Raw genomic sequence first — 57,671 nt, 5'->3', positions numbered from 1 at the left:
GTTCCTGAAGCCTGTAAATTGAATTGTAAATATCCACACGTTTCTTGAGCTATTTCAGCATTGGCGGCGGCATTATCTATTTGAATCAACCCATGGTGGGTGCAATTTTGGTTACGTTCAACCAATGCGAATGGAAATTCGAAAACGTCGTTTTCCGCGTAACCATGATTTACAACAACGTCCCAGTCGCCATGGTCGGTGTGTATGTACTGAGGTTGAGCGACAATGAGTCTATGGCTTTCCTGTATTACTTGGATACTGAAGTTGGGAATGGTATGCGGAGATTTATAGTCTGAATCGTCTGTACCATTTACGGTTCTGTATGACTCCGTTGAAAAATTAAACTCAATAGTGCCCTCAAAGCTTTGAGGTGGGGGGGAGACAGGTGGGGCTTGATTAGTAGAATTTGAATCAGCCGCGCACGCCGTTACTAAAATTGCCGCAACAGAAGCAAAGAGAAATTTCATAACACGCTCCATTTTATTGTTTCAAATATGAAGCATGTTGTTTGTGATACATAGTGCCAGTTTCAGGCGTTATGAAGTTCCAAACGCCACTGTAGTTTAAAAACTAGACCCCGGATGCTGCAAAAACTCAATTTCTTCTTGGCTAGATGTTCTGCCCAAAATGCTATTGCGGTGTGGGTAGCGACCAAACCTGTCGATTATAGCTTTGTGCTGCACTTCAAATTCGTAGTTGGTTTCTAATCCTGGTTGATTGAATAAATCGAGTGCAAGTTCATGTATGTGCTTCGACTCGCTGTGCATATAAGGCATATACAGAAAGGCTTGCTCTTCAGGAGTAAGTGACTGGTCATGACCGCGCTCTATTGCTTCTTGTGCTAATGCTAAAGCCAATGCATCGGTGGCAAAAGCAAGTGGACTATTGCGGTGAATGTTCCGCGAGAATTGGTCGAGTACGATAACTTCAGCAAGCCTACCTCTAGCGCTACCTCGCCAATGCCAAAGTTCGCACTTTGAGCCGGCTTCGTGGGTTGCGTTGAATCTTTCCGTGATATGAGTGTCGAGGCTGTCGTCTTTCATAAACCATTGAGATGGTTTTAGTTCTTGGAACCAGAAATCGAGGACCTCGTGGGCTTCTGTCACCATTTTTTCACTTGACCTGCAATGTATTTGATTAATATTATCGACCTGAAACTGATAAAAAACAAATGGATGTAATTATGAAAAAAACAGTTCTATTCGGAAGCGCAGTTGTTCTAGCGATGGGTTTAACAGGTTGTGGTGGAGTTGATTTTGGTGACGACACTGGCCCTTACACTATGGACCGTGAGTGTGATGACCCGCGTTTCAGCGACGTACCTAGCACGCCAGGCGGCATGGCTGGCTCTCTAGACGCTAGCAACATTAAGAAAGACGCTACTGACTGCGAAGGTTTCTTCACTGCAGGCTGGATTGAGCTTCGCGAATAATCTAGCAAAGTCAGATATATGACATAAATGCGGGCGCTTTTAGTTCTTTCAGTTCTATAAAATAAGAATTCGTTCGTTCGCCCGCACTTTCCTCGCTTTTATACTCTGCACTCAACTTTTCGTAGGTGAGTGTAATGAGTAAGACCGTACTACCCGTTCTAGATTTGCAAGAACTCCGCGCTGGAGGGAAATCCAAGGCGGACTTTCTACGCACGCTGGCAGAGACTGCGCGTACAGTGGGCTTCTTCTACGTAAAAGGACATCAATTAGAATGCTTGCAGCAGCAAGTGTTTGAGCTTTCGAAGCAATTTTTCTCACTTCCGCTCGAGAGCAAACTTGAAACCCAAATGGTGAACTCTCCTCATTTTCGTGGCTACACGCGAATCAAGGGAGAAATAACCGCTGGTAACGTCGACTTTCGTGAACAGTTTGACGTGATGCGTGAAGAGCAGCCTGTGGAACTCAGTGCCAGTAATCCTTCGTGGGCTCGCTTAATTGGACCCAATCAATGGCCGACGGCATTACCAGAGTTACGCCACGCGGTTTTGAATTACCAGAATGAACAAACCGATGTTTCAAAAGAGCTTTTAATGGCCTTTGCAGAGGCATTAGGTCAACCCGAAGACGCTTTTGGAACTTCAATAGACAAGCCTTATACCCACATGAAGCTCATTCGTTATCCGGGAGAAGAAGGAGACGATAAGGCCGGTGGCCAGGGGGTAGGTGCCCATAAAGACCCTGGTTATTTGACCATTGTGACTCAAGATCAGCAGTCAGGATTACAGGTTCTGAAAGACGACGAGGGATGGGTAGACGTTCCGCCGTTAGACGGTGCCGTAGTGGTTAATATTGGCGAATTGTTGGAGATGGCTTCAGACGGATATTTGCGCGCGACATTACACCGTGTGCAAACACCTCCGGCGGGTTCGGAACGGTATTCGGTGGCGTTCTTTTTAGCGTCTCAGCTAGACAGTACAGTGCCACTATTCGAGCTAAGTGATGAGCAAAAGAAACTGGCATTGGGCCCTGAAAGTGACCCGAATAACCCAATGTTTTACCAAGTCGGTGAGAATGTGTTGAAAGGGCGAATGCGTTCTCACCCAGACGTCGCAGAAGCTTGGGCATAAAAAATTGGGGTCAGAGCACTTAGTGCTCTGACCCCAAAGTGCTCTGACCCCATTTTTATTCGATAAGGTGCCACTGTGTTTGGCGGCCGGCGAAGTAGATAACGTTCTCTCCGTTGAAGTATGCGCTTTGCTCTAAACGAATATGCACAAACTGCCCATTCCATTCAGGCACGGCCTGTTTCACGTTGCCTTCAATAGCATAAGCGGTATTCGGATAAAGTGGATAGTCACCACGTATCGGTGTTGGGCCTTGGTTGTCCCACATGCCAATGGTTGGTCCCGGAGCGTGTCCATAAAAACCTAGCGGATGCGTATAAGTGCTGCTAATAATTCCTTCACTCTCATTTTGAGCGATGGTTGCGGCAAGAATTTCGTTACCCGTTCTTCCCGTGACGAAATTGTCTGTAAGAATGTCTTGCCAGCGATTACCGGTAAGTAGAGCGTCTTTAAACCCTTGTGGAATATCTCGTTCACCAACTTCTAATACATAGGCCATTTCCTGCGTATCGGTACAAAGCGTTAGGTAGCATATACCTACGTCGGTGTGTAGAACGTCACCGCGCTGAATAACCCCTTCACTACCACAAAAGAAGGTGTCTTCTTCACACTCGGTGCCGACGCGTTGATAGCTCACGTAAGGCATAAACCAAATAGGTAATTGAAGTTCCTCAAAACGATTGCGGATGTACCATGCTACGTCGTCGGTGTGGGTTACACCTGGTGTAATCACTTGTGAGCTAAAAGCTTCACCAATAACTGCCCGAGCCAGACTAAGTACATGTGGGTAAATTTCTAATTCTTGTTCGGTGCGAGTTTCAACCCAGCGCACGACAAGCTTTTCCGCAGAAACCAGTCTGTCTTGAAAAGTGTCTGGTAGAACTTCGGTAAGTCGTTGGTGTAACGCGCTAGAAAGCCCGTCTGCTACAGGCCAGTCGCGAGATACATTAATGCCAATCGAGCTAGGGTCTTTTTCAACGATGAGGTCGCCTAATGCTTGCCATTGCTCGTCTAGATTGCCACCACTCCAGGCCGCTTCATAAGGCGCTCCAAATGGATAGGTATTCACTGTAAGGCGTTCAACTGTGCCGTCTTCTAATCTGTTAAACACCAGCATAGTGGTGCGTCTGGCGGCAAAAGTGGGTTGTGGAACCAGCGTAAAATACACAGGGTCCTCTGCATACTCTCGATTGAGTACCAACCACATATCAATGTTTTGCTCTTCCATAAGTGCAGGCAGCAAATTCTCTAGCCTGTCGGTGAGCATCGCATTCACCGGTTCAATACGTGCCTGTTGAGGAAGAACTTGGTAATGCTCTGCCGACTTAAGCACGCGTCCTTGAGACGGCTCATTGGCCACAGAAGGCCAGAAAACAAATATTCCTATGGCGGCTAAAAGTGCGCCCACTGCAAATCCTATTCTCATCGTAGCCTCTTTTTATTCTCTTGAATCTGCGGTAACGGTGACATTCCAGTTGACGGCTTTCCACAGGTCGTCTTCTTGAATCATTACTGCTGTATTATAGAATCGTGTTTCTTTTTGCGTAGCTTCGTTTTTCGCAACAAGCGTGAAATTCACGATAGCAGCACCGTCTACGTGATAAACAGAAATGTCTTCAGCACTGTACCAAACCTCAACTTCCTCAGCGGTAAGGCGGGTGTCTCCCTCAATGTCTGCCCAAATTTGCTCACGACCAAAGCGTAGCCCCCTTCCACTTGTGTAGGTAAGATCTTCTGCCCAAAAATGCCGATGCACGTCTGGGTCGTTATAGCTTGCACCGTTTAAAAACCATTTTAATGTGCCAACAACTGGGTCTTCCGTGGCTTGTGCTTGGGGTATCGTTAAACTTAAAAATACAGCTAAGCTAACTAGTAATGCTTTCATGTTGTTCCCTCCATTTTTATTTACCTTATCTGATAGGTTTCACGAGTGCATTTATTTTGCTTTATATCTTATTGCTTTTACTCGACATTTAAATATCTATTTTGCGGTAAATATAACCACTTTGTCGACAATTATGGTTTGCCTCACCTTGAAAAACCTAATAATTAAGCCTAAAATTGCCATCCGTTTCAAACTTGTCGACAATTATGGCTTTGCATTCTCCGCTTCTCAAGGCACCAGTTACAACCGCAGATCGAGTTCTACAGGAAATCCAACACGCTATTGTGGAGGGTGATATTCCTGCGGGCAGTAAAATGAGTGAGCCCGAGTTAGCGAAGCGTTTTCAAGTAAGCAGAGCACCTTTACGCGAGGCTTTGGCGCGATTAGAGCGTTGCCATTTAGTAGAACGTTTACCCAATGTAGGCGCTCGCGTTGTAAGGCTGTCAGTCGAAAGTTTACGGGCTTTGTATGAGCTGCGCGAAGAGCTAGAGGGTTTAGCTTGCCGCCTGGCGGCAGAGAAAATGCCAGAAAGCGAAGTTCAGTCTTTGAAAGCTTTGTTAGACAAGCATTTAGCCACACAGCGTGTGAGCGAAGGTGAAAGTTATTACCAAGAAGAGGGTGATTTAGACTTTCATTATCGCGTCATTTTAGGCAGCGACAATTCATATCTAATTAATATTCTGTGTGACGAGCTTTATTACCTTGCAAGAATGTACCGCGTCCAATTAGGCATGAATGGCCCTCGTGTTTCGCGAGCGTTCGATGAACATAGGGCAATATTGCAAGCGATTGCTAATCGTGACGGTGAACTAGCAGATTTATTGATGCGCAGGCACATTCGCGCATCTAGAGACAACATCGAAATTCAGTTAAGAGAAATTGAGGAGCAAACATGAGCCAGTTAGCGAGTGCGGGCGCAAAATTGCGTGAGGCAATTGCCGCAGAAAATCCATTACAAATCGTAGGTACAATTAATGCTTACACAGCTATGATGGCTGAGCGTGTAGGCCATAAAGCACTATACTTATCGGGTGCAGGTGTAGCGAACGCATCATTTGGTTTGCCTGACTTAGGTATGACTTCGTTAAATGATGTTTGTGAAGACATTCGCCGAATCACGGGTGCTTCAGACTTGCCTTTATTAGTTGACGCCGACACAGGTTGGGGTGGTGCATTTAATATCTCTCGTACGGTGAAGGAAATGACTCGTGCGGGTGCTGCTGGCTTCCACATTGAAGACCAGGTTGCGCAGAAACGCTGTGGTCACCGTCCTAACAAGGAAATTGTGACTCAAGAAGAAATGGTAGACCGTGTAAAAGCGGCTGTTGATGCTCGTATTGACGATCAGTTCCTGATCATGGCGCGTACCGACGCTTTGCAACAAGAAGGCTTAGAAGCTGCAATTGAGCGCGCACAAGCATGCGTTGACGCTGGCGCCGACGCCATTTTTGCTGAAGCAGTTCATACACTAGAACAATATGATGCGTTTACAAAAGCATTGAACGTACCTGTGCTAGCGAACATTACTGAATTTGGCGCAACTCCACTATTCAATAAGCAAGAGTTGGCTGACGTTGGTGTAGAAATGGTGCTGTATCCGTTAAGCGCGTTCCGTGCCATGAACAAAGCTGCGTTAAATGTTTATGAAAATATTCTAGAGAAAGGCGATCAGAAAGACTCAATCGACAACATGCAAACACGCATGGAGTTATATGATTTCTTAAATTATCACGCGTTTGAAGAAAAATTAGACGCGCTTTTTTCAAAGAAATAAGTCGTAGTAAAGAAAAAGAATTCACAACAAATTTAGGAGTATAGAAATGGTTGATAAGAAATTAGGTGGCGCGGGATTGCGCGGACAAGTAGCTGGTGAAACTGCCCTTTGTACTGTAGGTAAATCAGGTTCTGGCTTAACTTACTATGGTTATGACATTTCAGAATTAGCTGAAAAAGTGGGCTTTGAAGAAGTTGCGTATTTGCTTGCGCATGGCGAGCTACCGAATACTTCACAATTAGCAGACTACAAAGCGCGTTTGAAAACATTGCGCGGCTTACCACAAAGCTTGAAAGACGTTCTTGAGCGCATTCCTGCAGACGCGCACCCAATGGACGTAATGCGTACAGGTATTTCTTTCCTGGGTAACATTGAAGGGGAAGAAGACTTCAGTGAAGCAGACGCGAAAATTGAGCGTATGCTTGCTGCGTTCCCTAGCATTCTTCTGTACTGGTATCGCTTTAGCCACGACGGCAAACGCATTGAAACAGAAACAGACGACGATTCAATTGGCGCGCACTTCTTGCACTTGTTGCACGACAAAAAGCCTTCGCAATTGCATATCGACGTAATGAACACGTCTTTAATTTTATATGCAGAGCACGAGTTTAACGCTTCTACGTTTACTGCTCGCGTATGTGCATCAACTTTGTCAGACATTTTCTCTTGTGTAACTGCTGCAATTGGCTCACTTCGTGGACCACTTCACGGTGGAGCAAACGAAGCTGCGATGGACTTAATCGAAGATATGAAGTCGGCAGACGACGCAGAACAAACGCTAATGGGTATGCTAGAGCGTAAAGAAAAAATCATGGGCTTCGGTCATGCCGTTTACCGTGAGTTTGACCCGCGTAACGATGTAATTAAAGCTTGGTCGAAGAAGCTTTCTGAAGAGTTTGGTGACAGCCGTTTGTACGACGTTTCTGTGCGTTGTGAAGAAGTAATGTGGCGCGAGAAGAAGTTATTCCCAAATGCGGATTTCTTCCACGCTTCTGCATACCACTACATGGGTATTCCTACTAAATTGTTTACGCCAATTTTCGTAATGTCGCGTGTAACAGGTTGGACTGCTCACGTAAAAGAACAGCGTGCGAACAACCGTATTATTCGTCCGAGTGCGGACTACACTGGTCCAGCACCTCGTAAAGTTCCTGCAATCGACGAGCGTTAATATGAACTCTCAATATCGCAAAAATTTGCCAGGCACGAATTTAGAATACTTCGACACCCGCGAGGCGGTTGAAAGTATCGAGCCTGGTGCATACAGCAAACTGCCATACACCTCTAAGGTGTTGGCAGAGCAGTTGGTGCGTCGTTGTGAGCCAGACATGCTTACCGACGCGCTTACTCAAATCGTAAAGAGAAAGCGTGACTTAGACTTTCCTTGGTATCCAGCTCGTGTAGTTTGCCACGATATTTTGGGGCAAACTGCCTTGGTTGACTTGGCTGGCCTTCGTGACGCTATTTCGGCGAAAGGTGGCGATCCTGCCAAGGTGAACCCGGTTGTGCCAACCCAATTGATTGTTGACCACTCTTTGGCAGTTGAGCACGCAGGTTTCGAGCAAGACGCGTTCGAGAAAAACCGTGCTATTGAAGATCGCCGTAACGACGATCGCTTCCATTTTATTAACTGGACGAAGACAGCGTTTAAAAACGTAGATGTTATTCCTCCAGGAAATGGAATTATGCACCAAATTAACTTGGAGAAAATGTCTCCAGTGGTGCAGGTTCGTGACAATGTAGCGTTTCCTGATACTTGTGTGGGTACTGACTCGCACACACCTATGGTTGACGCCCTAGGCGTAATTTCAGTAGGTGTAGGTGGTTTAGAAGCTGAGAGCGTAATGCTAGGTCGTGCTTCTTATATGCGCTTGCCAGATATCGTAGGTGTTGAGCTTACAGGTAAGCTTCAATCGGGTATTACCGGAACTGACATGGTACTCGCGATTACTGAGTTCTTGCGTAAAGAACGTGTAGTTGGAGCATACCTAGAGTTCTTCGGTGAAGGTGCCGACCGCCTAACCGTGGGTGACCGAGCTACTATCTCGAATATGACTCCAGAGTATGGTGCGACCGCGGCGATGTTCTACATCGACGACCAAACCATCGACTACTTGAAACTTACAGGTCGTGACGACGAGCAAGTTGAGTTGGTTGAGAAGTTTGCGAAGCATACAGGTCTTTGGGCAGCAGACATGACCGAAGCGAAGTATGAGCGTGTATTGAAGTTCGACTTGTCTTCTGTAGGTCGCAACCTTGCTGGTCCTTCGAATCCTCATGCGCTACTTTCAACCGCTGACTTAGCAGAACGCGGTATTTCTGGTGAGTACGAGCTTGAAGATGGCAAAATGCCTGATGGCGCTTGTATTATCGCGGCTATCACGAGCTGTACTAATACGAGTAACCCTCGCAACATGGTGGCGGCAGGTCTAATTGCTCGTAACGCAAACAAGCTTGGTTTAACGCGTAAACCTTGGGTGAAGTCTTCTTTGGCCCCGGGCTCTAAAACGGTAACCATGTACTTGAAAGAAGCGGGCTTAATGCCTGAGCTAGAACAGCTTGGTTTTGGTCTAGTGGCTTATGCGTGTACAACTTGTAACGGTATGAGTGGTGCACTTGACCCGAAAATTCAGCAAGAAATTATCGACCGAGATCTGTATTCGGTAGCGGTACTTTCGGGTAACCGTAATTTCGACGGGCGTATTCACCCTTATGCGAAAAATGCATTCTTGGCGTCACCACCACTGGTTGTGGCGTACGCGATTGCGGGTACCATTCGCTTCGATATCGAGAAAGATGTGCTGGGCCATGATCACGATGGTAACCCTCTGACGTTGAAAGATATTTGGCCTTCAGACGAAGAGATCGACGAGATTGTGAAGTCGAGCGTTAAGCCGGAGCAGTTCCGCACGGTTTACGACCCGATGTTCAACTTGAGTGTGGACTACGGTGAGAAAATCGACCCGTTGTATCAGTGGCGTCCGCAAAGTACTTATATTCGTCGCCCTCCTTATTGGGAAGGTGCGTTAGCTAATGCGCCAACTCTAACGGGTATGCGTCCATTAGCGGTGCTTGGCGACAACATTACAACCGACCATTTGTCGCCTTCTAACGCGATTATGGCCGACAGTGCAGCAGGTGAGTACTTGGCTTCTATGGGGGTTCCTGAGGAAGACTTTAACTCTTATGCAACGCACCGTGGTGACCACCTTACGGCACAACGTGCAACTTTCGCCAACCCGAAATTGTTTAACGAAATGGTTCGTGACGACAATGGCGATGTTATTCAAGGCTCTCTTGCTCGCATTGAGCCGGAAGGCAAAGTTGTCCGTATGTGGGAAGCTATTGAAGCTTACATGGAACGCAAACAGCCGTTGATTATTGTTGCCGGCGCTGACTATGGTCAGGGGTCGTCACGTGACTGGGCGGCGAAAGGCGTACGTTTGGCTGGTGTTGAGGTTATTGTTGCTGAAGGCTTTGAGCGTATACACCGTACGAACCTAATCGGTATGGGTGTACTTCCGCTAGAGTTTGAAGCGGGTACAACACGCAAAACTTTAAACATCGATGGCACTGAAAGCTACGACGTTAAAGGTGAACCTGCACCTGGTGCGAAACTTACGCTGGTGATTAACCGTGAAAATGGTGAAAGCGTAGACGTGCCTGTGAAGTGTCGCATAGACACGCAGGAAGAAGTAAGTATTTACAATGCTGGCGGCGTGTTACAACGCTTTGCTCAAGACTTCTTAGAAGGTAACACCTAAACCCAAAATGGGGTCAGAGCACAAAGTGCTCTGACCCCATAGGTTGATGTCTGAGTTTCTCTTGTAATATTTTGATTTAAAAGATCTTAATTAAAGTTTTCTCTTCGAAATCTTGAGTTCTGCTCTATTTGAGGAAATACGTTGACTCTCTGATTAATAACTTTATATCAGGAAGTTAGAACGATTGAGGGTCTAAAAGACTGGGGTCAGAGCACAAAGTGCTCTGACCCCACTTTGAGGGGATGTATGAGTTTTAGTCCACAGTTAAAAATTCCAGCGATTTATATGCGTGGTGGTACGAGTAAAGGGGTGTTTTTTCGCCTTGACGAATTACCTGAGAAAGCGCAGCAGCCGGGTGAATATCGCGACAGTTTGTTATTACGTGTAGTGGGTAGTCCTGATCCATACGCCAAACATACTGACGGTATGGGTGGCGCGACGTCGAGCACCAGTAAAACGGTGATTTTGTCGAAAAGTGATAAGCCAGACCACGACGTAGACTATTTATTTGGCCAGGTGTCTATCGACAAACCATTCATCGACTGGAGTGGTAACTGTGGCAACCTCACCTCTGCAGTGGGCTCTTGTGCGGTAACTCTAGGTTTGGTCGACAAAGAATTGGTGCCTGAAAATGGTTACGCAACAGTGCGTATTTGGCAGGTCAATATTCAAAAAACGATTATTGCTCATGTGCCCATTACCAATGGTCAGGTGCAAGAAACGGGCGACTTTGAGCTAGACGGCGTAACTTTTCCTGCGGCGGAAGTTCCTATTGAGTTTCTTGACCCGGCAGACGGTGAAGGCTCGATGTTCCCAACGGGTAATGTAGTAGATACATTTGAAGTGCCAGGTTTTGGTGAGCTTGAAGCTACTTTTATCAACGCGGGAATTCCGACTATTTTCGTTAATGCAGAAGCTATTGGTTACACCGGTACTGAGTTACAAGGTGCGATTAATGAAAGCGTAGAAGCGCTAGAACGCTTTGAAACTTTGCGTGCTCATGGTGCGCTGAAAATGGGTTTAATCAATAACCTAGACGAAGCGCAAAGTCGCCAACACACACCGAAAATTGCCTTTGTTGGACCGGCGCAAACCTATGTTTCTTCGAGTGGCAAAACTGTTGCTGAGCAAGACATTGATTTGGTTGTTCGAGCCCTATCGATGGGCAAGCTTCACCATGCCATGATGGGCACAGCGGCAGTAGCTATAGGAGCTGCAGCTGCAGTTCCTGGGACCTTGGTAAATTTGGCTGCCGGTGGCGGTGAACGTGACGCAGTGACCTTTGGGCATCCGTCTGGAACGTTGCGTGTCGGTGCAGAAGCAGAACAACACAACGGTGAGTGGGTTGTCACTAAAGCGAAAATGAGCCGAAGTGCGAGAACGCTGATGGAAGGTTGGGTTCGCGTTCCAGAACCTGAGTAATCAAGAATAAAGCGGGCTAAAAATAAAAAAGCAGGTTCCTTTAAAGAACCTGCTTTTTGTTTTAGAGCTAAATATTAGTCTTGTTTGTGGGTAATAAATTCCGGGTAAGCTTCTACACCGCAGTCGCTGATGTCGCCACCGCGATACTCGTCTTCTTCCGATACGCGAATTCCTGTAACGACTTTCAGTATCCACCAAGCCACAAAGCTGGTTACGAACATCCACCCGAAAATCGTTCCGGCTCCAGCTAACTGTTTAACCAAAGTTGCGTCGCTATTGCTTAATGGAACAACTAAGAGTCCGAATAAACCAACAACACCATGAACTGAAATAGCGCCTACCGGGTCGTCTATTTTAGCGCGGTCTAATCCAACAATAGACAACACAACAATGGCACCTGCAACTAACCCTATGAGGCAGGCTAAAGCTGGTGTGGGTGCGTCTGGAGCCGCTGTAATCGCGACTAAACCTGCCAATGCACCATTTAGGATCATGGTTAAGTCTGCCTTTTTCCAGACAAAGCGAACAATAAGAAATGCGCCAATGGCTCCGGTCGCTGCTGCTGCATTGGTGTTAATAAAGACATTCGCGATAGCTTCGGCATTTCCAGCACCGCTGAGTTGAAGCTGTGAACCACCGTTAAAACCAAACCAGCCCATCCATAAAATGAATGTACCTAGTGTGGCAAGGGGCATATTTGCGCCAGGGATAGCCTGGACACTTCCGTCTGAGCGGTACTTCCCTTTGCGGGGGCCAAGTACGATAACCGCTGCTAACGCCGCTGCTGCACCAGCCATATGCACAATACCTGAGCCTGCAAAATCAGAGAAGCCGAACTCATTTAAGAAGCCTCCGCCCCAACTCCAGCTGCCTTGAATGGGGTACAGAACACCAGTAAGCAAAACACAGAAGATGAGGAAGCTAGAGAGTTTCATGCGCTCAGCAACGGCACCTGAAACAATAGACATTGCGGTAGCAACGAAGACCATTTGAAAGAATATATCTGCTGGCTTAGCGTGTGTTGTGATGTCTGGGGTACCATACATAAGGTGGTATCCAAAGAGTAAATAAAGCGTACACGCGATAGCGTAAAGCATGACGTTTTTAACCAAAATTTCGGTGGTGTTCTTAGAGCGAACGAGACCTGCTTCTAACATTGAGAAGCCTGCGGCCATCCACATCACAAGCGCTGCGCTCATGAGCAAATAAAATGTGTCGAGTGAAAATGCGAGTTCTGTAATAGTCATAATCGTTCCTTAAATTGCTTGCTCATCAACTTCGCCAGTACGAATACGTACCGCGTGTGCTAAATCAATAACAAAAATCTTCCCGTCGCCTGTTTTCCCTGTTTGGGCAGACTTTTGAATGGCTTCTACCACACGTTCAGACTGCTCTTGGTGAATGGCGATATCGAGTCTTAGCTTGGGTAGAAACTCTGCGCGGTAGGTGGCGCCGCGGTAGAGCTCGTCTAATCCTTTTTGTTGACCGAAACCTTTTACTTCTGTCACCGTAAGTCCGTTGCAGCCAACTTCATGTAGCGCGTCGCGAACTTCGGGGAGTCTGGCGGGTTTAATAATGGCAATGATGAGTTGCATGTTACATTCCTCTGTTATGAGATTGTTTTCTCTTTTTAAGAGGACTAGAGCAATTCTAATGCCACTCTTTAATGCATTGAAAATATTGGTCTTTTTTCTCTGCTTGGGAATGGCAAAATAATTCGCGGTTGATTTTTGTGCAACCATTTGCGAGTTTGCACCGTATCAGTGCAACACCCTTAGCTACCGAATATAAGGAGCAGACATGAACAAGTTTATAGTTGCTATAGCAGGCGTTGGGGCTTCATTAAGTATGCTTGCTCAAGCAGATGTGCCTTACGTGGAGCAGCAAAAACTGCATGACATAGCAGCAGCACCTTCAGCTGATCGAATTGAACGAGATATTCAAACCTTAGTGAACTTTGGAACGCGCCATACACTTTCAGAAACAAAGTCGGACTCCCGTGGAATTGGTGCGGCGCGCCGTTGGATTTTCGAGGAGTTTGAACGTATTTCACAAGCGTGTGGTGGGTGTTTAGAAGTGTATTACAGTAGTGACGTGATTTCGGGCACTACTCGAATACCCGACCCAACTGAAGTCGTAAGTGTTGTAGCCATTCAGCGTGGGAAAACCGATCCAAATCGCTATGTCATGATGTCTGGTGATATTGACTCGCGAGTGTCCGACGTAATGGACGCTACTTCAGACGCTCCAGGCGCGAACGATAATGCTTCGGGCTTAGCGGGTACGCTAGAGGCGGCTCGTGTGCTTACCCAATACGAATTCAATGGCTCTATTGTTTATGCGGCGCTAGCTGGCGAAGAACAAGGATTATTTGGTGGTCGTATTCTAGCGGCCCAAGCGCAAGAAGAAGGCTGGCGACTTCACGCGGTGCTCAATAACGACATGATCGGTAATATTGCAGGCATTAACGGAGTGGTGAATAACACTACAGCGCGTATTTTTGCCGAAGGCACCCGTATGAATGAAACTGCCGATGAAGCCACGTTAAGAAGATTTACCGGAGGTGAGGTAGATTCTCCAAGCAGGAACTTAGCGCGCTACATTGACTGGATAGCAGACCGTTACATTACCAACTTAGACACCATGGTGATTTACCGTTTAGACCGCTTTCGCCGTGGCGGACACCACAGACCTTTTAACGACTTAGGTTACCCAGGTGTTCGTATTATGGAAACGAATGAGCACTATGACCGCCAACACCAAGACCTGCGCAACGAAGACGGTAGACATTATGGTGACACTATCGACTATGTTGACTTCGACTATGCGGCAAAACTTACTGCCTTGAACGCAGTGTCATTAGCGAGCATGGCTTGGGCGCCGGCACCACCAACAGGCGTGGAAATTTCGGGTGCTGTTAGTCCAGACACAACATTAACTTGGGATGCTCCGAGAACCGAAGAGGACGATAATATTCGCGGCTATAAGGTGTATTGGCGTTATACCGACCAACCTCAGTGGCAATTCAGCAAAGAATTTGGAAAAGTTACTGAGGCAACCCTTGAAAACGTAGTGATCGATAACTATTTCTTTGGTGTGGCAAGCATCAACAACGAAGGTATCGAAAGTCCAGTGGTATTCCCAGGACCAGCAGGTACTTTCGAAATAGACTAATGTGGGATGCAGTATGAATTTTTTAAAAGCAATTGGCTCATTAGCGCTTGCTAGTGTAGTAGCTTCAGGTGTGGCTGGTGTCGTCCATGCAAGCGAAGACGAACGTTATGATCACTTTGAAGGTAGTGAATCACCTACCATTGAAGCGGCGTTGGCAAATCTAGTTGAATACAATCAGAAGCTTCAAGAAGCGATGGAAGGTGGATTAACTCCACAAGAAATGGCTGACATTCATCAAATGACTTACACGCTAGAAAATGCGTTAAAACGTTTAGATGAAGAGCTTGAAGCGACGGCAGCAAGCTTAGAAGAAGTGCATCTAGCTTCTGAAACTATGCAAGGAGAAATAGTTTCAGAGCAGGGGCGCGCGTACCTAGAAAAAGTACAAAAAATCTTTTTTAGCCAAAACTAATAAAGATAAAGACATGAAAAACGGGGCTTTATGTAGTCCCGTTTTTTTTTGCGTTTTTCGCAATCACGTCACTTTCTGTTTGACCTGAAACTGAGCTTCTTTATAGGTTTTATTACGCATAATGTGTTCAAGCTTTTCGATAGCAACGAATAAGTCTTCAAAGCCCACGTACAGTGGCGCAAAACCTACCCGCAAATAACTCGGCGCTCGATAATCTGCAATAACTCCCGAGTGTATCCATGCTTGGCATATCGCATACGCGTCTTCGTGATGAAAACTTAACTGACTACCTCTAACGTTAGAGTCGGTTGGAGAAATCGATTGCAGCTCTTGGTTCAATCCTTTTTCCGCCAATGCTTGCTCAAACGCCTCGCTTAATTTCACAGACTTTTCGCGAAGCGCTGGAATACTTGTTTGTTCAAATACATCCAAAGCCCCTTCTACGGCCGACATAGATACTATGGGAGGTGTACCCACTAGAAATTGGCTGATGTCTTGCGCTGGTACATACTCTGGCGAGAATTCAAAAGGTGCAGCATGACCCATCCAGCCAAATAAAGGTTGGTATGCTTTCCCTAAATGACGTTCTGCTACGTAAACAAATGCCGGGGCGCCGGGTCCTGCGTTTAAATATTTATAGGTACAGCCCACAGCGAAATCGACTTGCCAGTCATCAAGATAAACAGGCACTGCGCCAGCGCTATGGGCAAGGTCTACGATGATTGCAGCGTTATTTTTATGCGCGAGTTGAGCAAGTCTCTCAATGTTGAGCATTGCTCCGGTACGAAAATTAACGTGCGTTACAAGTAGCGCTGCAACGTCTCTGCTTAATGCATTTTCAAGCTCATTTTCGGCTACTAATTCGAGTTTTATATTGCGTTCTTCGAGTAGTTTTTGCAGACCCTGAATCATATACAAGTCGGTAGGGAAATTGTCCTCCGTACTCACAATAGTATCGCCAGGGAAAACTTCTAACGCCGCTACAAGCACTTTAAACAGGTTAATAGAAATCGAGTCGCAGCATAGGGTTTGTCCTTCGCTGGCGCCCACAAGTTTCCCGATACGGTCTCCGACCTGTTGTGGTTTGGAGATCCAACTATGTTTATTCCAACTCGCAATGAGGTCGTTGCCCCATTCCTGCTGAGTGGTTTGAGCAATTCGTTCTTGCGCTGAATAACTTAAAGGTCCGAGCGAATTACCGTCTAAATATACCGTTTGCGCGGGGATATGAAACAAATGGCGCAATTCGAATAACGGATCTTCACGGTCTAGCTGTTGTGCAATTTCAAGACGACTTAACATGATGATTACTCTGCTTCTAATGCATTAAATGTAGTGTGCAAATGACCTACCCAAGTTTGCCAAGCACTTGTTTCCGGGTGTACGAAATCGAAATGCCCTGCACCGTGAATAACAACATTAGAGGTGTTCCCTAGTTCTGCTTGTCGTGCAGGGACGATAGGGTCGCTATCGCCAGCAAATAATATTCGAGATAGAGTCGAGCTTTGCTTAACATTCAATTCGTCGCGCTCGCTAGCCGAAGCTGTAGCCAAAAACTGTGCTCCCGCACCTTGGCAGCTGCCTTCTTGCTGGGCGTAATGTTCAAGATTGGTAATTGCGGCTAACCCCATCACTTGGCTTACCTGTGTTTGAGTATTTTCCGCGGCTAGTAACGCAAGATGTCCGCCTGCTGAGTGTCCGGCGACCACTATTGGGCTATCACCAGCACGAGACGCTACTAAGTCAATTGCCGCTGCCACGTCATGTTTACTGGTCGGCCAGCCGCCGTTTTCGTCTCCAAGTCGGCGGTACTCTACAGCCCATACATGAAAGCCTTGTTCAGCAAGTTCTGAGGCGGTAGGACGAATGTGATCGACTCCATACGCATTTAGCCAACAGCCTCCATGCACCAGAACAACGTTTCTATTCGAAGTACCTGCCCAGTATTCAACGAATTGTTGTTCCGCATTGCCATAAAACAACACTTCATCAGCAGGAGCATATTCAAGCTCAGTTACACTGGTGAAGCTTACTTGCTCTGGCGAGCTAGCGTGTACAGTACTTGTAGCCGAAATAGAAAGTAGAAGAATGATGACTAACCGGATGTACTTCATGGATTTCCTTTATGATTCATTTTTATCTTCGGAAGCTCTTCTTTGCATATCGCCCCAGTGCCCTTTTTTGCCTCGCGCCCACCGGAAAATACCTATTAAACGCCACCAACTATTGAGCTGGCGATAACCAAGGTTTTCTATGAAAGCGGCAATAAATAGCGTAAGAATGCTCGACCGCTTTTTATAAACTCGAAATGTCATTTCTTCGAGCAATAACGCCATTACCGAAACCAGTATTCCCAACACAAATGCAGCGATTAAAAAAGCTATAAGTGCGGGTTCATTCAATTGCCCGCTAATGAGTAGGAATAGGGTTAACCCATAACCGAATAACTCGAGAATTGGACCAAAGGCTTCGAAAAATAGCATAAACGGATAAGCTAGCCACCCTGCCGCACCGCCTCGAGGGTGAAAACATAGTTTTTTGTTGTACCACAAGCTCTCTAATAAACCTTGCTGCCATCTTACGCGTTGGTTTTTCAACGTTTTAAAGTCTTCCGGCGCTTCTGTCCAACATACAGGGTCGGGCACAAATCGAATGTGGTAACGTTGCTTGTTCCTACGAAGCATCAGGTGCATACGAGTAATCAGCTCCATGTCTTCGCCGATGGTACTGGGTCGGTAGCCTCCTGCCTCAATCACCGTTTTTTTACGAAATACACCAAATGCCCCGGACACAATAAGCAAGGCATTCATAGGCGACCAGCCCATGCGTCCAAACAAGAACGCACGCAGGTATTCAACAATTTGTAGTCGGGGTAACCAGCCTTTAGGTAACGCTATTTTCCTTAGAAAGCCACCGCGGATCTCACACCCGTTGAGAATGCGTACTGTACCTCCAGCTGCAACTGTGTCGCGACTCTCCAGAAACGGAATCATGACGCGCTGTAAGCTGTCTCGTTGTAGCACCGAGTCTGCGTCGATTCCACAAAAGAGAGCGTAACGACTAACATTAACACCCACATTTAGTGCGTCGGCTTTGCCGCCGTTCTCTTTGTCTACGAACCAAAGCTGTGGGTAGCGTTGTGAGCGGTAAATGCCTTTAACAGCTTTAGTGGGGACTTTTTCTTTGTAGGCTTCTGGCCACGGCTGCATTTGAAAGGCTTGCATGATTTTGTTCGCGGTTCCGTCTTTTGAGCCGTCGTTGACCACGATAATTTCGAACTCGTTGTAGTCGAGCTGTAAAAGCGAGTGCAGCGCATCAACAATAGTGGACTCTTCATTGTAGGCTGGAACAATCACTGATACAGGCGGAAGCATTGTTAGGTGGTTCTGCGGCAACACGCGGTTACCCGACTCTTGCATATGCTTGTCTACGGCAAAGAGGCTAATGACATTGAGTAGCGTGTACATGCCAAACAAAATAACGAAATAAGCCACAAGAATTGTGTATGCAATATCAATCCAATTCATGAGGCCAACCCTTGCAAGTTGATTTGATTGTCTATCAGCATTGTCAGGGTTTCACTCCCAGCAGAAGCTGGACGCTTCTGTAACTCTGCCTTAATAGCGTCTGGGGTTAAGTCGGGTAGCATTATGAGTGTTGCTGCTGCGTCGAAACGCACCCAAGGGTCTTCGTCTTCTAAGCGGTCAAACAACCTAGGCGTGTAACTGGCGTCACCGAGTCGACCGATACAGCGAATAACGAGCCCTCTTATTTCAGGATCACGATGACTTAGAAAACGCGTTGCGTGAACCAATAGACTCGGAACGCTTGCGAGTTTAAGAAACTGAGCGACTACAGCCGTGTCATCTAAAAAGCGCTCGAGCAAGTTTAAGGCCTCTTCGCGATCGGTATAGCCACGTAATTGTTCTGCCAGACGAAAACATTTCAATGCGGTTCTTCGTGGCATTTCTTTCATACCCAACTTTAGGCTGGGTAAAACTCTTTCAAGAGGAGCTTCACGCAAAGCGCTCAGTACTCGGCTTTCAGACCAGGTTTTCTCTTTGAAAATAGCTTCTAAGGCTTTTGCTCCTCTTTGTTCGTCTAGGCTGAGCAAGCTTCGTAACGCAGCAACTGCGATAAGGCTGTTTGGATGATTGAGCATTTTCTCAATCAACTTTAACTGTTTACTATTGGCTTTTCCGTAATAGCCTAGAGCAGTAACGGCGGTAATGCGCACCCGCAAAACTCTACTTTTTAATAGAGAGGTTACCCATTCGGAAAGTTTGAGTTGAGCTGCAATTTGATTCATTGCGTCGTCGCCAGAGCCACGCACATAACTATGCATTAAGCACCAGTACTCTAGAAAGCGAGCACGGTCCTTTTTGGTCAACTTGGGTAGCCCATAAGCTTCTTGCGGTCCTTCGGCAATTGCAGAGGCAATAGCGTCCTTCCAGTATGCGCGAGTAGCGCTTTGTTCTTTCAGCTCTCGTTCCGAGCGCAAGCGAAAACCTGCTGCGGTGATAAGCAGCAAGAGACATAAAACGCCAAAGCCCGTTGTTACAACAAGAACAACGTGAAGCAAGGGATCAGAATCGATAGTGGAGACCAATCTCTACTCCTTGTCGGTCATAAAAGTCACCTTGTTCACTCCAGCTAAGTGCGTATTCCCAGCTCCAGTTTCCTCTCCATTCATGACGACCGTAAAGCGCCAAGGACTTTACTTCAGCTACGATCACTTGGCTGCCTATGGCTTCCACTTCTCTTCCGGTCGCGAGAGCCAATGTGATAAATGAAATATTGCGATAATAACGAGCAATAGAGACTTGTTGTCCTAGCTCACTATCTAACCCCTGTGGATTAATTTGACTCAGTTTAAACGCCAGTCTGTAATTTCCGATGTACCAGTCGGGCTCTATGAACAGGGTCGTTATATTACGGGTTGGCCAAGCCTGCCAATCAATGCCAACAGCGCTGCCCCAAGAGCGTCCGATGCTCTGGTAGACCTGAAACCTCGCTCTTTGCTCGGGACGAAAGTCTGCATTTGGCGTTGTGCCAATTTCCATGTCGAAAGAAGTTTTAGGCTGCCACTGATAAGACGCGCCAAGAGAGAATTCGGTGTTTGTGAGATTAAATCGTTGATAGTTTCGTGCTTCAGCTCTCAGTGCTAGCTGTGATGAGTAACCATACTGGCCACGAGCATATTGGTGCTGCCAACCATCATAGTTGTTGGAAAGGGTGTCAAAGCCGATTCCTGCAGCGACAAAACTTGGTTGCGTTTCGGCATGTGCTAATGGAGCGCACAACAGTGTGAGTAGCAAAGAAATTCGTAGCATATTAAACCTTCCAATTAAAACTTGGTAACGGTTCGTGTTCGAGCCAGCGTAGTACTCTAGCTTTTAGCTCTCGAGGTTGAAAAGGCTTACTGATAACGTCATTAACCCGCAGAGTGAATGCCTCTATAACGTCCTCTTCAGAGGTGAGGTCGCTTAGAATAACCATCGGCGTATTTTGATAATGAGGATTACGGCGGACTTGCTTAACCAGGTCAAAGCCGTCTGCAAAAGGTAAGAGTAAATCCATAATAATCGCGCTCAGTTCCGTGTTGGCTTCGATATGCTTCAACACGCCCTCGGCGTCGTCGCATAGGATTACGGGGAACCCTTGCCGCGCAAATAACGCACTTAAAATATCTCTTAAGTCGGCGTCGTCATCGGCAATAAGAATAGGTAAACGAACGTTGCTTTGTTGAGGTTCCATAGCGCCTAAATTAAATCCGGTTTATATTTGTACTTAAGTCTATGCCAGAAAGATCTAAATTCAAATCATCACTTTATAAGGCGATTACTCATGACAGCACTTGGTCAGCCAGTACCTACTTCTGCGCAGGAGCGGATTCAGCTTTTAGACGTAATTCGTGGTTTTGCTTTGTTTGGCATTCTAATGATGAATATTGAGTTCTTTCAGCGGCCTCCAGTGAGTATGCCTCTAGGCTTCGATATGAGCCAAGTAGGTGCGGATTTCGAAGTGGCGCGATGGGTGTATGGCTTTATTCAGGGTAAGTTTTACACCATGTTCTCGCTGTTGTTTGGTATCGGTTTTGTTATCTTTCTTGATCGGGCTGCTGCTAAGACCGAGCATCCGAAAAGACTCTTCTTCAGACGGATATTCTTCTTGGGTATTTTCGGTGCTATCCATGCGTTTTTGATTTGGTCAGGAGATATTCTACTGATCTACGCTTTTGTGGGGCTATTTTTGTTGCTCTTTACGAAGAAAGAGCCTGAGCAGCTTCGCAGTTGGGCGATAGGACTTCTTTCATTTGCTCCTGCACTTATGCTTGCGTTTGGCGCGATTGCGTCACTGGCAATGGCGACGTCAGACGGAGCCAAGATGATGGAAGGGAATGCGGAGTTTTTAGCGCATATCACTGCAATTGCTGCACAGGGGAGTGAGGTTTACAGCTCGGGAAGATGGGTTGAAGCCGTGCAGTATCGAATGGTTGAGATGTCGACTTTATATCTTGGTGCAGGGCTTATTTTCATGGTTCCGCCTATTTTGGGCATGTTCTTGCTTGGCTCGTACTTGTTCAAAAGTGGTTTATTTACGGGTGCGCCCGAAAAATCATTTCGTTCATTTAAGAAAATGATGATTCGGGGCTATGTCATCGGGATTCCATTGGCCACATTTTTAGCAATAGGTGGCTTAGAGATGGACCTTGTGATGCCGAACTTTAAGTCATCACTTATCTTTTTCGTACAAGCTGGATCAAACATAGCGTTATGCCTCGCCTATGTAGGCACACTGGGTTGGTTATGGCATAGCGGCAAGAAATGGGTGGGCTTGTTTGCGCCTGCTGGTCGCATGGCGCTGTCTAACTACCTTGCGCAGTCGGTTATTTTCACGTTTTTGTTTTATGGTTACGGCTTCGGACTTTACGGTCAGTTGGGCCGTGCGGAAGCAACGTTAATTGCCATCGCGGTTTATATACTACAGTTGTTTGTTAGTCGTTGGTGGATGTCTACTCACCAATATGGGCCGATGGAATGGATTTGGCGAACGCTTACATACGGTGGTGTGCGTGCAAGTAAAAATAAGGTTTAAGCCCTAATGAAGCATATTTTGAAGTTAACGGCGGTTACTGTTCTTTCAACGGTTTTGTTGGCATGCCAAACACATAAGCCGGAAGAGTTTGAGCTCACTATTGCGCATATTAATGATACCCATTCTGCCTTCGAGCCGGTTGAGGGAAATATGGTTGTTCCTCACAACGACCAATCCCATTCGGTTTTCCTTGATATAGGTGGTCACCCACGTTTGCTTTCTGCTGCCAATAGCGCCCGAGCAGAAGCGCAGGCAAGTAATACGCCGTTTTTGTTTTTACACGGAGGGGATGCATGGCAGGGCAGCGCATACTTTCTGTTAAATGAAGGTAGAATGAATGCCGACGTACTCTCTCGTTTTGGCTTAGACGCCATGGCATTAGGAAATCATGAGTTTGATTTAGATAACGAAAAGCTCGACGCATTTATAGATGCCGTTAACTTTCCACTGGTTGCGACCAATATCGACGCTTCTGAAGACCAAAGCTTAGCGGATCAGAATAACTTACTACCCTATGTTTTGTACCATTTCGAGCAGGGGCAGAAGCACCGTGTTACTTTAGATGAGCTAGACGGTTTTACCGAACAGCAGAGAGGGAAAGTTGTCGCCATTGTTGGTTTGGTATTAGAAGACATGCCGAACATCTCTCCAGATACGGGTAACGTAGCTTTTTTGCCGATGGTGGAAAGCGTGCAACAACAGATAAACCAACTGCATGCTATTGGCGTGAATAAAGTCGTTGCGGTCACACATATCGGTCACCAAATTGACCGAGAGGTTGCGGCTCAGGTGAACGGTATCGATGTGATTGTGGGTGGCCACTCGCATACATTATTGGGTGACTTCTCGCATATAGGTTGGGAACAAAGCCCCGTTTACGCGTCTCGTGTACAAAACCCAAATGGCACTTCAGAGACCTGCGTGGTTCAGGCCGGGTATTACGCCCAAGCCATAGGTCAGTTAGCGGTTACTTTTGATGAAAGTGGCGCGATAAGTAACTGCGAAGGAAGAAATACAGTTCTGGTAGGGAACCGTTTGTTCCAGGCTGACTCCAGAGACGAAGCGCAGCGTTACCCTAACCACGAAGAAATTCTAGGGCAAGTGCAACAGCTTGAAGGCATTCGTGTACAAGCTCCGGAAGCAGAGTTACAACAACACATTGTGAACCGTTACCAAGGTGAAATGCGTGAAGCTTACGGCGATATTATTGGTTTTGTTCCCGAAAATATAAACCATGTTCGTTTGCCTGGTAGTTACGGAAGTGACAAGCATGGGTCGGATTTAGCGCCGCTTATAGCGTATGCTCAATACCGCTATTTCTTAAAACCCGAGATTATTGAATTAACGGGCGTTACACCGGACTTCGCTTTAATTGGCGCGGGCGGTATTCGCAAGCCTTTAAGCCAAGGTGAAATTCGTGAAGGTAATATATCGCTAGAAGTTTTGCCGTTTGGTTCTTTCCTTTCAGTTTTAGGGTTAACTGGGGAGCAAGTACGCGCGCTGCTGGATAACGTGATAGAGAGCACGCTGGCACCTGGTGCTCACGCGGGTAAATATCCTTATGGTGGTAATCTTCGGTATACCTTTGAAGAGACTGAGGTTGGTGTTGCTGGAGAAATTACTCACATAGAAGTTAACCGTGGAACATTAGAGCAGCCGGTTTGGGAAGCCTTGCAAGACGAGCAGGTTTACCAAGTGGTTATGAGCGGCTACAGCGCAGCAGGCAATGATGGTTGGAATGGTATTTATGAAGCGCAAAAGGAAAGTTCTGATCGTATAGACGTGGTGATTCAAGACGAAACATTTCATGCATATCTCGTGGAGAGAGTAGAGCGAAATGCGCAAGGAAGTTTACTCACCATCTACGAAGGCCAAGCGCCAGATTGCGATGCTGAAGGTGTAGAATGTGGTTTAGACGCGCTTTCGGTGATCAACTTTTTCCAAGAAGAACGCCACCACGTGTTGGAGATTCCTTATCCAGTCGTTACACTCGAACGTTTAGAACAATAAATAAAAGAGAATTCTTATGACTCAACAAGCTCAAACCTCGGCGGGCCAACCGTCGCCGGTGATGCGTTGGCTCGTGTTGCTGTTTGTTAGCATGGCAATGTTTGGCAACTATTATATTTATGACGCACTTGGTCCTGTTTACGACTTATTGCAACAAGACCTAGGGTTTAGCTACGACCAAATTGGTCAAATTACCTCGGCATATAATATTGCAGCTTTGCTAGTGCTACTGCTTGGCGGTTATATCATCGACCGTTTCGGTACAAAGAAAGCTATTTTCTTCTTTGCGGTGGTGTGTTTACTCGCTTCGGTACTGAGAACCGCGTTTCCGCATTTTGAAACCATGCTAGCCGGACAATTCTTGTTGGGTATGGGCTCCGAGCCATTGATTGTGGCGGCAACGGCAACGCTAGCGAAATGGTTTAAAGGCCGTGAACTTAGTTTAGCGTTTGGTTTAAACCTTTCTATTTCGCGTTTAGGTTCTTTTTCTGCAGACCAATCGACCAATTTCGCTAGCGGCTTGTACTCAAATTGGCAAGACCCACTTTGGTTAGCTACAGGTGTTGCCGCAGTTTCGGTAACCGCTGCCATGCTTTATTGGATGTCTGAGAAGCGAGCTGAGAGTCAATATGAGCTTGGTGAAGCTGAAGAAACTGAAAAGCTAAAATGGTCAGACATTTATAATTTCGGACGCTCGTACTGGTACGTGGTGGCGTTATGCGTGGTGTTTTACGCTACTATTTTCCCGTTCCGTAGTTTTGCTATCGACTACTTCCAACAAGCACACGGTCTTTCTCGCCAGGCTGCGGGTACACTAAATAGCGTACTACCAATGGCTGCGATAATTGCGACACCATTGTTCGGGCTGCTCATCGACCGTGTCGGTAAACGAGCCGTATTTATGATGGTCGGTGTTGTAGTGATGGCACCACTCTTTATGCTTGCCACCTATTTACCACCAGGTCCCGCTATCGATTTAGGCTTTGGTGAAACGGAAATTATGATTCCGCTAACGTTGATTATTGTGATGCTATTGTTCGGGGTTGTGTTTTCACTGATTCCAGCTGCGATGTGGCCTTCAGTGGCCTACATTGTGGATGAGCGCAGAATAGGCTCTGCTTATGCACTGATGACATTCTGTCAGCAAGTGGGGTGGGCGGTCGTACCGCTAGTGATAGGTAAGCTTAATACCCATTATGGTGCTAGCCCAGACAATATTGCAGGTTACACGCCTGGAATGTGGTTCTATACGTTCCTCGCGCTATTTGGCTTGTTCTTCGCCTTTAAGCTTTGGGTAACGGAAAAGGGCCCTCACGGTCATGGTTTAGATACTATCACTGCAAAAAGTTCTGCCGAGTGAGAAAGTTAGCGCTACTCGCGCCATTACTGTTACTTCAGGGCTGTGTGGGTTTAGCCGTTGGAACTTACGGAACATACGAGCATGCGCAACAGCATGCTCAATTAGTACGTGCAGAGATTATCGCACGCCACGGCGAACCTGACCGAATTAAACGTCAGGGCGAATGTGAAGTGCTCTCTTATTTTGAAGGGTATAACTGGCAAGGAATTGGGGCATTTGTGGCGGTGGTTCCTGTTCCACTTGTAGCGCCAACGAGTCGTCAAGAGCGTCGATTCTATATAAAGAGTGGGAAAGCGGTTGCTGAAGTACGTGAGTTCGGAGAAGTTAAAAGCGTATATGGATTCATGTGTGGAAGTAATGAATGCGGATTTGTTGCAGGTCCTGCTCATCCTGAATTGACCGAATCAGTAATGGTTCGACAATGTGATGAATAAAAAGAGCCGCTTTGAAGCGGCTCTTTTTGTATGAGCGTTAATTAAAGCGCGGCGTAGTCAAACACCCAGTTAATATACATTTCCGTACCGATTTTTAATGCATCTTCGTCGGCATAAAAGAATGGTGAGTGATTACTCGGTGCAGTTGCTGGGTCTTGGTCTGGCGGAGTAATACCCAGAAATACGAATAGACCCGGAGTTTCTAGTGCGTAGAACGAGAAGTCTTCCGCACCTGTCACCAGCGCATTTTCTTTCACGTTATCTTCACCAGCCACTGCTCGCATTGTCGGAAGCATTTGTGCGGTGAGCTCAGGGTTATTAATGGTGACTGGGTAGCCCTCATCAATATGCACATGTGCTTCAGCGCCACTAGCTGCGGCTGTGTGCTCGGCGGTCGTGGTTAGGCGCTCAAAGATAGATTGGCGAATGTCCATGTCGAAGTTACGAATGGTACCTTCTAAATACACTTCGTCGGGAATTATGTTGTTGCGAACGCCGCCTTCTACGATACCAAAACTCACTACGGCTGGCGCTTTAGTGATGTCTACTTGGCGGCTTACGATGCTTTGAACATTGGTAATAATTTGTCCCGCAGCAACGATAGGGTCTACACCACCCCATGGGCGTGAACCATGAGTTTGTACACCTTTAACATTGATCTCGAACCGGTCTGAAGACGCCATAAGCGGACCTGAGCGATAACCTATAGTTCCTGTGTTTCCAGCGCTCCAAACATGGATACCAAACACTGCATCTGGCATCTGTTCGGCAAACAGGCCTTCCTCTAGCATCAGTTCTGCACCACCTTCTTCACCTCGAGGTGCGCCTTCTTCTGCTGGCTGGAAAATAAACATGACTGTGCCGGCAATCTCTTCTTTGTGCTCAGCTAGATATTCAGCAGCTCCCATAAGCATAGCTACGTGCAAATCGTGTCCGCACGCGTGCATTACGCCAACTTCTTCGCCACGATACTCGCCAACTGCTGTTGAGCGGAAAGGAACGTCGGTTTGTTCAGTGACAGGAAGGGCATCCATGTCAGCTCGCAGTGCAACCAACGGTCCTGGCTTTCCACCTTCTAGAATGCCGACTACACCGGTATGAGCAATACCGGTTTGAACTTCAATACCCAGGCTTTCCAAGTGCTCCGCAACCACGCGAGAGGTTCTAAATTCACGGTTACTGAGCTCTGGGTTTTGATGAAGATCTCGACGCCAAGTAATGACTTGCTGTTCGAGTTGTGAGTCTATTCTTATTGTTTCATTAGCAACGCTTGGGGCACTTATGGCAGAGCAAGCGGAGGTCAATGTAATGGCGGCAGCTAGGGATAACTTTTTAAATGATTGGCTTTGCACGGTTAAAACTCCCGAGTAATAGTGTATGACCCAGTATGGCAGTAAATCTCATAAAAAAACCAGTGCGGGCTGCACTGGTTTTTATTAGATTTCGGTATGAGTTAGAGCGTTTACGGAATACGCTCAAATACCGTAATGCCTCGCAAGGTTTCTTCGTTCGCGGTTAGCCATGCGCTAATCATTGCAGCTACCCCTTCAGCTTCAGGGCCAACAAAGGTGCCTTGCAAGCTGCCTCCGCCGAATACTCCAGTTCCGTCTAGAGTAATTGGTGTGTAGTTAAATAGAGCGAAAATATCCGCCTCTAATGCAGAAAGCGAATTACCGGCACCGAATTGTAAATCAACATCAAAGGTTTCGCCCGTGAAGTCTACATATAAAGAGCCGCCCGTTAACGCACTGAAGTTGCCATTTTGCGTATTAATTAGCCCGCCAGAACCACCACTAAGCGCAAATGTTGCAGAGCCAATTTCAGACTGCAAAATTGGCAGCATGGTTACGTCGGTCGTGTCACTCACCACCATATAGAAGAAGCGGTCATTAGTATCCAGAGGGTACTGAGTATATTCGTCATAAGACTCCTCTAGCTCATAAGAGTTTGGCGCCCAATAACCCCATTGCACCTCTTCCTGTTCAACCCCGCCAAGGGTGTCTACGTATTCAGTTCCACCGTCCCAGTCGGCGGTTGGATTTTCTGAAATGATATTAAATAGATATCCGGTACCTCCATAGAATGCCTCTCCGGAAGATACTAAAACCGGATTACCGTTCTGGAAAATATCGAAGAAGGCACTATTTTCACCGGTGTCTAGTGCGCGATAGCCCATGGAGTTATTAACCGCGAATACCGCAGGGCTTTTACCCACGTAGTAGTCTGAAACTAATGTGTACGAAGGATCGAAGCCTCCACCGCCACCGCAGCCAGAGGCTATATTAGTTTCAGTATATCCAGGCATAGATAGTAAGCAGCTAAGGAATGCGAACTGACCATAACCTGTTACATGTTCAGAACCATCCAAGAAGTCGACATAAAGTCCTGCAAGGAAGGAGTCTAAGCCCCAACTCATATCACCTGCGAACGAGCCATAAAAACGTGCGTCGTTGTAATCTATGTCTGAACCCAGATCGTTCAGGGCTATGAAGCCTTCATATAATTGCGCCACAGAACCACTGCCTGTTAGGTATGAAGGTGTCATTGCCGTGTCGTAGAAATACTCTAAGCTGACCGAGATTTGCTCTGAAATAGATTCAGCATCTAGATCGAGCTGTAGGTGACTACCGGCAAGAAGTGCGAACGTGGCATTGTTTGAAAGCTGCATTCCTGTTCCTTGGAATAAATCAAACTGCAAAACGCCAGAGTGGTTTGCGCCGGCAATCGTCTCAACCATGTAAGAACTGCCAAGTGTATTGTCGGAGAACAGATACGGCATATCGGCACTGTTGTCCATTTCATCGCCCCATTGATTGAGCAATGTATAAGAGCCACCTTCCCAGATACCTAAATGAATTCTGTTTTGAATATTTGAATCCATGAAGCTTAGGTCATATGTGTCGTAGTACAGAGGAATTGCAAATTCATCAACCGTAAAGGTGTACGCTTGGGTTTCTACGTGGGTCGGAGCAGAGAAACCAGCACTCACTTCTTCGACGACTGTTGTTCCTTCCGATGCCATTTGGGCAAGCGATCTGTCGAGAATACCCGCATTGGTTAAATTCATACCTGGAATAGTGGGTAAGTTGGTAAACGAACAGTCGTTGTTCAAATAACAATGTGCGAATGCAATCGTACCCATACCAAAGTCGGTTTCCTCACCAATCAAGGAAACTAACAATGCCGCAAGTAAACCACCGACGTTCTGATAGTTGTTCATGTTGCCAATGGTGCCGGCTCCGATGTTTGTCCCGGTAAGTTGACCAAATATTCTAGCGGTATCCACAATAGGATTGGAGCTTTGATCCGTAAGCTCAATAAAGTGATTATAAAGCGCTTCGATATCACCAGTTCCTGCCAGCTTGTGGATAAAGTCGAAACCCTCTCCTGAGTACGCGACGTCTATTTGGAACGAGACAGTGTTGTTGATCGGATCGACTGTTACTGAACTGGAAGACTGTGTCGCCAAGTATTCACCTGAAGCAAAGTGAACGGGGGTTGCTCCGAGAAGTCTAAAGCTCATTGGCCCCGTGTAACCGTCTAATACAACATCCGCATCTGCAAAAGTATTAAGGTTGAAAGGGTCAAAAGTAAACGCGTAATGGAATGGCCGGCTACCAGAACCGTTGAGAGGCTCGAGGTAATCGCTATCACCTAGGTCATAGAAGTTCCAAGTACCCGTATCGTAAAAGCCCCAATAACTCGCCTGACCAGGTCCTGAGTTTGCATGGTAAGCACTGCTGAGGAACATATTGGTGTTTGTGGGGGTATCCTCTAGCCTAAATACGCGATTTTCATCGGCAAGCTGTTCTGGATGCCAAACACTCGAGCCAAGCGCGTCTTCTGTGCTGTAAAACTGACTTCCAATAGTTGCACTTGGGAAGTAGCCATAATCCATGAGCCCGCCGTATGCTAACTCCACTACCTCTTCTTCGCAGGTATTGCCCATCCAACAATACAGGAAGTAATGGAGGCCAAAACCGTGGGCATTGTTACCTGAAGCGTCTTTTATAGCTAAGAAAAGGCCCGTTAAAAGCGCATCTATCCCGGTCTCTTCATTTCCAGTTAATGCACCATACATTCTGGCTAGCTCTACGATTTTGTTGGCAGAGCTCGTTTCTTCGAGCTCAATGTAACTATTGTAAAATTCTTCGACTGAACCATTGCCGAAGAGTGTGCGAATAATTTCGAGCTCTTCTGCACTGTAAGTAAAGTCGAGCTCGAAGGTTACCGACTCAGCGTTTACATCAATGTATACACGGCTGCTTTCATCGAGCGCTATTACTTCGCCATTACTCAAATTAACGCCAGTTCCACCACCGAGTTTAAAGGTCATGGTGCCTTCAGCAGAATGGTTCGCCAAAACGGCAGTTTCGACTTCGCCAGGAGAGGATAAGGTTTGATCAGAGAACAGATAAGGGAAGTAATGGTCGTTAGTTACACCGTTACCGTTACTATTAGTAAGTGTATATTGCTCCGGAGAGAATAACCCCCAACTAATTTCTGTGCTGCTGTCTTCGTTCCATTCACTGACCTGAACTGTTTCTATAACATCGGGGTCGCCGCTTGCGTTAAATGTTAGCTCACTGTTCTGAAGGTACGTCGGATAGGTGCCACCTGAACCAAGCGCGGCAAAATTGGAGTTACTCAGGTCTCTTTCTCGCTCCAAATAGCCAGCAATAGAAAGCCCTGTGCCTACGTTGTTGCTTGGGTCTGAATTCGGTATATCGCACGAATTCCCCATCCAGCAGTAGAGGAAGTAGAACATGCCAAAGCCGTCTACTGGCTCGTTGCCGATTAGCGAGACATAGAGACCTGCGAGAATTGAGTCTATGCCTGAGCTCTCACTACCGCCGAAGATACCGTATAGTCTTGCAAAATCGACTATTGCGCTGACTTCTTCTGCTTCACTGCTCGTTACGATGATTTCTTCATCTAATCGAATATAACTGTTGAAGAAGTCTTCAATAGAGCCGCTACCTTCAAGGAACCGAGCAACAGAGCCGCCTTCAGCGGTGTAACCAAACGAGAAAAAAGCATCCATTGAGTTGTCGCTGAGGTCTAGGGTAAGCGACGACTCAGGGCCAACGTTAAAGAATTCTCCATTACTTAAGAATACGCTTTCACCACCTCCAAAACGAAACTTCATGGTCGTTTCTGTACTGTGGTTATTCGCGATAGCCGTCTCAACGGAATCAACGGTACCTAGCTGTTCGCTAGCATAAAGGTAAACAAATGGTTGAGTCGTGGTTCGTTCATATCCTGCGCTGTCCACGAGCGAATAACTGCCAGCATCCCACACACCCCACAATATACGATTGCTGCTGTTTAGGTTCCAGTCACTCATGCTGAAATCTACAAATGATAATGGGATATCCTGATCATTGATGTTGAAATCTTCACCAACGAAGATTAAGTCTTCGGATTCAAAGCCAGTAAAATAGAAATTGTTACCTTCGCCAGTGTAAGTTAAGTGTGTTGCCCCATTACCAAGAAACCCTGATAAGGTTAATCCGGTACCATATTCATCAACGTCAATAGGTGGTGTGTATGCGAACACTCCCGTTCCTGCATATTGATTATCATTGAAGGTAGCTTGAATAAGCGCCATTAAGGCTTCCATATTGGCCCCGGCAAAGCTACCTGCTATCGAGCCAGAATCGAAGTCTTGTCCCTCTAGGGTGATTGAGGCTCCGTTGTTTAGGAATGCCCAAAGATCATCAACGCTCCCTCTAAGAGTGACCTCGTTATTGTCATTATCGAATATAAACAGTAGGCCGAGTGATTCGTCTTCAAAGTCAACACTTATCTGACCCTCTGTCATTTCCATCACGCTACCATCAGACTCTGAAACTAACCCTGAGCCTGCTACAAACTCGTAATTTCTGACGCCGATTGAAGGTAACTCGTCGGTGTAAGACTCAGTGACTAAAATGTAGTGATAATTTGAAGACGTGCTGAGCGGATTGATATCGTTAAAGGTTGCTCCATTTTCGTATAAATCGTAACTGTCTGCTTCCCAGTACCCCCACACGAAAAACAGTTCTGAATCACCTACGTTAAGTGATGTACCTCGTTGTTCGAACAGGCCGAATCCGTCTGAATCCAGTGCTAAGAAACTAAGTTCTTGTGACTGATTTAACTGAGCGAGTAACCTTAGCCCCTCATCCATGTAGCTGTTCTGTGCGTTAGACCTTACGGTTGTGCCGAGGTTACCGCCTAACGTCGCAGCGGACTCCATATCATTATTCGCTAAGCTCTCGGAAGAGCCAACGGCAGGGCAAGGGAAGTTCACTACACAGTCATACACAAAAGCCAGCATGCCATAACCTTCAACTTGCTCTTGGGTTTCTTCGTCTTCAAAAAGGATAAACAAAGAGGTAAGAATAGAGTCTACCCCCCATTCGTCGGAACCGCTGAATGCTGTCACAAGACGAGTGCCGTCGAAATTAAATCTGGAATTTTCTCCGGCTAAAGTTAGCGCGATAAAGGTATTAAATAAGTCTGCAAAACTGGCTTGCCCTTCAAGGCTGCCGTCAAACTCTTCGATGTCGTAGCTAAAGTCTATGACCACTTTAATCTCTTGAGATTCGGTATCTAAAGAAATATGCGAGGTAGAGCCAATGGAAAAGCTATTGCCGTTGCTCAGGGTCACGCCAGGGCTGTCAAATAGGCTGAAAGTAAGGTTTTGACCGGTGTGCCACTGCGAAACTATATCTGTAAAGTCATCGCTAGCGATTAAGCTGTCAGTAACCAAATACATAAAGTCGAATGGCGTTTCAACGGTTTCACCGAGCGAGTCATATAAAGTGTAATAACCATTCGCCCAACGAGCCCATTGAATATTTGAATTTGCGTTGTAATAAGCGCCTGTCGGACTGAAACCACCTTGGCTAAAGTTGTCCGGGCTTAATGCAATTAACCCCTCGAAGGTGAGACTAGATGTACTGTAAAAGTCGAGGATATTGCTTTGGCTTGGGAACGTTGTTCCTTCTGCAAGCTCTGCAAAAATACCGTACGGAGAAAAGTTCGTCCCCCATTCCGGCAGATCTTCTGCTACTTCATACGATTCAAATACACCTGTTCCGCGGAAGGTTTCATCGCCTAGAGATGCTTCAAGCATAGCTATTAGCGCATCTAACCCTTCGCCTGCAAAGCCACCAAACATACTGGCCGAATCAAACGGCCCATCCTCAGTTACCAATGTGATGCCTTGCTCATTGTTGAGGAAAGCAAGTAAATCTAGGTTAGTACCTTCCAAAATAGCTTCAATTTTGTTTTCGCCTTCCCCTTCCTCAAAAATGAGCACCACACCCATGGAGTTTTCGTCAAAGTTTACGGTTATGTCACCCTGTTGGAAGTCAAAAACACGATCGCTGCTATCAGATACTAGTCCTGAGCCACCAACCATTTCAAACTGCATCTCTCCAGTGGCAGAGGGCGAGGTGTTTATACTCTCAGAAACCCAAATGTAGTGGTAATTGGTATTGTTATCGAGCCAAGTTGGCACTTCATTTTCAGGGGTGTCATAAATTTGGTAAGAGCCTCCGAGCCAATGACCCCAGAAAACGTTGACACCATTGATCGTTACGTATTCACCTAAAACCAGTCCTTCTTCTTCTGTTAATAGTACTCCTGATGTTTTGTCAGCGTTTTGCTTGGCTACTACAGTACGAATACTGTCCCAAGCTGATTCTCCAAAAACAGACAGAAAAGTGTTTGCCGAGTCTGTATGAATTGTCACTTGACCGTTACTTCCTAAATATTCTGAATTCGGTCCAGCATTTTCACCGGGAATGTAGGACTCAAAATAAGGACAAGGGAAATTCACGATACAGTCGTTGACAAAAGCTAACATGCCGTAGCCTTTGATTTTGTCCTCTATGTCTGATTCTGGGTTTTGCAGTTCAACTTCTAATGCTGCAAGGAATGCATCTAAGCCCCATGTTTCGTTGCCGCTAGGAACGAGCCATAGCTTACCATCTGCTAAAAGTACGTTGCTTCCACGTTCTATTAGCCTAATATAGGTATCAAATAGCTGCGCAAATCCAACTAAGTTACTCATTGTGTAATTAGCTTCGAAGGGTGAGAAGCCGAAGTTAATGACAATTTGTACAGTCCCGTGCATTGCTAGATCGGAAACAACATGAGTGCCAACAGATATGTAGCTGTCCTCGCCAATGTATAGCGACTCCCCATTACTCAATGAAATACCAGGGCTGTTAGCTAAGCTAAAGCGCAGATTGCTAGTGGTTCCAGTACTAGTGCTATTAAATGTATCGTTGAATGTGCCTAGGTCAGTAATCGGATTATTGGTCAGTAGATACATAAAATCATGGCCGGTATCTACATCTTCTAGGATCGAATTTACAAGTTCATAGTCACCATAAGCCCAACGCGCCCAGTTAATGTCTGAGTTAGAGCCAGGGTAATACTGGTTTGTGTTGAAATAACCAGATTCGAACGTTTCCCCACCGTCAAAGCGCAGAGCAGGGGTGCTGTAGTCTCCTATAGTGAATTCACCTGTTGGGGTAATGTCACCGCCCGCTAGAATGCCGAAAATACCATATGGGGAGAAGTCTAAGCCAAACTCGGGTAGCGGTTCTGGCTCGGGCGTATTCTCCTCTATATCGTCCTCACCTTGGTTAGTGTTCGCGTCGTCTGGTGGTGTCGTAGTTCCGCTATTTTGGTTGCTAGGGTTGTTATTAGACGAGCTTGAAGACGAATTACTCGTTCCACTGCCGCTGTTGTTATTGTTATTACCGTCGTTATTTTTGCTGCTGTCGTCGTTTTCTTCATCGTTTTCATCATCTTGCTGCGTTTGTTGGCTGGCAAAGTAATTCACAGCGTCATTTGAAGCAGGGGCCGGCGCAGTGTTCTCATTTTCTACATATACGGTTTGCCCCGCGTTAACTAATTGAGCTCCTGAATTATTAACTACTTCTACGGAGCCGCTTTCAACTTGAAGATAAGTACCTGAGGCAAGCTCTGAATTGCCAGAGCCCTCTGGAATATGAACAATAGAAAGCACAGTGCCACGAATACCCATGGTGGCAACTGGGGTTTTGAATTCCACATTTTCTGGGCGCGCTTGGCCAATTGCACCTGTCATGGCGCGTAAGCTACCGCGAATGAGTTGTGTTGATTGACGGCCGTTTTCTGGATTGGTTTCGTCGTAGGCATAGTTTTCAATGAGAAACTCTGTTTCTGGGCGTACGGCTATCAAACTGTTGTCGGAAAAACGTATTTGCGCACTGGAAGCCGTGCCTGTGATGAGTAAATCTTGGTTAAAAAGGTCTTCACCGCGTGAAGCGCTCGTGGTTTCTTCATTGCGTGTGATTTCTACAGTACCGTGGGTAAATAAGAGCTGGCCAGCCGTTTCGGTGTCGCTCTCTTGAGCGGAGACGGTACTTGAAAAGCAGGCTACAACAATGAGGCAAGAAGCTAAAAACACCCCGACATGGTTTGCTCTGTATGCGTTAAAAAGATTAGAAAACATAGCTTATGCTCCCTTGTACGAGGTTTTGGTCTAAATCAAAAAAGTTGACCGTTGAGTCTTGCTCGCGAACTTGTGCGAAAAATGTGGTACGCCAGTGTTGGTTGATATCCCAGCGCCACTCTAGCCGCAGTCGATAACTGTCGTCTTCGCGAATAGCCGCTTGCCCGCGGTTAAATACAGAAAATCCGAGTTGGTCGAATTCTTTGCGTTCATAGCCAATACTGGAAGAAATTTGGTGGCTAGCATTGAGTGCCCAGTCTGCCGTAAGCGACAAACTATAATTGTTAGCAGCCCCACCCTGTCGAGTAGGCTCTCTGCTCATTGTTTCCCAGATAGCTTGGAACTGAGGTCTTAGGCGAAGTCGCTCGGACACGGTGTAAATATAGCTAGCATCGATGTCCCAGCTGGTGAAGTTATTGCGCTGTTCTGCGTGATTATATTCGCTATACCCTAAATCAACGTTAAATATTGAACGCTGAGACAGGGCTTTCCGAACGCCTACGGAAACACCTGAGTGAGTACGGTAGCGGTCGTTGTCTAACCAAAGCTGTGCTACTTCTGCGCCGAAGCGAAGTTCGCTCGTCATATCAATTGGCATGCCTACTGTGGCAGCAGCTTGCACTATTGTAGTGTCAAAAATACTTGCTTCACTATTATGATTTTTACGCGACTGCCCGGTTGCACTTGTTTCTAAGTAAGAACCGTCCTCTTGGTTCCAGCGTTTGTAATAGACACCACGAATGGTGTTGTACATGGTGTCGTCGGCCTCTAATACCGCTATACCTTGTAAAATAGTACCTGCAAATAAGTCGAATGAATCTGGGTAGTTTAGAAAGTTGCTGTCGTAACCGGTGTCTAGTGAGAGCATGATCATTTGCGGGTCTTGGTTGGCTTGCTCTCTTCGCTCCGCAATAACTTCACGAAATCTACGCATAGCAATACGTGCTTGTGGTGGTGCATTTAAGCCGCCTAAGTAATCGAGTTGCCGCTCTGCTGGCGTAAGTTGGTTAAGTTGAATATAGACCGCAACTAGCTCTAATCGCGCTCCTGCGTGACGTGGTTGATTTGCAATAACACGTTCTAGTGCGACTGAAGCTTCGAAGGGTTCACCTGCCCGAAATGCAGTAACGCCAAACCAATAGTCGAATTGAGGGTTACCCGCGAATTTAGACTCTTGCTCACGGAATACGTCAAAAGCGGCTTGAGTTTGCTCGCTTTCTAACAACGCTCTGCCCTCTGATATAACTGAATTTACAGTCTGTGCATAGCTAGGGACGGCCCACAGTGCAATTACTGCAGCAATTGCAAAAGCGCGAATATTCAACATTCTAAATGCCTGCCTTAAGTTTTAGAAAAGCGTAGTCGTGTGTAGCAACTAAGAAACTTCACTAGCGAAAAGCAGTGAGCTAATACAACGAGCGTTAAGAATTACACCCTGACATTGTTCTTTTCACACTACCGTCAAGTAGCGTAGTTTTGTTTAAAATAATTTAACAATTATAGCTAAAACCCATTTTTCAACAAGAAGTTGACCAAAAAATGACAGATACTTTCAAAAATATGGAATAAATCGTTCAGCTCGCTCGTTTATTACATACTCACAGAAAATTGAGGTGACATTTTGAAATCAGATCAACATCCGTGGTTGCAATGGTATCCGGGCGCTTTAGCGCTGGCTCGTCAAATATTGAATGGGTCAGACGAGGCTGCGGATATTGTGCAAACCGCCTACTTGAAAAGCTTTCAGAATGTTCGCCTTCCTAACGAAGCCAAAGCTCAACGAGCATGGCTTCTTAAGGTAGTGAGAAATGCTTGTATAGATGTTTTACGCGGCCAAAAGAAGTTTGCGGACAGCGAGCAGAATACTGACGTGGAAGTGGATTGCTCACCAGAGCAGAGCTGGCTTCAGGATTCGCGAAAGCAAAGGGTGCATCAAGCGTTAACAGCGCTGCCTATAGACATGCGAGAAATACTGGTGTTGCGAGAGCTTAATGAGTTGGCTTACGACGATATTGCAAAAGTGCTAAGGATAGAGCGAGGCACGGTAATGTCTAGATTGCACAGAGCTCGAATGGCACTGCGTAAAAAGTTACAAGGTTTGGAAAATGAGCGAGGTGAGGTATGAGTAAAGCCATTCAATGTGAAGCGATAGAACCTCTATTGTCCGGCTTTTTGGACGACGAGTTGTCGCAGTCAGAGTCGCAGCGCGTAGCGTTACACCTTAAGCGTTGTGAAAAATGTTCAGCCCTACTAGCGGAGCTTGAAACCGTGCATACAGATTTAAAAGAGACATTACATGAGCAGTCGGGTCATACAGCAGCCGAAATTGAGCAGCTCGACAAATTATTAAACGACAAGCCTTCGAAATGGCTAGGCACAACTGCTTGGTTGCTCGTGATTTTAGGAGCGTTAGTTGTGGGTGGCTATGCCATTTGGGAGCTTGGTTTAGCGTTATGGCAAGACACTTCGCAACCGGTATGGTTACGCGCCTCGATTGCTGCGTTATACCTAGGTTTTGCAGGTCTCTTTGTAATGGTTTTAAGACAACGTATTAAAAGTTTAAAAACAGATAAATATAGAAAGGTGAAATTATGAGCCACGTTATGATTAGTACAACGGAAACAATTGCCGGTAAGGACATTGAGGAAACTTTGGGTATTGTTCGCGGTAACACGATTCGTGCGCGCCATGTGGGTAGAGATATTCTTGCGGGTTTAAAAAATATAGTGGGTGGAGAGCTACACGACTATACTAAGCTTATGGCTGAGGCGCGTGAGCAGTCGATTGACCGAATGATTGACGAAGCTCGAGATCTTGGAGCTGATGCAATTGTTGGTGTTCGCTTTGCTACGTCCGTAGTGGCTCAGTCCGCAGCAGAAATCTTAGTGTTCGGAACTGCGGTTAAGCTCAAAGACTAATGCTTGCTAATAAGCGAACCCATTAAGTTCCACAAAAGGTATTCTCTATTTCTTGACCGCGTTGTGGAGGTTGAGCAAATGAATCGTTCACCAAAGTGCGGTTATATGGGGTTGCGAAAACTTCTTGCAGTTGATTAAACAGTTTTAGTGACCCTGAACTTTCTACCTCTTCAATAGCTTGTGCGATGAGGTGGTTACGAGGAATAACAGACGGGTTAGTGGCTTGCATAGTCGCCACGGCCTGTTCTTCTCGAATATGAAGGTTCTTCAGCCTTTCTTTCCATTCTTTTAACCATGCTTCCCAGCTTTCGTTGGCAGGAAATAGATTTTCTGTTTCGCCCTCTTCCAGCAGAGCTTCCAGCGCAAGGAACGAACGTGTGTAGTCGAGTTGGTCTGCTTCTAATAACGACAAGTAATTGTCTATAAGTTGCACATCTTGCGTAGCAATGGTTTCGACTTCGGGCATTCCCAGCTTTTTAAGCATTCCGCTGTAATAAGCTTGTTCGTATTTTGGCTTGAATTGCTGAATGACGCTCTTGAGTTCATCAACAGCCTGTTCCTGACTTTCACGTTGCGGGATGTGAATAGTGAGCAAGCTCTCTGCAAAGCGTGATAAGTTCCATTGAGCAATAGCGGGCTGGCGCGAGTAGCGGTAGCGTCCATTTTTATCGATAAAGCTATAGAATTGGTCCGCTTTGAAGTCGTCCATAAATGCACAGGGGCCGTAGTCTATGGTGTCGCCTAAAATGCTCATGTTGTCGGTATTCATTACACCGTGAATAAAGCCAATTTGCATCCAGTGCGCGATTAGCTGAGCTTGTTTGTTCACAACTTCATCAAGTAACGCTAACGCGGGAAAAGGGGCATGCTGGAGCTGGGGGAAATAATGCTGAATGACAAACTCGACGAGTTCTTGGGTTTTCTCTGCACCACCATGCGCAGCAGCATATTGAAAGCTTCCTACCCGCAGATGGCTTTGCGCCATGCGAGTTAATATAGCTCCAGGCTCGGGGTCTTCACGATATACCCAATCACCAGTGGCAACAGCGGCAAGAGCACGGGTTGTTGGAACTCCTACTTTATGCATATATTCGCTGAGCAAGTACTCTCGAATAACGGGCCCAATAGGAGAGCGTCCGTCTCCTGAGCGTGAATAAGGGGTCTTCCCTGCGCCTTTAAGCTGCAACTCCCAATAATCACCGTGGCTGTCTTTAACCTCGCCCAAGGTGATAGCGCGACCGTCGCCTAACTGTGGATTAAAATAGCCGAATTGATGGCCGGCATAAGTGGCTGCGAATGCTGTGCATATAGGAAGTTCTTGGTTACCTGCAAGAATGTCTAAGGCTTGGCTTTCTCGATGTTGATATTGGAGCTCTTCGGGTAACTTAAGTTGTTGAGCTAGGTCTTGGTTCCATACCATCCATTGTGGTGCTTTCACTGGCGTAGGTTGGCATGGCTGCCAGAAAAACGACGACAAATTCAAAAAGCGCGCCTGTTGCGACATGATTGCTCCTAGCTCTTCCTCTTTGCTCTCTCTTTAAGTTCTTTCCTTAAAGAAAGGAATGCCTTAGTTTAACATGCCTGAATAATGAAAAAATGAGACTTAAACTGATGAAGTTGTTTTTAGTGTACTTGGGTGGTTCTGCGCCTCAAGCCAACATAGAACTGCACGACGTACGTTTTGTGGTCGGTGAAACGATAGAAGACTGTTATCCACAGCTTCGAAAGCAATGGTTTGGTACGCAAAAAGGTTTGCATTTAGATAGCTATGTGCAACTTCATCATGTTGATGGATACAAGATTGAATTAAAAAGCGACCCTAGCGAGCAAAGCGAAAGACTCTATTTCGTAAACTTTGGTGGGTACAAGCAAGGTCAATTAGCCGAAGCCCATGAGTTTATGGTGTGCGTGGCGCGTTCGGTTGAGGAAGCAAAAGCGTTGGGTAAGCAGCGACTGATGCTGGGCACAAATATGCCTCATAAAGACAACTTGTACGCACTAGACGACTTACTTACGGTAGATATGCTGGAAGGCTGGCATGTTCACTTGCACAAAGACGGAAATACACAAGACCTTGTGCCGGATTGGTCGGGTTATGAAGTGATTGCATAACGAGCATTGGTGCTGATCTACAGCTAGGGTATACTAAAATTATAAAAATAAATAAGTTTACGCCTAAAACAACATGACAGACTTTTCCAAAAAAATAACCGCAACACGTCCAGTAGCCTCAAATGACTTTGACGGTGATGGCAGCTTGTTGCGTGCATTTGAAAGTGATCGTGGGCGTATTATTAATTCAGCGGCCATCAGAAGGTTGCAGCAGAAAACACAAGTATTTCCACTAGAACGTAATGCGGCGGTACGTAGCCGGCTGACACACTCTTTAGAAGTCCAACAAACTGGGCGATTCATTAGCCAGCAAATCTTTCGAGAGCTTCAGAAAACAGAGGGTGCGCTAGAGCAATATGGTTTAAAGAACCTGAATCGCGAATTTGAATCGTTGGTAGAAATGGCTTGCCTAATGCACGACATGGGTAACCCGCCGTTTGGTCATTTTGGTGAAGCGGCGATTTCTCAGTGGTTCGAGAAAAAAGTAAAGTACCTAAAGGCTTTTAAAAAAGACACATCTAATTCCCAGTTATTTAAAATTGAACTTGCTAACTTTGAGGGAAACGCCCAAGCAATACGTTTGATTGCAAACCTACAGCGGTTGAATTTAACGTACGCGCAAGCTGCCTGTGTTTTGAAATACACCCGTGCTGCGAGCGAGGCTAAACCAAAAGATGGCGATCCGTTCGATTATTTGAAGAAAAAGCCGGGTTTCTACTATTCAGAAAAAGAATATGTGAAAGCATTGCTGAAGGCCTTAGATATCGACCCAGGACATCGCTTTCCTTTGACCTATGTTATGGAAGCGGCAGATGATATTTCCTACTGCCTCGCAGATATCGAAGACGGGGTCGACAAAGACTTATTGACGCTGAAAGAACTGGTAAAACTGCTTAGCGAAGAGTTTCAGAAGCAATGCAAGCAAGACCCCAATGCACGACACTTCAATGGTTTGAGCTTCAATGACATTGTGCAGCAAGCGTTAGAGGCCGCGCAGCAAGAAAGCATTAATAAGTCGCACGTTTTCTTCATTAAATTGCGAGTACTACTGATTTATCCACTGGTACACCATGCTGCGAAAGAATTTGTGGGTCATATTGAAGAAGTTTTTGACGGTTCCTTGAACCGCGCATTACTCGAAGACGGCTCGCCAGAGCATGCCGTTATTGAAACGCTAAAAAAAGTTGCTAGACGGCATATTTTCTCTACCCCGGAAGTAGAAACGCTAGAGTTGCAGGGGTATCAAATATTAACGGGTGTATTAGAACACTATGCGCCTCTGTTAGAGCTCAGCGAGAAGGACTTCACACTACTTTTAGACAGCAATGCCAAAAATAAGCCGCTGCGCGAGAGTCGTCTATTCAATCGCTTGCCGAATAAGCACGTGAAAGCTTATGTGGAAATGAAAAACAAGAAACATGACGACCCTGAAGTATGGGAGATGTATTGTCGCTGCCGGCTATTGCAAGATATGGTGAGTGGCATGACTGACCAATTCGCGTTGGACGAATACAGAACTTTGTCTGCAGGTGCAGTATCTTAATTTAAGAATCATAATGGAGTAGAACAATGAAGCAGATAAGCTTGAAAATGCTAAGCGCAGCGGCACTTGCCGTACTTATGAGTGCTTGCCAAACGACCACAGAACAAAGTTCTGCTCAGTCTATTGAGCGCCCACCTGCGGTGCCAAGTAATACACAAACACAAGATTGGTTTTGTGCAAGGCTTCCGGTGTCTTCTACGGCAGGTCGCTCGTCTATGGAGTTATTCGTTCGTGACCAAGTTATTTCTCTGGCAAGTGTAGAGTCTGCTTCAGGTGCACTTTACCGTTCGCAAGACGGTACAACAGAGTTTTGGAATAAAGGTGATGAAGCAACGCTGACGCTTGAAGGTCAGGCATTACCGACATGTTATGTTCAGGGGAAGCTACCGCCTAACTTTGAAGCGCGTGGCAATGAGCCTTTTTGGAGTATTCGTTTTGCACAAGGCTCGCTAGAGTATCAAACACCAAGTACTCAGTCTGTGAGCAGAATTCAACTTGAGCAGCCTTTTCGCTCTCAGCATGTCTTAACCTCGAACACGGCCGACGGCTCTTTAGCGTTAAATATTACGCGTCGTGTCTGCCATGACTCGATGACTGGTTTGCCCTTCCCATACGAAGTAGAAGGAACCATTGGCCAGCAGTCGGTAAAAGGTTGTGGTGGCGACACGCAGCGCATGCTTCAGGGTGTGGAATGGCATGTAAGTGAAATCAATGGCAATAGCACAGGTAGCGTGATTGCTACGATTTCATTCCTCCCCGATGGTCGCGTGGTTGGGCAAACAGGTTGTAACCGTTTCTTTGGTGAGTATCGCTTCTCTGGAGAGGGGTTAGAACTTGGCCAGTTAGGCATGACACGAAGAGCTTGTATGACCGAAGTTGGTCGCATTGAACAGCTTTACATGCAACAACTTGAACGTGTAATTGGTATTGAAATAGACAGTGTTGGCGCGCTTATTCTGCGTGGCCGCGACGGTTCGATTCGTGCTTTTGCGCTGTAATGAACGACAACAAGCAGCCGTAGTAACTTGAAAACAACTAGGAACGTATTGGCATGGCTCAGTTAAAACGCATTATTCTCATTCATACGCATTTACCAGGCGTGGTAGAGCTTAACCTAGACGGTCATGCCAATATATGTGGTACCAATGCTTCGGGTAAAACCACTTTGCAGCGTCTTATCCCGGTATTTTATGGTGAACAGCCAAACCGAGTGGTGCCCAAAACCCGCAAGAAGTTCGATGAATTTTATCTTCCATTCGACAACAGTTATTTGGTTTACGAGTATGAAAATGGCCATGGCAATATGTGTCAGGTGGTTTTAACTCGTAAGAATGACGGCGGTGTTGAGTATCGCTTTGTTCCTGCGCCATACAGTCCTGAACAATTATTGAGTGAAAGCAAGAAGGGCGCGGTTGGCGTGAGTCAAAGTGATTGGCTTGCTCGATTACAGGAACAAGATTGCAAAGCGACGTCCAAAATAACGGCAACTAGCGAATATAAAGCCATTATTCAGAATGACTTTACGATGATGCGAGGGCAAAGTCGTGACAACTTGAAAATGCGCCAAACGGCAGCTAGGTTTGCCCTGTGCAAAAGCCCTCAGAAGTTACGCCATATTGAGAAATTGGTGAGTGCTGTTCATGCGAAGGAAGGGAAAATGGACACCCTTCGCACCATGTTAGCAACCATTTTAGAAGAAGAAGGGAATCACCAACCGACCCAAGCTATAAAGGCCACTAAAATTCGTCAGTGGCTACAGCAAATGCGGTTGTTTAAAGGCCTTTCCAGCTTAGAAAAGCAATATCAAGCTATGGGTGACTTGGTGACCGAGTCGCAAGACAACTTGTCGGAACTATGGCAACTGAAACCCTTATTAGAAGATGATGCGAACGACTTAAAAACACAGATTGCTGAAGCCGAAGCGCTTGTGTCTGGGTTAGAAAAAGAGCGTGAAAGCTTTAGAGATAATTTTGACGAGAAAAAGTCGGAACTCAGCCAGAAAATAACGACCGATGAGCTCAAGCTTGAAGAAACAGAGCGATGGCTTGATCGTAATCAACGTCAATACGACGATTTTGTTGAGCAAGACATGAGTGCCATTGCTCGAGATTATGAGTCGTTACCCGACCTTCGTGAATCTTTAGAAGAAACCCAAGAAAGCTACCAACTGTTAGTTGATGCTCATGCGAGTCAGCAACAAGCGTTAGATCAGCAAAAACTCAAGCTAAGAGAGTCACTGGACCGACTGGTGAAGAGGAATCAGACGCAAATTCGGGGTGTAGATGAGCAGCAACGTGAAGAGAAGCGCAAACTTGAGTCTGAGCAGTCGAATATTAAGCAGAAATTTGAGCGAGAACAGCAAGAGCTGCAAGGTCAGCTGCAGTCTGAAATTGAAGCGCTGAATGAGCGCTTATTGCGTTTGAAGGTCACTTCTGAAGCGGCGAATTTAAGTGCCGATGAGCAGTTACAAATAGCAGAATATGAAGCTCGTATTGAAACGATTCAAAATGATCTCGATAGTGCCCGCGAGGTATTGAGCGACCATGAACGGGCATTACAAAGACTGAGTGAGCAGCAAAGTAACGCAGACGCCGCGTTGGCAAATGCTCGTAAAACATTCAATTCAGCGCAGCAACATGAGAGTGCATTGCAGGCACAAGCGAATCCTGACGAGCGTAGCTTGAGGTTTTTTCTGAACAACGAAGTTAAGGATTGGCACCAAGGCGTAGGTAAGGTTCTCGCAGAAAACCTACTAGCACGGACAGATCTACAGCCGAAATTAGCCAAGAAAGCCGCGAACCAGATCCTTGATATTGAACTGAATTTAGACAGTGTCGATGCGCAGCCATTTGCGCAAGCTGAAGCCGAGCTTGGTAAGCAGCTGGAGCATGCGCAAGAGCAGCGTGAGCAAGCCGAAAAGCAGGTAAAGGAAGCAGAAGCAGAGCTGGCGAGTACTCATGCAAAGTATAAGGAAAAGCAGGAAGCGCAAACTACCGCTAAACATCAGGTGAAGAAACTTGAGCAAGAACGGAATTACGCGCGTGAGAGTAAACAACGGCTTGTGCAAGAATTAGAGCTGAACGCGAAACAAAGAAACAAGTCGGCGGCGAGTGAGCTGCAAAAGCTCGAGAAGCAGCTGGTAGAGCTTCGCAGTGCAAAAGATGAAGAGTTGGCAGAAAGACGTCATGGCTTGGAAGCCCAGCTACTAGAGTTAACTGCAGACGCACAAGAGAAGCTTGCTGAGTACGATGACAAGCGGCAGCAGCTAGAAACGCAAATTGACGAGAAGCGCAGTGACGTTGAAGCGAAAGTTAAGGCATTAGAAGTCGACTTTGGTGACGAGCTGGCGCAACAAGGTATCGACAAGAAAAAGCTGGCAAAGCTCAAAGAAGAAAAAGAAGCATTGCAGCAGAAAATTAGGCAGTTGGAAGGAAAGCACGACGTTTTAAGAGCTTTTCAATTGTTTATGGCTGAAGATTACGAGAAAACTCGCCCTGAAATGTTGAACCGAGAGCGTGAGTTGCAGCAGTCTTTACGAGCAAATAAAAGAGAGTTAGAGAAGGTTGTAGCAAGCAGTAAAGACAGCTTGCTGCAAATTCAACAGCGGTTACAAGAGAGCAAGCAAACTAAGAAAGATGCAGAAAACCTTCTTAACTCTGTTACGCCATTCATGTCGCAGCTCCATAACTTACCTGTGGCAGAGCATCCTAATAAAACGAAATATGACCAGTTAAGTGTTGAAGAGCGTGTACACCGTTGCTCAGAAGGTTTAGCTACCCGCGACAGAGTGGAAAGACAGCTTAAAGCGCGGTTAGAACAGTTTGAGAGTGCGCTTCGTAAAGACGCAACACCAGACTTTTTAGATACCATCGAGCAGCAGCTTGGTGGGCTGGAAGACTCTCTCGTAGGCCATGATGTGTATGGCGTGTTAGGTGGCTTGTTAACACTACTTCGCGACCAACAAACACAAGTGGTCGAGCAAGGTCGTACTATTGGTAATGCTCTACTGAACTTCTTCGCTATTTTTGAAGACATTAACCACCGTGTTGAGCAGTTCAGTCGTAGACTAAGCCAGGCGGTGAGAGACGACTTAGAGCTTGATGAAGTTGAGAAGTCGGAAGTACGAATTTCGTCGACTATAGATGAGCTTGGATTCTGGGAGCCATTGAAACGATGTGCGAAACATATTCAGGCTTGGCGTGATTCGGGACAAAGTTTACCGAGCCAAGCTTATATGGACAGCCTGGCAGAGGTAGCGGAAATGCTGCGCGCAGATCAGGAGTATGCATTAGAGTCTTTACTTCGCATTGAGCTGCATTTGCGAGAGGGTGGCACAGACCTCGTTATTCGCAACGACCGTCAATTACTTGAGTCGTCTAGCCATGGTATGGCGTACCTTATTTTGTGCAAATACTTACTCGCATTCACGCGCTTACTGAAAGGCGAAGCCGACACACGAATTCATTGGCCAATTGACGAAATTGGTACCTTGGCGTACCACAATGTGGAACGACTTTTCGCTGCTTGCGACAAAAACAAAATTGATATTGTGGGTGCGTTCCCTAATCCGGAGTCCGACGTACTCATGTTATTCAAACATCGTTATTTAATTGAAGTAGACGGTGCTGACAGCAGTAAGCGTGTCCTGAAACGTATTGAACCCCGCGTGTCGAAACTAAGTCAAAAGCTTAAGCAAGCGAGACAGGAGGTAGAAGCATGATGCCTTATGGATCTTTAGTGGAGTACCTCTTGTCTGGACAGTTCGTGTGTGAAGTGACTGCGCCAGAAATGCACCAAAAGCTTGCACAAGATGACGTGAGAAATGTAATTGATGAATACTTGCGTCCTTTGAATCGACGCGTTGCGCAAAGTGAAGATGGTGCGGTGTATTTCTTGGCCTGGAATGAGTTAACACCTGAAATTAGAGAGCAATTAAAGCAACAGTTTTCTACCACCATGCATGCACTATTGCCATTGCTAGACTGGATGCAAATTGTTCAGGAGTCGTTAGGTAAAGACGGAACCATCGCCCCGGGTGACACGATCAAATTGCATGAGTTTGTGCAGAAAACCGAAGACCACCAAGGGCTTCGACAGCGATTTGGTCAACTTGCCGCTGACAAGTTCTTTAACTCCCAGGCAGAGCAGCTGGATGCGCAAGCGAAAACGGTATTTAAGCGCCTGAAAGAACATGGGTATTTAACTCAGCCTCATGCCGATCGCCAGTATTACATTGCTACCGGAAAAGTAGACTACTTAATTGAATTAGTGCGCTTTATTAAAGACGAAGAGAACCTTCCGGTGGAAGAAAGTTCTACGCAAGAGGAGCTATGGTCGTGAGCTCTGGCTTACAAAACCAAAAAATGCTGGAGTTAGGTGGCGAGCGCCTCAAATTGTTAGGTAACCATGCCGAGCTACTTATGGATGCCTACATTCGGGGGGAGTTCGACGAAGCCGCCGTAGGTGAGCGTGTTTTACAAAAGCTTATTCAAGCGCGAATTTTATGGCGACCTGACGATGCTTATGGTCTAAAGCTGCGCCCGCAAATCGCCAATATGATCGCGGGCTTAATTGCCGACGAAAGCAGGCGACAAGCGCACGCTGATGTGAGTGGTGAACTCGACCGTATTGAAGCGACAGCAATAAGCTATACGGAAGCTCAGCACAAAGGTAATTATAGTTACGCTGATTTACAGTTACAGCTCCTTACCGAGGCTGTATACGACCTTACCGGACAATTTGAGGAAGCCATTGATAGCCTATGGCAACGCTTAAACTCACACTTTGGTTTCGTTGCTAGCTTGACGGACAAGATTCGGGAAAACGAGCTTGCGCACAAGCAAATACATCGCTTACTTGAAGGCTTGGAACTCGTGCGTGTTGACGAAATGATTACGCTTGCCGGAACAAGCAGTGAATTGCGTAAGTTATTGGTGGTGTACCTGAATCAAAAGCTAAGTGTGCACCATGCGAGCTTGCTTGCCGTGCAAGAGCGCATGACCGAGTTGCTTACGCGTTTTCGTGCACAGCAAGAACGCTCGCTATTGGTTGCGGGAATGGCAGCGTACTTGCGACAACATCCAGACTTCGAACCGGGTGACTACAGCTGGCGAGCGTCATTGCCTGACCTACTGAATCAAGCGAAACCATTGGTACCTGCGGTTTCAGTTGCTATAGACCGCGCCACAGACGCCGAAGCTATGGCAGAGTTGGTTAATGAAACTCCTGTGCGGCCCACGCGGATAAAGCGTCTGCAAGAAGTGCGAACGAAGCCTACTGCAATAGCGCATGGCGAAACCGCTGCTCTGCAGGTGAAACAAGAGCGACTAAAGCAAGATGTCGAGTCGTTCTATTTGTCTGTGTTAGCTGCTGGAAAAGGAAAGCCTGTTCGGGCACTCGACTATCTCGCGCAACAGGGTTTAGATTGGGATGGTGAAATATGGCTGTATCAGGTGATTTCTGAGTATCAAGGACTTCCGATCGAAGAACGCAAGCTGTTCCGTTTAACTTACAGTGAAACGCCAATGTCTTACTTTAACCAAGTTCAATTAGTGAAAGATATTGAGTTACAGTTTATGGCTGATGGCGCTCAATAAACTCCACAAGCTGCTCAATGTTAAGTGGTGGCGACATTAGGAAACCTTGTATTTCCTCACACTCTAACTCTTTCAGCTTTAATGCTTGCTCTGTTGTTTCTACTCCCTCAGCCAGAGTTTTAATATTCAACGAGCGAGCCATGGCAATAATAGCTTTGACGAGTTGTAGATCATTCTCGTTTTCGGTGATTTCCTGGGTGAAACTGCGGTCGATTTTCAGTTCGCGCACAGGTAACTTGCGGAGCACACTTAGCGAGGAATATCCCGTACCGAAGTCGTCGATAGAAATACGAATACCCTTGTCGCGAATCTGGTGTAGCAACGGTAAAGCTTGCTCAAAATTTTCCATTAACGCTGTTTCAGTAATTTCTAACTGAATGGTTGACCAATCTCCTTCTAAATAAGAGAAGCGTTCAAAAAAACGGTCCGCACCGGTTATATGGTCGAAGTCTCGCGCTGAAATATTGATAGAAACCTTTGGAATAGCTTTTGCCTTCCCTAGTAGGTCATATTTCTTAAGTTCTTGAATTGCTTGTTTGCAGACAAAATCAGTAATGGGGTGAACAAGCCCAGACTGCTCAGCAAGAGGTATAAAGACGTCTGGTCGCACGCTTGTTTTACGTTCGCGGTGCCAGCGAACCAAAACCTCGACGCCAGTAATTTCTCGTGAACTTAGATTAAATTGAGGCTGATAGACTACCGAAAGCTTCTCCTCGCTTATTGCTGTTCGTAGCTCTGCAAGCATTTCTAGCCGGCTTTGCGCCTCTTCACCATAACGGTGGCTATACACCCGTATTTGTCCGGCACCTAAAACCTTTGCTTCCTCTAGAGCAAGAGTGGCTGCGGTTACTAGCGACTTTAATGAAGAGCCATCTTCTGGAAATGTAGCGATACCTATGCGGGCAGAGACAGTTAAATCAGGTGAAGCCGGAACGGTAAGCTTTTCTAAGTTGGACTGGAGAGTTTGTAGGCTTTCAAAAACATCAATTTTTTGATCTTCGGAGATGGCAATAGCAAACTCGTCGCCCGCGAAGCGACCGAGCAGCGCTGAATCGGAGAATTGTTCTTTCAAAGACTGAGCGACTTGTTGAAGAATGTTGTCGCCAATTTGCTGCCCAGCGGTATTGTTGACCTGTCTAAAATTGTCGAGGTTGATGAGTACCAGAGTGCAGTGGCCATTTTGCCCACCAAGTCTTTTTATTAATTGTTCTAAGTGGTTACGAAACATATGGCGGTTGAGTAACCCGGTCAATGAGTCGCGCTCACTCAATGTTTGTTGATACTTTAAACTTCCATAGGTAAGAAAAAAGAATAAAACACCAGTGAGTAAAACGTAGAACCAGCCTTTGTAGGTTTGCACTTTAGATAAAGTCTCAACATCACTCACAAATGACGCGACAATACTGTCTGAGAATAATATCCAGAGCACGCCAAATGTGACGTAAATCAATGTGATACGAAGTGCAATGCGTCGCGGTGACATGGAGGCCTATCCTTGCATTAAAACATTCTTGAATGTAGCAAAGATTGGGTATTGTTCAAAATATAAAGCTTTGTTTTTGAAAAATAAAAAAGCTGCCTCGCAAGGGGGGAAGGTGCGAGGCAGCTAAGGGTAAGCGCTATGATTAAGCGGCGCTTAACGCTTTAATGTCTTCTTCTGCGTTACCGATGGCTGCTTGTTTAGCGTCTTCGCTAATCGCTACGCCTTCAGCACGAACTATGCTGACGTCAGTAATGCCAATAAAGTTAAGTACGCCAGTAAGGTAGCTTTCTTGGTGTTCTAAAGCAGCTGCTGCACCTTCAGAGTAAATACCGCCACGTGCAGAAGCGATAATCGCTTTCTTACCTTTTAGCAGACCTTCTGCACCATTTTCGGTGTAGCGGAAGGTTTTCCCTGCCTGAGCGATTCGGTCAATCCACGCTTTTAACTGTGAAGGAACCGTGAAGTTATACATAGGAGCACCAATAACGAGCACGTCTGCAGCAAAGATCTCTTCAAGCAGTGTTTCGCTCATCGCTAGTTCTTGTTTCTGAAGTTCAGTGCGCTCCGCTTCTTCAACACCACCCGCCATTAGAATGTTGGCGTCTAGGTGAGAGATAGGCTCTGCAACTACGTCTCGTGTAATAACTTCCGCATCAGAATTGGTACGGCTAAGTTGTGCTACAACCTTGTCAGTGAGTTGACGGCTAACTGACTGTTCAACAAATAGTCCTGAATCGATTTTTAGGATTTTCATATTAATCACCTCTTTATGAATTTGAAATTCCGATGGGTGTATTTTAATTTGTTCCATATATTTGACTAGATGGTGTTTTTGGAATTTACTGTTTCATAAATGGAACAATAGAGTGCCCTTTGTTATGCAGGACCTAACTAACTTTGCTTTGTTTGCACAGGTCGTTGAGGCCGGAAGTATTAGTGCAGCGGCACGCAGCCTGAATATGCCGAAGTCGACATTAAGCCGCCGTATTTCCCAACTTGAAGAGCATTTAGGTGTTCGCCTTATTCACCGTACAACGCGCAAGCTTGAGTTAACTGACATTGGCAGAGAGGTGCTTATCCACTGCAAATCTTTGTCAGACGCTGCCAATGCGGCTGAGCTTGTCACCCAAGTGGCGAAAGAAAAGCCGTCGGGTCGTATACGGGTGAGTTGTCCTTACGCAATTAGCCAGAGTTTGCTGGTGCAAGTATTACCTGAATTTATGGCGATGTACCCACAGGTTTCCATAGATTTAATTACCACGAATCAGCCGGTGAACTTAATTGAAGATCATATCGATATTGCGCTTCGTGTTCGGCCTACGATAGAAGACTCAGCACTTATTGCTCGTCGTATTATTGCTTCTCCGTCGTCGTTGTTTGCGCATCCAGAGTTTATTATGTCGATGGGAAGGCCCAGTCACCCCGCAGACTTGGTCACATGGCCGTGCTTATCCATGCATCAGTCTTCTGGTCGATATCAATGGCAACTTAGTCATAGCTCTGGAGAGAAATATGTAGTTCGTTACCAAGCAAGTTTAATTACCGACGATATGTGGATGCTCAAAGCCGCAGCGAGTGAAAAACTCGGTGTGGTATCTTTACCGAACTATTTATGCCAAGAAGAAGAGGCAAAAGGTGTTTTAAAGCGCGTGCTGCCTGAATGGCGACTTCCCACGGGTATTATGCATTTGGTTTACCCGTCTAGAAGGGGTATGTTACCCGCAGTGCGAAGTTTAATTGAGTTTTTAGTTGAGAAGCTACCCGACGCCGCAGGTGCCGTAGGTATTCACAGAACCTTGAGTTGAGTTTTATGAAAGAAATTATCGTAATTCATGAGAATAAAGAATGGTTAGAGCCTTTGTACGCGGAATTTGAAAAGCGAGGCTGCTCTTTTAGCGAATGGTTTATTCATGAAGGGGTAGTTGCACTCGATAGCGTTCCAAAAGACGCAGTTTATTACAATCGAATGAGTGCTTCTTCGCATACCCGAGGGCATCGTTTCTCACCAGAACTAACACGGGCAGCATTAACATGGCTTGAAGAGCACCCGGTGGAAGTGGTTAATGGTACAGAAGCTTTATACCTTGAAGTGTGTAAAATATCTCAATACGCCGCCTTGCGTGAAGCGGGTGTTAAAGTACCTCGTACTCGAGCTGTCAGCGGTAAGTCTCGCGTCATTACTGCCGCTGAAGACTTTCAGCAGTGGCCTCTTATTTTAAAGCCTAACCGTGGTGGTAAGGGCCTTGGCGTTTTGAAGTTTGATGATATTGAAGGGCTAAAAACCTACCTAAGCAGTGATGACTACGCTGAGCCTTTAGACGGTTTATGGTTACTGCAAGAATATATAAAACCCAAAGATAACCGTATAACGCGCTGTGAATTTGTGGGGCGGAATTTTGTTTATGCGGTGGACGTAGACACTTCGGAAGGATTCGAGTTATGTCCTGCTGATGTTTGTGCAATAGACGATCAAGCTTGCCCTGTGGGTGCTGGTTCGGATAGCACGAGCAATACACCGTCAAAATTCACGATTACCAACCGGTTCGACAACTATTTAATTCTCACCAAGCTACATGACTTTATGCACAACGCGCGCATAGACGTGGCGGGTATTGAAGTTATTGAAGACGAGCAGGGAGACCTGTACGTGTACGACGTAAATACCAATACCAATTACAACCAAGACGCAGAGCGTGCGGCAGGTATAGAGACTACAGGGATGGGAGCTCTGGCTGATTATCTGATCGGTCTGGCGAAGTCTGAGGGCTAGTTTCTCTCTGGTGTTGACGAATAAGCTGTTCGTAACGCTCAAAGTAGTCTGGAATATTGTTGTAATACATAGCTAACCTAGCCATAAATTGCTCGTCATTCCGAATGGCGGGCAATCCTCTATTCAGGTGTTGCACAGCGCGTTCACCCCATGCGTTTTTCGTGCAGCCGATGGCTCCTATGACCACTGAGTTTTGATTTTCTGCAATGGGAATAAAAGCCATATCTGACTCTGCGGTTTGCTTGTCGTATTCAACCAAGATCGGATAGTCGATAGTGTAGTGAACACGGTTTGCCCTGATCATGGCTAAAATGGCGGTAGGTGCGTTGTCTCCGGTGCGTACAATGCGATAACTATTTTGACTGGAGTGAGATTCTAAAATGGGCTGCAAGTCCCCAAATTTACGGCCATGAGGATAAGCTAAATAGTACTGCTCGCTCTCTAAAAGTGCGCTGAGCTCAATAGGGTTGCCAAACTGTTCAGTAAGTTCAGCCGCAAGTTCGTGCGTAGTAATTACACCGTGCGGCGGGTACCAATGCGTGGGTTCGGTAAAATATACGCGATCGTGTTGACCTGGATTGTAAATCATACAGGGAAAGCAAAGGTTTGCATTGCGTTCAAACTCTATACCTATGCGCGCTTGAGGCATAAAAACCGTACTAAATTCGGTATTTGGAAGTGCGCGTTCAAAGGCGTGTGTTAATTCGTCGCACATGCCCTGATTCACGAGCGGGCCTGACAAAACATGAAAAGGCGGGGCGCTATTAATCGCCCAAGTAATAGCGTCTATTTTTTGTGCGCTAGCTGGGTCTTCTTGAGCACTTACGGCGCAAGAAAGTAGGCCTGCGAAACAAATGATTACACTATAAATGTGTTGTCGTATGGTCATGTGTTCAATGTAATAATAAGGTTAGAAAAGCGCAAGTAGTTTGCAAGATCCAAAACATAATTGAGGATATAAAAAGAATAATATGAACGAAGCCCTACTGAACACGCAGTCGAGCGACTATCAAGCGGTTGCTCCAGCGTATAAAACCTATTTACGTATACATACCTCGATTACGCTTTTTATATTTATCGCTGTAGCGGTAGCCGTTAGAGTTTCCCCTATTCCGTTACCAAACTGGATTCCTCATGCGGTAATAGCTGCTCTGCTTGTATTGTGGCTCGTACTCATTATTTTCTGGGTGCCGCGCCGTTACGCCGTTACCCAGTATTATGTAGCAGATGATGAAACCGGATTTCGTGTTGGCGCGCTATGGCATAAGGAAGTGACTGTGACTTTTAATCGTCTACAGCACATAGAACTCGCTCGTGGCCCAATTGAGCGTTGGCTGGGTATTAGCCGGCTCATGCTTTATACCGCCGGTGGTCAGGGAGCAGACCTCAGCCTGCCGGGGTTACCTGAAGACGACGCCGAGAATTTAAAGCGCACCATTGTTGAGCGTGTTCGTGCAGAGCAGCTTTCTGATGATGTTATTTCAGAAGTTGGAGAGCAAGTAGATGAATAACGAATGGCACCGTTTGCCGGTAGTGTCACTTATTTTCTTCTTTCTTTCCGGCATTAAGAACACAGTGAAGCACGGGTACCAAATGTTACCGGGCTTAGTCAGTATTTGGGTTTTTGTGAAACCAGTAAGGGAGTATGTGCCTCTTATTTTATTAGTACTGCTAGCTTTGTTCTTGGTTATGGTAGTACTTACGTTCTTGCGGTTTACTTATCAGGTTTCAGACTCCCGAGTCTCGGTTCGTCGGGGCGTGTTTAATCGTAGCGAACTCAACTTAGAGTACGAGCGCATTCAACAAGCAGACATTCAATTTCCTTGGTATTTGCGGCCGTTCAATTTGCGGGTGGTTCGCTTAGAAAGTGCAGGTGCGAAAGGAAGTGAGGTTGAGCTAGTAGGATTAACGTTAGAGCAAGCCTTGTCTTTGCAGGCTCGGGTAAGCTCAACAGATAGCGAAACTGCGAATTCTGATCATGCAGAGAATTCAGGCAGCTCGTCAAACAAGTCTTCAGACTTTAGCTTGGCTTTAACCAACAGGGATGTTTGGCGTATTGGCTTAATGCAAAACCCTTTTATAGTTTTGGGTTTGTTGGTTGCATTCCTAAATTCCAACGACGCAATTCGCGACTGGATTGAAGGAAAAGCCGAAGCTTTCTTTGGGCAGTTTCCCGACCGTACAACCGCAATTCTTATTGCCATCGGTTTAACGGTCGCGGTCATCGTTGTGGTGATGCTGGGTTCAATTCTGTTCGCGGTGAACAAGTATTATGGCTATCGGTTATCGAGAGCTGGTCAGCGTTATCATTATGAAGCCGGATTATTGAGCACGTTAAATAGAGGTTTTAGCGCTCGAAAATTGCAAGGTGTAACTGCGCGCCAAGGCTGGGTGGCGAGAGCCTTAGGAAGGGTTAATATAGAGTTGGCGCAAGCCGGTGGTATCGGTCAAAAGAAAGAACGATTCACCATTCCCTCACTCACTTCGGAAAATAGAGCGCGCGTAGAAGCTGACCTGCGTTTACCACAAGTCACTGAGTGGAATAGGTTTCACCCAGTAGCGACCTTTAGTTTTCTATTTTTCATCTCGGGCCTGACTGCAATCTTTTGGCCATGGTGGAGTTCTATATTGGTTTTCATCGGGTTGTATGCCCTAAGTATTGGCTTTTGGCTTCGCAGAAGTTGGCATATTACTGAGCAATGGTTGGTGACCCGTAGAGGTCTTATTGGTACCACATTGCGCTATATGCCCCTTGCGAAAATGCAGTCTATTGTTTGGCGTCAAGGTCCACTACAAAGGCTATTTAACGTAGGAACTTTAACGATTAAAAGTGCTTCAATTACTTATCATCTCAGCGATATTCCTGAAGTTGAAGCAAAACGCATTGGAGCAACCTTTGTTACCCAGACCAGAACTTGTCAGTTACGTTGGATGTAAGGGTAGTCTGACTACCCTTTCCAGTATTGTTCGATGGTGACATTACCGGGTTTACGGCGAGTGTTTAGAGTTAACCCTCGCTGTTCTAATGTTTCTCGAGTGTCTTTAATCATGTGTGGATTACCACACAGCATTATTTGTGCGCTTTGGTCGAGCTGAACTTGAGTTTGCTGCTCTAATGCACCGCTTTCAATGAGCCCTGGAATTCTACCTTGCAGCGCCCCTGATATTGCTTCTCTGCTTACGACCGGTTGAAATACAAATTGCTCTGGATACTGTTGCTTCCAACCTGAGATTTTTTCGGCGTAGCATAAGTCTTGCTGTGTCCTTACCGCATGTACGAGCACTACTTTTTCAAAGTTTTGCCATGGTGCTTCAGAACTCAGCATACTGAGATAAGGTCCTAATCCAGTGCCAGTGCTCATCATCCATAGGCTTTTCGCTTGTGGTACGTCGTTTAAGGTGAAAAAGCCGCCGACGGGCTGGGCTACTATGAGCTGGGCGCCCACTTCAAGGGCTGCTAATTGAGGCGTAACTTCACCGTCGGGCACAACCGCAATGACGAATTCTAAGATATTTGAGTTGGGTGAGTTGACCAGTGAGTAAGCTCTGAATACAGGTCGTTCTTGTTCTGAGGTAACCGGTAATGCTATTCGAACGAATTGTCCCGGAGTGAAGTCGAGAGGCTCAACTTCTAACGACAAAGTAAGCAGGTGCGGATTCCAAAACTTTTTCTCAACTACGGTACCTTCAATCCAGCCCGGCATGTAAACTCAACCTTAATCATATTTAGTGGAAGTACATATTGTATGACGGATCGCGCGCAAGTTGAATGGCAAACATGGGAATGGAGAACCCGCGAAGGATTTACACTTCGAGGTCAGCACACCACGCCTCGAGGTTTGCCCATACTTCACTTTATTCATGGCAATAGTTATTGCGGACTGATTTACGCTCCGCTATGGCATGAATTACAACATCACTTTGATATTTTCCTACACGACGCGCAGGGACACGGTGATAGCGACCATGGTGAATATTTTGTGGGCTGGGAGCGAAGTGCAGAGCTTGCTGTTGAGGTTTGGAGAGCACACAAACCTCGTTTTCAGCAACAAGGTGAAATGCCCGAGGTGATTGGTATGGGGCATAGCTTTGGTGGCGTACTTACCACGGCTATTCAGGCTCAATACCCCGATATGTTCTCCCGTTTAATGTTGCTAGATCCTATTGTGATGCCACCGGCTATGGTGCTTTTCTTGAAAACGCTCTCTTGGCTGAAGGTTTACCACAAAAATCCTCATGCGAAGCGCGCAGGCAGACGTCGTGCCTCTTGGCCTTCTCAACAAGATGCACTACAAGCGTTAAACAATAGAGGTATGCATAAAGGCTGGACGCCTGAGGCCATGGAGGCTTTTGTACAACATGGGTTGGAGCAAATGGACAATGGCGAGTGGCATTTGAAATGCAAACCCAGCCGCGAAGCTGAAATTTTCAGTAGTTATTTCTTAAAAATATGGTCGTTAATTCCCCGAGTTAAGTCGCCGGTAGACATTTTCGTAGGTGAGGATACGTATCCATTTTTGTGGCGCTCCATGCGCAAATGGAAGAAGGTAAAGCCGCAAACGAGGATTGTTTCAGTGGAAGGAGGGCATTGCTTTATGCAGCAACACCCTCAATTTATCGCTCAGGAAATCGTTAAGACTTTGCAGGTGACAAGTTAAGCTCGGGAAGTGGCTCACTAATACAGTTTGCTAGTGTATAAATAAGCTTATACTCCACATCTGTTACTTCATTGTCAGCTTCGATACACGCTATCCACGCATTCACTAATCGCTCTTTGTTCTTAGCGCTCCACTTATCTATACGGGTAAGCGCTTCGTCTAAATGCGAGAAGTTCAGTGCGTTGGCAGGCGTAAGTGCTAAT

At 46.2% G+C, this 57,671-nt stretch carries 48 protein-coding genes (2 of these 48 only partly in view); 27 read left to right on the top strand and 21 right to left on the bottom strand.

All coding sequences use genetic code 11. From position 1 onward, the window contains the following. Together DQX04_RS10285 and DQX04_RS10280 are read right to left on the bottom strand one after the other, a co-directional pair. Nucleotides 1-467 carry the 5' portion of a serine hydrolase gene (locus tag DQX04_RS10285; RefSeq protein WP_165831981.1) on the bottom strand. The gene continues 1,072 nt to the left of window position 1, outside the view, so only the first 467 of its 1,539 coding nucleotides appear in the window; the start codon lies at nt 465-467; its stop codon lies off the left edge, out of view. Between the two features lie 96 nt (nt 468-563). Continuing rightward, complete coding sequence (locus tag DQX04_RS10280) at nt 564-1,109, bottom strand: DUF924 family protein (RefSeq protein WP_111915842.1); 546 nt, start codon at nt 1,107-1,109, stop codon at nt 564-566. A gap of 74 nt (nt 1,110-1,183) precedes the next feature. Between DQX04_RS10280 and DQX04_RS10275 the strand changes: the two genes are divergently transcribed. Next, complete coding sequence (locus DQX04_RS10275) at nt 1,184-1,432, top strand: hypothetical protein (protein ID WP_111915841.1); 249 nt, start codon at nt 1,184-1,186, stop codon at nt 1,430-1,432. 134 nt (nt 1,433-1,566) lie between these two features. Next, a complete protein-coding gene (locus tag DQX04_RS10270) occupies nt 1,567-2,559 on the top strand; it encodes an isopenicillin N synthase family oxygenase (RefSeq protein ID WP_111915840.1) in 993 nt (330 codons plus the stop codon). Nucleotides 2,560-2,614: 55 nt separating this feature from the next. On the opposite strand, the gene DQX04_RS10265 is transcribed toward DQX04_RS10270, so the two are convergent. Continuing rightward, nucleotides 2,615-3,982, bottom strand: a complete 1,368-nt coding sequence (locus tag DQX04_RS10265) for a M24 family metallopeptidase (protein ID WP_111915839.1) — start codon at nt 3,980-3,982, stop codon at nt 2,615-2,617. Nucleotides 3,983-3,994: 12 nt separating this feature from the next. Next, nucleotides 3,995-4,441: a DUF4440 domain-containing protein gene (locus tag DQX04_RS10260; protein WP_111915838.1), complete on the bottom strand. Its 447-nt coding sequence runs from the start codon at nt 4,439-4,441 to the stop codon at nt 3,995-3,997. A 206-nt stretch (nt 4,442-4,647) separates the two neighbouring features. Between DQX04_RS10260 and DQX04_RS10255 the strand changes: the two genes are divergently transcribed. The 5 genes from DQX04_RS10255 (at nt 4,648) to prpF (ending at nt 11,401) form a co-directional block, all read left to right on the top strand. Continuing rightward, complete coding sequence (locus tag DQX04_RS10255) at nt 4,648-5,337, top strand: GntR family transcriptional regulator (protein ID WP_111915837.1); 690 nt, start codon at nt 4,648-4,650, stop codon at nt 5,335-5,337. Then, complete coding sequence (prpB, locus tag DQX04_RS10250) at nt 5,334-6,215, top strand: methylisocitrate lyase (RefSeq protein WP_111915836.1); 882 nt, start codon at nt 5,334-5,336, stop codon at nt 6,213-6,215. The genes DQX04_RS10255 and prpB overlap by 4 nt, the downstream gene beginning before the upstream one ends. A 46-nt stretch (nt 6,216-6,261) precedes the next feature. Then, on the top strand, nt 6,262-7,386 hold the full coding sequence (prpC, locus tag DQX04_RS10245) for a 2-methylcitrate synthase (protein WP_111915835.1): 1,125 nt from the start codon (nt 6,262-6,264) through the stop codon (nt 7,384-7,386). A gap of 1 nt (nt 7,387) precedes the next feature. Continuing rightward, a complete protein-coding gene (gene acnD / locus DQX04_RS10240) occupies nt 7,388-9,979 on the top strand; it encodes a Fe/S-dependent 2-methylisocitrate dehydratase AcnD (RefSeq protein ID WP_111915834.1) in 2,592 nt (863 codons plus the stop codon). A gap of 246 nt (nt 9,980-10,225) precedes the next feature. After that, nucleotides 10,226-11,401: a 2-methylaconitate cis-trans isomerase PrpF gene (prpF, locus tag DQX04_RS10235; RefSeq protein ID WP_111915833.1), complete on the top strand. Its 1,176-nt coding sequence runs from the start codon at nt 10,226-10,228 to the stop codon at nt 11,399-11,401. 74 nt (nt 11,402-11,475) lie between these two features. On the opposite strand, the gene DQX04_RS10230 is transcribed toward prpF, so the two are convergent. Together DQX04_RS10230 and DQX04_RS10225 are read right to left on the bottom strand one after the other, a co-directional pair. Continuing rightward, the gene (locus tag DQX04_RS10230) at nt 11,476-12,648 is read right to left on the bottom strand and encodes an ammonium transporter (RefSeq protein WP_111915832.1); all 1,173 of its coding nucleotides are present in this window, start codon (nt 12,646-12,648) and stop codon (nt 11,476-11,478) included. A 9-nt stretch (nt 12,649-12,657) separates the two neighbouring features. Continuing rightward, complete coding sequence (locus DQX04_RS10225) at nt 12,658-12,996, bottom strand: P-II family nitrogen regulator (RefSeq protein ID WP_111915831.1); 339 nt, start codon at nt 12,994-12,996, stop codon at nt 12,658-12,660. Between the two features lie 205 nt (nt 12,997-13,201). Here DQX04_RS10225 and DQX04_RS10220 point away from each other — a divergent pair, with 205 nt between their 5' ends. Further along, a complete protein-coding gene (locus tag DQX04_RS10220; protein ID WP_111915830.1) occupies nt 13,202-14,575 on the top strand; it encodes a M28 family metallopeptidase in 1,374 nt (457 codons plus the stop codon). A gap of 13 nt (nt 14,576-14,588) precedes the next feature. Continuing rightward, nucleotides 14,589-14,987 carry a DUF6746 family protein gene (locus tag DQX04_RS10215; RefSeq protein ID WP_207916344.1) on the top strand — a complete coding sequence of 133 codons (399 nt, stop codon included), beginning with the start codon at nt 14,589-14,591 and terminating at the stop codon, nt 14,985-14,987. A 63-nt stretch (nt 14,988-15,050) separates the two neighbouring features. On the opposite strand, the gene kynU is transcribed toward DQX04_RS10215, so the two are convergent. Genes kynU through DQX04_RS10185 form a run of 6 tightly spaced genes read right to left on the bottom strand, consistent with a single transcriptional unit; the run spans nt 15,051 to nt 20,744 of the window. Then, nucleotides 15,051-16,289, bottom strand: a complete 1,239-nt coding sequence (gene kynU, locus DQX04_RS10210; protein ID WP_111915829.1) for a kynureninase — start codon at nt 16,287-16,289, stop codon at nt 15,051-15,053. 5 nt (nt 16,290-16,294) lie between these two features. Beyond that, the gene (locus DQX04_RS10205) at nt 16,295-17,101 is read right to left on the bottom strand and encodes an alpha/beta hydrolase (protein ID WP_111915828.1); all 807 of its coding nucleotides are present in this window, start codon (nt 17,099-17,101) and stop codon (nt 16,295-16,297) included. A 9-nt stretch (nt 17,102-17,110) separates the two neighbouring features. Then, the gene (locus DQX04_RS10200; RefSeq protein WP_111915827.1) at nt 17,111-18,514 is read right to left on the bottom strand and encodes a glycosyltransferase family 2 protein; all 1,404 of its coding nucleotides are present in this window, start codon (nt 18,512-18,514) and stop codon (nt 17,111-17,113) included. Continuing rightward, a complete protein-coding gene (locus DQX04_RS10195) occupies nt 18,511-19,596 on the bottom strand; it encodes a HEAT repeat domain-containing protein (RefSeq protein ID WP_111915826.1) in 1,086 nt (361 codons plus the stop codon). The genes DQX04_RS10200 and DQX04_RS10195 overlap by 4 nt, the downstream gene beginning before the upstream one ends. Continuing rightward, complete coding sequence (locus tag DQX04_RS10190) at nt 19,574-20,320, bottom strand: YaiO family outer membrane beta-barrel protein (RefSeq protein WP_111915825.1); 747 nt, start codon at nt 20,318-20,320, stop codon at nt 19,574-19,576. Before DQX04_RS10190 ends, DQX04_RS10195 begins: the two co-directional genes overlap by 23 nt. 1 nt (nt 20,321) lies before the next feature. Continuing rightward, nucleotides 20,322-20,744 (bottom strand): PleD family two-component system response regulator, encoded by a 423-nt coding sequence (locus tag DQX04_RS10185; protein WP_111915824.1) that lies wholly within the window; start codon nt 20,742-20,744, stop codon nt 20,322-20,324. Between the two features lie 90 nt (nt 20,745-20,834). On the opposite strand from DQX04_RS10185, the gene DQX04_RS10180 reads away from it, so the two are divergent. Genes DQX04_RS10180 through DQX04_RS10165 form a run of 4 tightly spaced genes read left to right on the top strand, consistent with a single transcriptional unit; the run spans nt 20,835 to nt 25,889 of the window. Further along, entirely contained in the window at nt 20,835-22,085 is a 1,251-nt protein-coding gene (locus DQX04_RS10180; protein WP_111915823.1) for a DUF418 domain-containing protein, read from the top strand. Between the two features lie 6 nt (nt 22,086-22,091). Continuing rightward, nucleotides 22,092-24,095, top strand: coding sequence for a bifunctional UDP-sugar hydrolase/5'-nucleotidase (locus DQX04_RS10175; RefSeq protein ID WP_111915822.1), 2,004 nt, complete (start codon nt 22,092-22,094; stop codon nt 24,093-24,095). 16 nt (nt 24,096-24,111) lie between these two features. After that, nucleotides 24,112-25,455 carry an MFS transporter gene (locus DQX04_RS10170; RefSeq protein ID WP_111915821.1) on the top strand — a complete coding sequence of 448 codons (1,344 nt, stop codon included), beginning with the start codon at nt 24,112-24,114 and terminating at the stop codon, nt 25,453-25,455. Next, nucleotides 25,452-25,889 (top strand): hypothetical protein, encoded by a 438-nt coding sequence (locus tag DQX04_RS10165; RefSeq protein WP_111915820.1) that lies wholly within the window; start codon nt 25,452-25,454, stop codon nt 25,887-25,889. Before DQX04_RS10170 ends, DQX04_RS10165 begins: the two co-directional genes overlap by 4 nt. Nucleotides 25,890-25,930: 41 nt before the next feature. On the opposite strand, the gene DQX04_RS10160 is transcribed toward DQX04_RS10165, so the two are convergent. The 3 genes from DQX04_RS10160 to DQX04_RS10150 all read right to left on the bottom strand — a co-directional run bounded on the left by DQX04_RS10160 (nt 25,931) and on the right by DQX04_RS10150 (nt 36,715). Next, nucleotides 25,931-27,241, bottom strand: a complete 1,311-nt coding sequence (locus DQX04_RS10160) for an amidohydrolase (RefSeq protein ID WP_243699895.1) — start codon at nt 27,239-27,241, stop codon at nt 25,931-25,933. Nucleotides 27,242-27,351: 110 nt separating this feature from the next. Next, nucleotides 27,352-35,388, bottom strand: coding sequence for a FecR domain-containing protein (locus DQX04_RS10155; RefSeq protein WP_111915819.1), 8,037 nt, complete (start codon nt 35,386-35,388; stop codon nt 27,352-27,354). Further along, nucleotides 35,378-36,715 carry a hypothetical protein gene (locus DQX04_RS10150; RefSeq protein WP_111915818.1) on the bottom strand — a complete coding sequence of 446 codons (1,338 nt, stop codon included), beginning with the start codon at nt 36,713-36,715 and terminating at the stop codon, nt 35,378-35,380. The genes DQX04_RS10155 and DQX04_RS10150 overlap by 11 nt, the downstream gene beginning before the upstream one ends. 294 nt (nt 36,716-37,009) lie before the next feature. Between DQX04_RS10150 and DQX04_RS10145 the strand changes: the two genes are divergently transcribed. Genes DQX04_RS10145 through DQX04_RS10135 form a run of 3 tightly spaced genes read left to right on the top strand, consistent with a single transcriptional unit; the run spans nt 37,010 to nt 38,306 of the window. Further along, nucleotides 37,010-37,513, top strand: a complete 504-nt coding sequence (locus tag DQX04_RS10145) for a sigma-70 family RNA polymerase sigma factor (protein WP_165831980.1) — start codon at nt 37,010-37,012, stop codon at nt 37,511-37,513. Further along, complete coding sequence (locus DQX04_RS10140; protein ID WP_111915816.1) at nt 37,510-37,983, top strand: anti-sigma factor; 474 nt, start codon at nt 37,510-37,512, stop codon at nt 37,981-37,983. Before DQX04_RS10145 ends, DQX04_RS10140 begins: the two co-directional genes overlap by 4 nt. Beyond that, nucleotides 37,980-38,306 carry a YbjQ family protein gene (locus DQX04_RS10135; RefSeq protein ID WP_111915815.1) on the top strand — a complete coding sequence of 109 codons (327 nt, stop codon included), beginning with the start codon at nt 37,980-37,982 and terminating at the stop codon, nt 38,304-38,306. Before DQX04_RS10140 ends, DQX04_RS10135 begins: the two co-directional genes overlap by 4 nt. A 22-nt stretch (nt 38,307-38,328) precedes the next feature. Here the strand turns inward: DQX04_RS10135 and DQX04_RS10130 are convergent, their stop codons facing one another. Further along, the gene (locus tag DQX04_RS10130; RefSeq protein WP_111915814.1) at nt 38,329-39,810 is read right to left on the bottom strand and encodes a YdiU family protein; all 1,482 of its coding nucleotides are present in this window, start codon (nt 39,808-39,810) and stop codon (nt 38,329-38,331) included. A gap of 107 nt (nt 39,811-39,917) precedes the next feature. On the opposite strand from DQX04_RS10130, the gene DQX04_RS10125 reads away from it, so the two are divergent. The 6 genes from DQX04_RS10125 (at nt 39,918) to DQX04_RS10100 (ending at nt 48,557) form a co-directional block, all read left to right on the top strand. After that, nucleotides 39,918-40,418, top strand: a complete 501-nt coding sequence (locus DQX04_RS10125) for a DUF1543 domain-containing protein (RefSeq protein ID WP_111915993.1) — start codon at nt 39,918-39,920, stop codon at nt 40,416-40,418. Between the two features lie 73 nt (nt 40,419-40,491). Beyond that, nucleotides 40,492-41,961 (top strand): dGTPase, encoded by a 1,470-nt coding sequence (gene dgt, locus DQX04_RS10120; protein ID WP_111915813.1) that lies wholly within the window; start codon nt 40,492-40,494, stop codon nt 41,959-41,961. A gap of 26 nt (nt 41,962-41,987) precedes the next feature. Beyond that, the gene (locus DQX04_RS10115; RefSeq protein WP_111915812.1) at nt 41,988-42,959 is read left to right on the top strand and encodes an META domain-containing protein; all 972 of its coding nucleotides are present in this window, start codon (nt 41,988-41,990) and stop codon (nt 42,957-42,959) included. A 53-nt stretch (nt 42,960-43,012) separates the two neighbouring features. Beyond that, a complete protein-coding gene (locus DQX04_RS10110; RefSeq protein WP_111915811.1) occupies nt 43,013-46,681 on the top strand; it encodes an ATP-binding protein in 3,669 nt (1,222 codons plus the stop codon). Further along, nucleotides 46,678-47,301, top strand: coding sequence for a hypothetical protein (locus DQX04_RS10105; RefSeq protein ID WP_111915810.1), 624 nt, complete (start codon nt 46,678-46,680; stop codon nt 47,299-47,301). The genes DQX04_RS10110 and DQX04_RS10105 overlap by 4 nt, the downstream gene beginning before the upstream one ends. Then, on the top strand, nt 47,298-48,557 hold the full coding sequence (locus DQX04_RS10100) for a hypothetical protein (RefSeq protein ID WP_207916347.1): 1,260 nt from the start codon (nt 47,298-47,300) through the stop codon (nt 48,555-48,557). Before DQX04_RS10105 ends, DQX04_RS10100 begins: the two co-directional genes overlap by 4 nt. Here DQX04_RS10100 and DQX04_RS10095 read toward each other — a convergent pair. Both DQX04_RS10095 and DQX04_RS10090 read right to left on the bottom strand, forming a co-directional pair. Beyond that, nucleotides 48,535-50,040, bottom strand: a complete 1,506-nt coding sequence (locus tag DQX04_RS10095) for a bifunctional diguanylate cyclase/phosphodiesterase (RefSeq protein WP_111915808.1) — start codon at nt 50,038-50,040, stop codon at nt 48,535-48,537. The two genes, DQX04_RS10100 and DQX04_RS10095, sit on opposite strands and share 23 nt — an antisense overlap. 142 nt (nt 50,041-50,182) lie before the next feature. After that, on the bottom strand, nt 50,183-50,794 hold the full coding sequence (locus tag DQX04_RS10090) for an FMN-dependent NADH-azoreductase (protein ID WP_111915807.1): 612 nt from the start codon (nt 50,792-50,794) through the stop codon (nt 50,183-50,185). A gap of 124 nt (nt 50,795-50,918) precedes the next feature. Here DQX04_RS10090 and DQX04_RS10085 point away from each other — a divergent pair, with 124 nt between their 5' ends. Further along, nucleotides 50,919-51,845 (top strand): LysR family transcriptional regulator, encoded by a 927-nt coding sequence (locus tag DQX04_RS10085; RefSeq protein ID WP_111915992.1) that lies wholly within the window; start codon nt 50,919-50,921, stop codon nt 51,843-51,845. A 5-nt stretch (nt 51,846-51,850) separates the two neighbouring features. Further along, nucleotides 51,851-52,810 carry a RimK family alpha-L-glutamate ligase gene (locus DQX04_RS10080; RefSeq protein WP_111915806.1) on the top strand — a complete coding sequence of 320 codons (960 nt, stop codon included), beginning with the start codon at nt 51,851-51,853 and terminating at the stop codon, nt 52,808-52,810. Here the strand turns inward: DQX04_RS10080 and DQX04_RS10075 are convergent. Next, nucleotides 52,752-53,699: an ABC transporter substrate-binding protein gene (locus tag DQX04_RS10075; protein WP_111915805.1), complete on the bottom strand. Its 948-nt coding sequence runs from the start codon at nt 53,697-53,699 to the stop codon at nt 52,752-52,754. The genes DQX04_RS10080 and DQX04_RS10075 overlap by 59 nt on opposite strands. An 82-nt stretch (nt 53,700-53,781) precedes the next feature. Here DQX04_RS10075 and DQX04_RS10070 point away from each other — a divergent pair, with 82 nt between their 5' ends. Next, nucleotides 53,782-54,321 (top strand): PH domain-containing protein, encoded by a 540-nt coding sequence (locus DQX04_RS10070; RefSeq protein WP_111915804.1) that lies wholly within the window; start codon nt 53,782-53,784, stop codon nt 54,319-54,321. Next, a complete protein-coding gene (locus tag DQX04_RS10065) occupies nt 54,314-55,747 on the top strand; it encodes a PH domain-containing protein (RefSeq protein ID WP_111915803.1) in 1,434 nt (477 codons plus the stop codon). Before DQX04_RS10070 ends, DQX04_RS10065 begins: the two co-directional genes overlap by 8 nt. An 11-nt stretch (nt 55,748-55,758) precedes the next feature. Here the strand turns inward: DQX04_RS10065 and DQX04_RS10060 are convergent, their stop codons facing one another. Next, nucleotides 55,759-56,514 (bottom strand): ferredoxin--NADP reductase, encoded by a 756-nt coding sequence (locus DQX04_RS10060; RefSeq protein WP_111915802.1) that lies wholly within the window; start codon nt 56,512-56,514, stop codon nt 55,759-55,761. 42 nt (nt 56,515-56,556) lie between these two features. Here DQX04_RS10060 and DQX04_RS10055 point away from each other — a divergent pair, with 42 nt between their 5' ends. Beyond that, a complete protein-coding gene (locus DQX04_RS10055; RefSeq protein WP_111915801.1) occupies nt 56,557-57,468 on the top strand; it encodes an alpha/beta fold hydrolase in 912 nt (303 codons plus the stop codon). On the opposite strand, the gene DQX04_RS10050 is transcribed toward DQX04_RS10055, so the two are convergent. After that, a protein-coding gene (locus tag DQX04_RS10050; protein ID WP_111915800.1) for a M48 family metallopeptidase crosses the window boundary here: on the bottom strand, nt 57,443-57,671 show its final stretch. It continues 1,634 nt past the right edge of the window; the window shows 229 of its 1,863 coding nt (coding positions 1,635-1,863); its start codon lies beyond the right edge, outside the window — the gene reads right to left on this strand; it ends in the stop codon at nt 57,443-57,445. The two genes, DQX04_RS10055 and DQX04_RS10050, sit on opposite strands and share 26 nt — an antisense overlap.

The sequence above is a fragment of the Aliidiomarina sp. B3213 genome (assembly GCF_003290085.1).
Lineage (GTDB): Bacteria > Pseudomonadota > Gammaproteobacteria > Enterobacterales > Alteromonadaceae > Aliidiomarina.
The sequence above is the reverse complement of the archived record's forward strand: the minus strand, read 5'-3'. Positions and strand labels throughout refer to the sequence as shown.

Bases quoted from the DNA above. Each gene is read 5' to 3' on its own strand.
- DQX04_RS10105 (WP_111915810.1), top strand. From the start codon at position 46,678: ATGATGCCTTATGGATCTTTAGTGGAGTACCTCTTGTCTGGACAGTTC.
- prpC (WP_111915835.1), top strand. From the start codon at position 6,262: ATGGTTGATAAGAAATTAGGTGGCGCGGGATTGCGCGGACAAGTAGCT.
- DQX04_RS10230 (WP_111915832.1), bottom strand. From the start codon at position 12,648: ATGACTATTACAGAACTCGCATTTTCACTCGACACATTTTATTTGCTC.
- DQX04_RS10055 (WP_111915801.1), top strand. From the start codon at position 56,557: ATGACGGATCGCGCGCAAGTTGAATGGCAAACATGGGAATGGAGAACC.
- DQX04_RS10260 (WP_111915838.1), bottom strand. From the start codon at position 4,441: ATGAAAGCATTACTAGTTAGCTTAGCTGTATTTTTAAGTTTAACGATA.
- DQX04_RS10060 (WP_111915802.1), bottom strand. From the start codon at position 56,514: ATGCCGGGCTGGATTGAAGGTACCGTAGTTGAGAAAAAGTTTTGGAAT.
- DQX04_RS10090 (WP_111915807.1), bottom strand. From the start codon at position 50,794: ATGAAAATCCTAAAAATCGATTCAGGACTATTTGTTGAACAGTCAGTT.
- DQX04_RS10280 (WP_111915842.1), bottom strand. From the start codon at position 1,109: ATGGTGACAGAAGCCCACGAGGTCCTCGATTTCTGGTTCCAAGAACTA.
- DQX04_RS10130 (WP_111915814.1), bottom strand. From the start codon at position 39,810: ATGTCGCAACAGGCGCGCTTTTTGAATTTGTCGTCGTTTTTCTGGCAG.
- DQX04_RS10080 (WP_111915806.1), top strand. From the start codon at position 51,851: ATGAAAGAAATTATCGTAATTCATGAGAATAAAGAATGGTTAGAGCCT.
- DQX04_RS10180 (WP_111915823.1), top strand. From the start codon at position 20,835: ATGACAGCACTTGGTCAGCCAGTACCTACTTCTGCGCAGGAGCGGATT.
- prpF (WP_111915833.1), top strand. From the start codon at position 10,226: ATGAGTTTTAGTCCACAGTTAAAAATTCCAGCGATTTATATGCGTGGT.
- DQX04_RS10225 (WP_111915831.1), bottom strand. From the start codon at position 12,996: ATGCAACTCATCATTGCCATTATTAAACCCGCCAGACTCCCCGAAGTT.
- DQX04_RS10275 (WP_111915841.1), top strand. From the start codon at position 1,184: ATGAAAAAAACAGTTCTATTCGGAAGCGCAGTTGTTCTAGCGATGGGT.
- DQX04_RS10265 (WP_111915839.1), bottom strand. From the start codon at position 3,982: ATGAGAATAGGATTTGCAGTGGGCGCACTTTTAGCCGCCATAGGAATA.
- DQX04_RS10205 (WP_111915828.1), bottom strand. From the start codon at position 17,101: ATGAAGTACATCCGGTTAGTCATCATTCTTCTACTTTCTATTTCGGCT.
- kynU (WP_111915829.1), bottom strand. From the start codon at position 16,289: ATGTTAAGTCGTCTTGAAATTGCACAACAGCTAGACCGTGAAGATCCG.
- DQX04_RS10215 (WP_207916344.1), top strand. From the start codon at position 14,589: ATGAATTTTTTAAAAGCAATTGGCTCATTAGCGCTTGCTAGTGTAGTA.
- DQX04_RS10220 (WP_111915830.1), top strand. From the start codon at position 13,202: ATGAACAAGTTTATAGTTGCTATAGCAGGCGTTGGGGCTTCATTAAGT.
- DQX04_RS10150 (WP_111915818.1), bottom strand. From the start codon at position 36,715: ATGTTGAATATTCGCGCTTTTGCAATTGCTGCAGTAATTGCACTGTGG.
- DQX04_RS10185 (WP_111915824.1), bottom strand. From the start codon at position 20,744: ATGGAACCTCAACAAAGCAACGTTCGTTTACCTATTCTTATTGCCGAT.
- DQX04_RS10095 (WP_111915808.1), bottom strand. From the start codon at position 50,040: ATGTCACCGCGACGCATTGCACTTCGTATCACATTGATTTACGTCACA.
- DQX04_RS10085 (WP_111915992.1), top strand. From the start codon at position 50,919: ATGCAGGACCTAACTAACTTTGCTTTGTTTGCACAGGTCGTTGAGGCC.
- acnD (WP_111915834.1), top strand. From the start codon at position 7,388: ATGAACTCTCAATATCGCAAAAATTTGCCAGGCACGAATTTAGAATAC.
- DQX04_RS10065 (WP_111915803.1), top strand. From the start codon at position 54,314: ATGAATAACGAATGGCACCGTTTGCCGGTAGTGTCACTTATTTTCTTC.
- DQX04_RS10175 (WP_111915822.1), top strand. From the start codon at position 22,092: ATGAAGCATATTTTGAAGTTAACGGCGGTTACTGTTCTTTCAACGGTT.
- prpB (WP_111915836.1), top strand. From the start codon at position 5,334: ATGAGCCAGTTAGCGAGTGCGGGCGCAAAATTGCGTGAGGCAATTGCC.
- DQX04_RS10170 (WP_111915821.1), top strand. From the start codon at position 24,112: ATGACTCAACAAGCTCAAACCTCGGCGGGCCAACCGTCGCCGGTGATG.
- DQX04_RS10200 (WP_111915827.1), bottom strand. From the start codon at position 18,514: ATGAATTGGATTGATATTGCATACACAATTCTTGTGGCTTATTTCGTT.
- DQX04_RS10270 (WP_111915840.1), top strand. From the start codon at position 1,567: ATGAGTAAGACCGTACTACCCGTTCTAGATTTGCAAGAACTCCGCGCT.
- DQX04_RS10190 (WP_111915825.1), bottom strand. From the start codon at position 20,320: ATGCTACGAATTTCTTTGCTACTCACACTGTTGTGCGCTCCATTAGCA.
- DQX04_RS10110 (WP_111915811.1), top strand. From the start codon at position 43,013: ATGGCTCAGTTAAAACGCATTATTCTCATTCATACGCATTTACCAGGC.
- DQX04_RS10140 (WP_111915816.1), top strand. From the start codon at position 37,510: ATGAGTAAAGCCATTCAATGTGAAGCGATAGAACCTCTATTGTCCGGC.
- DQX04_RS10075 (WP_111915805.1), bottom strand. From the start codon at position 53,699: ATGACCATACGACAACACATTTATAGTGTAATCATTTGTTTCGCAGGC.
- DQX04_RS10255 (WP_111915837.1), top strand. From the start codon at position 4,648: ATGGCTTTGCATTCTCCGCTTCTCAAGGCACCAGTTACAACCGCAGAT.
- DQX04_RS10070 (WP_111915804.1), top strand. From the start codon at position 53,782: ATGAACGAAGCCCTACTGAACACGCAGTCGAGCGACTATCAAGCGGTT.
- DQX04_RS10115 (WP_111915812.1), top strand. From the start codon at position 41,988: ATGAAGCAGATAAGCTTGAAAATGCTAAGCGCAGCGGCACTTGCCGTA.
- DQX04_RS10155 (WP_111915819.1), bottom strand. From the start codon at position 35,388: ATGTTTTCTAATCTTTTTAACGCATACAGAGCAAACCATGTCGGGGTG.
- DQX04_RS10135 (WP_111915815.1), top strand. From the start codon at position 37,980: ATGAGCCACGTTATGATTAGTACAACGGAAACAATTGCCGGTAAGGAC.
- DQX04_RS10125 (WP_111915993.1), top strand. From the start codon at position 39,918: ATGAAGTTGTTTTTAGTGTACTTGGGTGGTTCTGCGCCTCAAGCCAAC.
- dgt (WP_111915813.1), top strand. From the start codon at position 40,492: ATGACAGACTTTTCCAAAAAAATAACCGCAACACGTCCAGTAGCCTCA.